51 protein-coding genes (2 of these 51 running past the window's edge) are annotated in these 57,671 nt (G+C 58.6%); 29 read left to right on the top strand and 22 right to left on the bottom strand.

Annotation, left to right across the window (positions count from 1 at the left end; all coding sequences use genetic code 11):
- The 3 genes in view from glmS to ACR0NA_RS06270 are tightly spaced (at most 9 nt apart) and all read left to right on the top strand, a layout consistent with a single transcriptional unit that may run on beyond the window.
- Positions 1 to 1,569: the 3' portion of a glutamine--fructose-6-phosphate transaminase (isomerizing) gene (gene glmS, locus ACR0NA_RS06260; RefSeq protein ID WP_480727105.1), read on the top strand. 255 nt of this gene lie to the left of the window's left edge; the window shows 1,569 of its 1,824 coding nt (coding positions 256–1,824); the start codon falls outside the window, past its left edge; its stop codon occupies positions 1,567 to 1,569.
- A gap of 3 nt (positions 1,570 to 1,572) precedes the next feature.
- Positions 1,573 to 2,115 carry a pyridoxamine 5'-phosphate oxidase family protein gene (locus tag ACR0NA_RS06265; protein WP_480727107.1) on the top strand — a complete coding sequence of 181 codons (543 nt, stop codon included), beginning with the start codon at positions 1,573 to 1,575 and terminating at the stop codon, positions 2,113 to 2,115.
- 9 nt (positions 2,116 to 2,124) lie between these two features.
- Positions 2,125 to 2,811, top strand: a complete 687-nt coding sequence (locus tag ACR0NA_RS06270; protein WP_480727110.1) for a DNA alkylation repair protein — start codon at positions 2,125 to 2,127, stop codon at positions 2,809 to 2,811.
- On the opposite strand, the gene ACR0NA_RS06275 is transcribed toward ACR0NA_RS06270, so the two are convergent.
- A complete protein-coding gene (locus ACR0NA_RS06275; protein ID WP_480727111.1) occupies positions 2,799 to 3,221 on the bottom strand; it encodes a hypothetical protein in 423 nt (140 codons plus the stop codon). The two genes, ACR0NA_RS06270 and ACR0NA_RS06275, sit on opposite strands and share 13 nt — an antisense overlap.
- A gap of 91 nt (positions 3,222 to 3,312) precedes the next feature.
- Here ACR0NA_RS06275 and moaA point away from each other — a divergent pair, with 91 nt between their 5' ends.
- Together moaA and ACR0NA_RS06285 are read left to right on the top strand one after the other, a co-directional pair.
- Positions 3,313 to 4,320 (top strand): GTP 3',8-cyclase MoaA, encoded by a 1,008-nt coding sequence (gene moaA, locus ACR0NA_RS06280; RefSeq protein WP_480728021.1) that lies wholly within the window; start codon positions 3,313 to 3,315, stop codon positions 4,318 to 4,320.
- A gap of 1 nt (position 4,321) precedes the next feature.
- Positions 4,322 to 5,620 (top strand): 3-deoxy-D-manno-octulosonic acid transferase, encoded by a 1,299-nt coding sequence (locus ACR0NA_RS06285; RefSeq protein ID WP_480727113.1) that lies wholly within the window; start codon positions 4,322 to 4,324, stop codon positions 5,618 to 5,620.
- Between the two features lie 101 nt (positions 5,621 to 5,721).
- Here the strand turns inward: ACR0NA_RS06285 and ACR0NA_RS06290 are convergent, their stop codons facing one another.
- The 5 genes from ACR0NA_RS06290 to ACR0NA_RS06310 form a co-directional block, all read right to left on the bottom strand.
- Positions 5,722 to 6,885 carry a M20 aminoacylase family protein gene (locus tag ACR0NA_RS06290; protein WP_170650703.1) on the bottom strand — a complete coding sequence of 388 codons (1,164 nt, stop codon included), beginning with the start codon at positions 6,883 to 6,885 and terminating at the stop codon, positions 5,722 to 5,724.
- A 24-nt stretch (positions 6,886 to 6,909) separates the two neighbouring features.
- Complete coding sequence (locus ACR0NA_RS06295) at positions 6,910 to 8,073, bottom strand: M20 aminoacylase family protein (RefSeq protein ID WP_480727118.1); 1,164 nt, start codon at positions 8,071 to 8,073, stop codon at positions 6,910 to 6,912.
- A 16-nt stretch (positions 8,074 to 8,089) separates the two neighbouring features.
- Positions 8,090 to 9,256 carry a M20 aminoacylase family protein gene (locus ACR0NA_RS06300; RefSeq protein ID WP_480727121.1) on the bottom strand — a complete coding sequence of 389 codons (1,167 nt, stop codon included), beginning with the start codon at positions 9,254 to 9,256 and terminating at the stop codon, positions 8,090 to 8,092.
- A gap of 63 nt (positions 9,257 to 9,319) precedes the next feature.
- A complete protein-coding gene (argE, locus tag ACR0NA_RS06305) occupies positions 9,320 to 10,489 on the bottom strand; it encodes an acetylornithine deacetylase (RefSeq protein WP_480727123.1) in 1,170 nt (389 codons plus the stop codon).
- Between the two features lie 4 nt (positions 10,490 to 10,493).
- Positions 10,494 to 12,314 (bottom strand): ABC transporter ATP-binding protein, encoded by a 1,821-nt coding sequence (locus ACR0NA_RS06310; protein ID WP_480448907.1) that lies wholly within the window; start codon positions 12,312 to 12,314, stop codon positions 10,494 to 10,496.
- A 284-nt stretch (positions 12,315 to 12,598) separates the two neighbouring features.
- Between ACR0NA_RS06310 and ACR0NA_RS06315 the strand changes: the two genes are divergently transcribed.
- From ACR0NA_RS06315 to ACR0NA_RS06325, 3 genes are all read left to right on the top strand, one after another.
- Positions 12,599 to 14,305: a peptide ABC transporter substrate-binding protein gene (locus ACR0NA_RS06315; RefSeq protein ID WP_170650708.1), complete on the top strand. Its 1,707-nt coding sequence runs from the start codon at positions 12,599 to 12,601 to the stop codon at positions 14,303 to 14,305.
- 98 nt (positions 14,306 to 14,403) lie between these two features.
- A complete protein-coding gene (locus tag ACR0NA_RS06320; protein WP_170650709.1) occupies positions 14,404 to 15,411 on the top strand; it encodes an ABC transporter permease in 1,008 nt (335 codons plus the stop codon).
- Positions 15,404 to 16,384: an ABC transporter permease gene (locus ACR0NA_RS06325; RefSeq protein ID WP_480727127.1), complete on the top strand. Its 981-nt coding sequence runs from the start codon at positions 15,404 to 15,406 to the stop codon at positions 16,382 to 16,384. Before ACR0NA_RS06320 ends, ACR0NA_RS06325 begins: the two co-directional genes overlap by 8 nt.
- A gap of 80 nt (positions 16,385 to 16,464) precedes the next feature.
- On the opposite strand, the gene ACR0NA_RS06330 is transcribed toward ACR0NA_RS06325, so the two are convergent.
- The 5 genes from ACR0NA_RS06330 to ACR0NA_RS06350 all read right to left on the bottom strand — a co-directional run bounded on the left by ACR0NA_RS06330 (position 16,465) and on the right by ACR0NA_RS06350 (position 21,939).
- Positions 16,465 to 17,754 (bottom strand): DUF3422 family protein, encoded by a 1,290-nt coding sequence (locus ACR0NA_RS06330; RefSeq protein ID WP_480727131.1) that lies wholly within the window; start codon positions 17,752 to 17,754, stop codon positions 16,465 to 16,467.
- Between the two features lie 107 nt (positions 17,755 to 17,861).
- Positions 17,862 to 18,218, bottom strand: coding sequence for a VOC family protein (locus tag ACR0NA_RS06335; protein ID WP_480727133.1), 357 nt, complete (start codon positions 18,216 to 18,218; stop codon positions 17,862 to 17,864).
- A gap of 100 nt (positions 18,219 to 18,318) precedes the next feature.
- A complete protein-coding gene (locus ACR0NA_RS06340; protein WP_170650715.1) occupies positions 18,319 to 19,773 on the bottom strand; it encodes an NAD(P)(+) transhydrogenase (Re/Si-specific) subunit beta in 1,455 nt (484 codons plus the stop codon).
- A 13-nt stretch (positions 19,774 to 19,786) separates the two neighbouring features.
- Positions 19,787 to 21,358 carry a Re/Si-specific NAD(P)(+) transhydrogenase subunit alpha gene (locus tag ACR0NA_RS06345; RefSeq protein ID WP_480727134.1) on the bottom strand — a complete coding sequence of 524 codons (1,572 nt, stop codon included), beginning with the start codon at positions 21,356 to 21,358 and terminating at the stop codon, positions 19,787 to 19,789.
- Positions 21,359 to 21,489: 131 nt separating this feature from the next.
- On the bottom strand, positions 21,490 to 21,939 hold the full coding sequence (locus ACR0NA_RS06350) for a methyltransferase family protein (RefSeq protein WP_480727136.1): 450 nt from the start codon (positions 21,937 to 21,939) through the stop codon (positions 21,490 to 21,492).
- 260 nt (positions 21,940 to 22,199) lie between these two features.
- Here ACR0NA_RS06350 and ACR0NA_RS06355 point away from each other — a divergent pair, with 260 nt between their 5' ends.
- Both ACR0NA_RS06355 and kynU read left to right on the top strand, forming a co-directional pair.
- On the top strand, positions 22,200 to 22,952 hold the full coding sequence (locus ACR0NA_RS06355; protein WP_480727138.1) for an SDR family NAD(P)-dependent oxidoreductase: 753 nt from the start codon (positions 22,200 to 22,202) through the stop codon (positions 22,950 to 22,952).
- Positions 22,953 to 23,062: 110 nt separating this feature from the next.
- A complete protein-coding gene (gene kynU, locus ACR0NA_RS06360) occupies positions 23,063 to 24,256 on the top strand; it encodes a kynureninase (protein ID WP_480727140.1) in 1,194 nt (397 codons plus the stop codon).
- On the opposite strand, the gene ACR0NA_RS06365 is transcribed toward kynU, so the two are convergent.
- Entirely contained in the window at positions 24,249 to 24,827 is a 579-nt protein-coding gene (locus ACR0NA_RS06365; RefSeq protein WP_480727142.1) for a TetR/AcrR family transcriptional regulator, read from the bottom strand. The two genes, kynU and ACR0NA_RS06365, sit on opposite strands and share 8 nt — an antisense overlap.
- Positions 24,828 to 24,925: 98 nt before the next feature.
- On the opposite strand from ACR0NA_RS06365, the gene ACR0NA_RS06370 reads away from it, so the two are divergent.
- From ACR0NA_RS06370 to ACR0NA_RS06380, 3 genes are all read left to right on the top strand, one after another.
- Positions 24,926 to 25,390 carry a (2Fe-2S)-binding protein gene (locus ACR0NA_RS06370; protein WP_480448901.1) on the top strand — a complete coding sequence of 155 codons (465 nt, stop codon included), beginning with the start codon at positions 24,926 to 24,928 and terminating at the stop codon, positions 25,388 to 25,390.
- Between the two features lie 3 nt (positions 25,391 to 25,393).
- Positions 25,394 to 27,634 (top strand): xanthine dehydrogenase family protein molybdopterin-binding subunit, encoded by a 2,241-nt coding sequence (locus tag ACR0NA_RS06375; protein WP_480727145.1) that lies wholly within the window; start codon positions 25,394 to 25,396, stop codon positions 27,632 to 27,634.
- A 223-nt stretch (positions 27,635 to 27,857) separates the two neighbouring features.
- Positions 27,858 to 28,604 (top strand): prephenate dehydrogenase/arogenate dehydrogenase family protein, encoded by a 747-nt coding sequence (locus ACR0NA_RS06380; protein ID WP_480727146.1) that lies wholly within the window; start codon positions 27,858 to 27,860, stop codon positions 28,602 to 28,604.
- A gap of 14 nt (positions 28,605 to 28,618) precedes the next feature.
- On the opposite strand, the gene ACR0NA_RS06385 is transcribed toward ACR0NA_RS06380, so the two are convergent.
- From ACR0NA_RS06385 to ACR0NA_RS06395, 3 genes are all read right to left on the bottom strand, one after another.
- Positions 28,619 to 29,398, bottom strand: coding sequence for a gamma-glutamyl-gamma-aminobutyrate hydrolase family protein (locus tag ACR0NA_RS06385; RefSeq protein WP_170650724.1), 780 nt, complete (start codon positions 29,396 to 29,398; stop codon positions 28,619 to 28,621).
- 261 nt (positions 29,399 to 29,659) lie between these two features.
- Positions 29,660 to 30,085, bottom strand: coding sequence for a GlcG/HbpS family heme-binding protein (locus tag ACR0NA_RS06390; protein ID WP_480727149.1), 426 nt, complete (start codon positions 30,083 to 30,085; stop codon positions 29,660 to 29,662).
- A 73-nt stretch (positions 30,086 to 30,158) separates the two neighbouring features.
- Entirely contained in the window at positions 30,159 to 32,294 is a 2,136-nt protein-coding gene (locus ACR0NA_RS06395; protein WP_480727150.1) for a malate synthase G, read from the bottom strand.
- Between the two features lie 220 nt (positions 32,295 to 32,514).
- Here ACR0NA_RS06395 and pepN point away from each other — a divergent pair, with 220 nt between their 5' ends.
- From pepN to ACR0NA_RS06425, 6 genes are all read left to right on the top strand, one after another.
- Positions 32,515 to 35,067 (top strand): aminopeptidase N, encoded by a 2,553-nt coding sequence (pepN, locus tag ACR0NA_RS06400; protein WP_480727153.1) that lies wholly within the window; start codon positions 32,515 to 32,517, stop codon positions 35,065 to 35,067.
- 81 nt (positions 35,068 to 35,148) lie between these two features.
- Entirely contained in the window at positions 35,149 to 35,532 is a 384-nt protein-coding gene (locus ACR0NA_RS06405) for a hypothetical protein (RefSeq protein ID WP_480727155.1), read from the top strand.
- Positions 35,533 to 35,834: 302 nt separating this feature from the next.
- Positions 35,835 to 36,923, top strand: a complete 1,089-nt coding sequence (locus tag ACR0NA_RS06410) for a hypothetical protein (protein WP_480727157.1) — start codon at positions 35,835 to 35,837, stop codon at positions 36,921 to 36,923.
- A gap of 155 nt (positions 36,924 to 37,078) precedes the next feature.
- The gene (gene gatB, locus ACR0NA_RS06415; protein WP_170650730.1) at positions 37,079 to 38,590 is read left to right on the top strand and encodes an Asp-tRNA(Asn)/Glu-tRNA(Gln) amidotransferase subunit GatB; all 1,512 of its coding nucleotides are present in this window, start codon (positions 37,079 to 37,081) and stop codon (positions 38,588 to 38,590) included.
- A 150-nt stretch (positions 38,591 to 38,740) separates the two neighbouring features.
- Positions 38,741 to 40,000: a peptidase T gene (gene pepT / locus ACR0NA_RS06420; RefSeq protein ID WP_480727160.1), complete on the top strand. Its 1,260-nt coding sequence runs from the start codon at positions 38,741 to 38,743 to the stop codon at positions 39,998 to 40,000.
- Positions 40,001 to 40,080: 80 nt separating this feature from the next.
- On the top strand, positions 40,081 to 40,509 hold the full coding sequence (locus ACR0NA_RS06425) for a DUF4177 domain-containing protein (RefSeq protein ID WP_480727162.1): 429 nt from the start codon (positions 40,081 to 40,083) through the stop codon (positions 40,507 to 40,509).
- Between the two features lie 97 nt (positions 40,510 to 40,606).
- On the opposite strand, the gene ACR0NA_RS06430 is transcribed toward ACR0NA_RS06425, so the two are convergent.
- Positions 40,607 to 40,864 carry a hypothetical protein gene (locus tag ACR0NA_RS06430; RefSeq protein ID WP_480448892.1) on the bottom strand — a complete coding sequence of 86 codons (258 nt, stop codon included), beginning with the start codon at positions 40,862 to 40,864 and terminating at the stop codon, positions 40,607 to 40,609.
- A gap of 142 nt (positions 40,865 to 41,006) precedes the next feature.
- A complete protein-coding gene (locus tag ACR0NA_RS06435; RefSeq protein WP_480727166.1) occupies positions 41,007 to 41,261 on the bottom strand; it encodes a BolA family protein in 255 nt (84 codons plus the stop codon).
- Positions 41,262 to 41,368: 107 nt separating this feature from the next.
- On the opposite strand from ACR0NA_RS06435, the gene ACR0NA_RS06440 reads away from it, so the two are divergent.
- The 3 genes from ACR0NA_RS06440 to ACR0NA_RS06450 all read left to right on the top strand — a co-directional run bounded on the left by ACR0NA_RS06440 (position 41,369) and on the right by ACR0NA_RS06450 (position 43,810).
- Positions 41,369 to 41,992 (top strand): DnaJ domain-containing protein, encoded by a 624-nt coding sequence (locus tag ACR0NA_RS06440; RefSeq protein ID WP_170650735.1) that lies wholly within the window; start codon positions 41,369 to 41,371, stop codon positions 41,990 to 41,992.
- 169 nt (positions 41,993 to 42,161) lie between these two features.
- Positions 42,162 to 43,217 carry a tetratricopeptide repeat protein gene (locus tag ACR0NA_RS06445; protein ID WP_480727170.1) on the top strand — a complete coding sequence of 352 codons (1,056 nt, stop codon included), beginning with the start codon at positions 42,162 to 42,164 and terminating at the stop codon, positions 43,215 to 43,217.
- The gene (locus ACR0NA_RS06450) at positions 43,214 to 43,810 is read left to right on the top strand and encodes a hypothetical protein (RefSeq protein ID WP_480727173.1); all 597 of its coding nucleotides are present in this window, start codon (positions 43,214 to 43,216) and stop codon (positions 43,808 to 43,810) included. Before ACR0NA_RS06445 ends, ACR0NA_RS06450 begins: the two co-directional genes overlap by 4 nt.
- 90 nt (positions 43,811 to 43,900) lie before the next feature.
- Here ACR0NA_RS06450 and ACR0NA_RS06455 read toward each other — a convergent pair whose 3' ends face one another.
- On the bottom strand, positions 43,901 to 45,427 hold the full coding sequence (locus ACR0NA_RS06455) for an arylsulfatase (protein ID WP_480727175.1): 1,527 nt from the start codon (positions 45,425 to 45,427) through the stop codon (positions 43,901 to 43,903).
- Between the two features lie 324 nt (positions 45,428 to 45,751).
- On the opposite strand from ACR0NA_RS06455, the gene ACR0NA_RS06460 reads away from it, so the two are divergent.
- The 3 genes from ACR0NA_RS06460 (at position 45,752) to cobT (ending at position 49,885) form a co-directional block, all read left to right on the top strand.
- Positions 45,752 to 46,378, top strand: a complete 627-nt coding sequence (locus tag ACR0NA_RS06460) for a dioxygenase family protein (RefSeq protein WP_480727176.1) — start codon at positions 45,752 to 45,754, stop codon at positions 46,376 to 46,378.
- 210 nt (positions 46,379 to 46,588) lie between these two features.
- Positions 46,589 to 47,575, top strand: a complete 987-nt coding sequence (gene cobS, locus ACR0NA_RS06465) for a cobaltochelatase subunit CobS (RefSeq protein WP_170650740.1) — start codon at positions 46,589 to 46,591, stop codon at positions 47,573 to 47,575.
- Between the two features lie 432 nt (positions 47,576 to 48,007).
- Positions 48,008 to 49,885: a cobaltochelatase subunit CobT gene (cobT, locus tag ACR0NA_RS06470; RefSeq protein WP_170650742.1), complete on the top strand. Its 1,878-nt coding sequence runs from the start codon at positions 48,008 to 48,010 to the stop codon at positions 49,883 to 49,885.
- Here the strand turns inward: cobT and ACR0NA_RS06475 are convergent.
- The gene (locus tag ACR0NA_RS06475; RefSeq protein ID WP_170650743.1) at positions 49,882 to 50,040 is read right to left on the bottom strand and encodes a hypothetical protein; all 159 of its coding nucleotides are present in this window, start codon (positions 50,038 to 50,040) and stop codon (positions 49,882 to 49,884) included. The two genes, cobT and ACR0NA_RS06475, sit on opposite strands and share 4 nt — an antisense overlap.
- A gap of 139 nt (positions 50,041 to 50,179) precedes the next feature.
- On the opposite strand from ACR0NA_RS06475, the gene ACR0NA_RS06480 reads away from it, so the two are divergent.
- The 4 genes from ACR0NA_RS06480 to ACR0NA_RS06495 all read left to right on the top strand — a co-directional run bounded on the left by ACR0NA_RS06480 (position 50,180) and on the right by ACR0NA_RS06495 (position 54,839).
- On the top strand, positions 50,180 to 51,346 hold the full coding sequence (locus ACR0NA_RS06480; protein WP_480727180.1) for an alpha/beta hydrolase: 1,167 nt from the start codon (positions 50,180 to 50,182) through the stop codon (positions 51,344 to 51,346).
- 72 nt (positions 51,347 to 51,418) lie between these two features.
- A complete protein-coding gene (locus ACR0NA_RS06485) occupies positions 51,419 to 53,209 on the top strand; it encodes an aminopeptidase P family protein (RefSeq protein WP_480727182.1) in 1,791 nt (596 codons plus the stop codon).
- Between the two features lie 62 nt (positions 53,210 to 53,271).
- On the top strand, positions 53,272 to 53,616 hold the full coding sequence (locus ACR0NA_RS06490) for a DUF427 domain-containing protein (RefSeq protein WP_480727184.1): 345 nt from the start codon (positions 53,272 to 53,274) through the stop codon (positions 53,614 to 53,616).
- Between the two features lie 347 nt (positions 53,617 to 53,963).
- Positions 53,964 to 54,839, top strand: coding sequence for a LysR substrate-binding domain-containing protein (locus ACR0NA_RS06495; RefSeq protein WP_480727186.1), 876 nt, complete (start codon positions 53,964 to 53,966; stop codon positions 54,837 to 54,839).
- 39 nt (positions 54,840 to 54,878) lie between these two features.
- Here the strand turns inward: ACR0NA_RS06495 and ACR0NA_RS06500 are convergent, their stop codons facing one another.
- The 3 genes from ACR0NA_RS06500 to recN form a co-directional block, all read right to left on the bottom strand.
- Positions 54,879 to 55,181: an SH3 domain-containing protein gene (locus ACR0NA_RS06500; protein WP_170650748.1), complete on the bottom strand. Its 303-nt coding sequence runs from the start codon at positions 55,179 to 55,181 to the stop codon at positions 54,879 to 54,881.
- A 142-nt stretch (positions 55,182 to 55,323) separates the two neighbouring features.
- On the bottom strand, positions 55,324 to 57,009 hold the full coding sequence (locus ACR0NA_RS06505) for a chloride channel protein (protein WP_480727188.1): 1,686 nt from the start codon (positions 57,007 to 57,009) through the stop codon (positions 55,324 to 55,326).
- A gap of 102 nt (positions 57,010 to 57,111) precedes the next feature.
- Positions 57,112 to 57,671: the end of a DNA repair protein RecN gene (gene recN, locus ACR0NA_RS06510; RefSeq protein WP_480727190.1), read on the bottom strand. Its footprint extends 1,090 nt past the window's final position; only the last 560 of its 1,650 coding nucleotides appear in the window; the start codon falls outside the window, past its right edge; the stop codon is at positions 57,112 to 57,114.

Here is a 57,671-nt window from a genome sequence, read left to right on the forward strand (position 1 = left end):
CATCCCCATCGCGCCGGGCCGGTAGCCGTCGTGCATAACGGTATTGTCGAAAACTACCGCGAACTGCGCGCTGAGCTTGCTGAAAACGGGATCGGATTCGAAACCGAGACTGATACCGAAACCGTCGCGTTGATGGCCGAGCATTACATGAATTCCGGCATGTCTGCGGTCGAGGCTGCCTTTACCACAATCGACCGTTTGGAAGGCGCATTTGCGCTGGCGTTTCTATTCGATGCCGAGGACGATCTGATCGTTGCCGCCCGCAAAGGCTCGCCGCTGGCAATCGGGCATGGAGATGGTGAAATGTTCGTGGGGTCGGACGCGATCGCGCTGGCACCGCTGACAGACAGGATCACCTATCTTGAGGAAGGCGACCGCGCGGTTCTGACCCGTACTTCGCTGGAAATCCGCAACGAAAAGGGTGAACTGGCCAATCGCGAGATGCGCAAGATCAAGCTGGATCAGTCGCGCACCGACAAAGGTGGCCACAAACACTTCATGGCCAAGGAGATTGCGGAGCAACCAGTTGTTGTCGCCCAGGCGATCCGGTCTTATCTGCCGACGGGAACAGACAGGGTTCAGTTTGCGGAAGTGGATCTGGACTTCACCAAGCTGGACCGCCTGACAATGGTGGCTTGCGGGACGGCGTTTTATGCCTGCCTCACTGCAAAATACTGGTTCGAACAACTTGCCGGGATGCCGGTCGAAGTCGATATTGCAAGCGAGTTCCGTTACCGCGAACCCCCGATCCCGGGCCGCACGCTGGCGCTGTTCGTCAGTCAATCCGGCGAAACCGCCGATACGCTGGCCGCGCTTCGCTATTGTGAGGGCAAGGCGGACAAGATCGTATCCGTGGTCAATGTACCCGAAAGCTCTATCGCGCGGGAAAGCGATATCGCTTTGCCCATCCATGCCGGTGTCGAAATTGGTGTTGCCTCGACCAAGGCCTTCACCTGCCAGTTAAGCGTTCTGTTGATGCTGGCGCTCAAGGCAGCCGCAGATCGCGGTACATTGTCTGATGAGGAACTGGCAGATCACGCCGCCGCCCTGCGCGGCCTTCCATCCGCACTGAATGCGGCGCTGGATCAAAACCGTGCGATCCGCAAGGCCTCACAACGACTGAGCGAGGCGCGCGATGTGCTGTTCCTTGGACGCGGGCTGATGTATCCGCTCGCACTGGAAGGGGCGCTAAAACTCAAGGAAATCAGTTATATCCACGCCGAAGGTTATGCCTCGGGCGAGTTGAAACACGGCCCCATCGCCCTGATCGACAAACACATGCCGGTCGTCGTAATGGCACCGCGTGATACGGTCTTTGACAAGACCGTGTCGAACATGCAGGAGGTGATGGCGCGCAAGGGCAAGGTCATTCTGGTTTCAGATGACGAAGGGATTGCGGATGCCGAAGACGGCGTATGGACAACCATCCGAATGCCGCATGTACACCCCAGCCTGACGCCGATCCTGTACGCGGTCCCTGCCCAATTGCTGGCCTATCATACCGCGGTTGCCAAAGGCACCGATGTCGATCAACCTCGTAATCTGGCAAAATCTGTTACGGTGGAATAGGAAATGGCCAAACAATTCCCTGCTCTGGATGGGGCGCATACAAAGTTCATCTCGGAACAGCACCTCTTTTTTACCGGATCGGCCGGGTCTGACGGTCGGGTGAACATCTCTCCCAAGGGAATGGACAGCCTGCGGGTCATGGGGCCAAACCGTATCTTGTGGATGAACCTGACAGGCAGTGGGAATGAAACTGCCGGGCACTTGTTGGAAAATGACCGAATGACGCTGATGTGGTGTTCGTTCACCACTCGGCCGCTCATCCTGCGCGCATACGGTACCGCTCGGACCGTGCATGCCGATGACGCCGACTGGCAGGAACTGTCAGGACATTTTCCAAACCATCGCAGCGCTAGACAAATCTATGATGTAGCCATCGACGTAGTTCAGACCTCTTGCGGCTATGCAGTGCCTTTCATGGACTTCCGAGAGGATCGGGACACGATGCAGAAATGGGTGGACGGCAAGTCCGACGAGGACATACGCGCCTACTGGGCTGAGAAAAACCAGACGACAATCGATGGCAAGCCTACCGGCGTTCCCGTCTGAGGTTTCAGAATGGCAAACGAATATCTCGACCAGATCAAAGCCCATTCCGATCCCGAAAAAGCTGCCCAGATGGAGGCTTATCACAAAGTCAGCCGCCCTTACCTTGGCGTTTCCAACCCGGTTCTCAACGATCTGAGCAAATCGTGGCGGCAAACGCTGGATGTTAGCCAACGGGTTGAGCTGGCAGATGTCCTGTGGAAAACGAACATTCACGAGGCGCGTGTTGCCGCATCCAAGGTACTGACGCAGGCGCGCATCCGCCCTGATGAGGCTGTTTGGGACCTGTTACAAAGCTGGCTACCGGATTTCGACGCCTGGGCAATTGCTGATCATGCCTGCATGGCAATGCAGAAACGCCTGACCACCGACCCTTCGCGTCTGGATCAGGTCGCAGACTGGACTGTTTCTGATCACATGTGGACAAGGCGCGCCGTACTTGTCGCGACCCTGCCCTGGACCAAGCAAAACCATCCAAAACCTGCAGAGCTGAAACAACGCGCCCGCATTCTTGGCTGGGCCGCCACGTATGTTTCCGATCGCGACTGGTTTATCCAAAAGGCGGTGGCATGGTGGCTGCGGGAACTGTCCAAACACGACGCTGACCGGGTCGTGGCTTTTTTGGACCAGCACGGGGAAAGCATGAAACCCTTTGCTCGCAAGGAAGCGGGCAAATATCTCAGGGATCAGTTGGAATAAACTTCCAGTTCGACCAATTCATCAAACGGCACCAGCAATGCGCGCATCGCCTCAACTGACAGGCGGCTTCCGCCGCCTTCCGGGCCCGGTGCGGGCACAAGCGTAACGTAGGCCTGCGCACCCGTTCTGGGCACGACTATCCTTCCATTGATCTCGCTTTGAACCAGCGGCGTTTCCAGCCAGCGCCCGGGCGTATTGGGATCGCCCAATCCCGCAATTGTCTTTTTGGCTCCTTGCCACCCCGGAATGGCGGCCGCGACAGGCTGTTCCTCAACCTGATCCTCGACAACCTGTTCTTCGACAACGGATTCCGGTTGCTTCTCGCCACCATCGAACAGACGGCTCGATGTTGAACGGATGGCGTCGCAACCGGCAAGGAAAACGCAAAAGATCAAAAGGGTGTGTTTCATAACCGAACCCTACCGTTGCCCATCCGGGCTTGCCAGTCAAAATCGGCAGATCACCCTTGCCGCTGGCCCCCTGCCGCTTTACGTATTGCGCATGACTGCTCCGCTCATCGACCCGTTTGCCCGCGCTATCACCTATCTCCGCGTCTCCGTTACGGACCGCTGCGATTTCCGCTGCGTATATTGCATGTCCGAGAACATGACCTTTCTGCCCAAGAAAGAACTGCTGACGCTGGAAGAGCTGGATCGCATGTGCTCGACATTTGTCCATCTAGGCGTGGAAAAACTGCGGATTACCGGTGGCGAACCATTGGTGCGTCGTAACATCATGACGTTCTTCAACTCGATGACGCGGCATCTGGAAAGCGGCGCACTTAAAGAGTTGACGCTGACCACCAACGGATCTCAACTGTCCCGGTTTTCGGACGATCTGTATGCTGCGGGTGTTCGCCGCGTAAATGTATCCCTCGACACGCTGGACGATGACAAGTTCAGCCAGATCACCAGATGGGGGCGTCTACCACAGGTCATGCGCGGAATTGACGCTGCGCAGAAAGCCGGGCTGAGAATCAAGATTAATGCCGTGGCCCTCAAAGGTTTCAACGAAGAGGAACTGCCCCGGATCACCGAATGGTGCGCCGAACGCGACATGGACCTGACCTGGATCGAGGTCATGCCGATGGGCGACATTGGCAATGAGGACCGGCTTGATCAGTACTGGTCGCTCAAGGATGTGCGTGCCGAATACGAAAACCACTATCAGGTAACCGATCTGGCCGAGCGAACCGGCGGTCCGGCACGCTATGTTCGGCTGGAAGAAACCGGTCAGAAAATCGGCTTTATCACACCTCTCAGCCACAATTTCTGCGAAAGCTGCAACCGCGTGCGCCTGACCTGCACCGGTGAGTTGTTCATGTGCCTCGGGCAAGAGGATATGGCCGACCTGCGCGGCGCATTGCGTGATCACCCCGACACGGAAGAGCCGCTCGAGAACGCGATCCGCGCTGCCATCTCCCTCAAACCCAAGGGCCACGATTTCGACTATTCCCGCCAGCGTATTGACGGTCAGATGACCCGCCACATGAGCCATACGGGCGGCTGATATGTCTGACCCGGGCGGCCACCCGACGCTGCTTTACAAATCGTACTGCGCGATAACCTCGTTGCTGGCCCCGATTGCCTGGAAAACCGTGCGCGGCAAACTGGAAACCGCCGGTGTTCCCCAAAACCGACAACAGGAGCGTCTTGGCCATGCCAGCCTGCCCCGGCCCGAGGGTCGGCTGATCTGGTTTCACGCAGCCAGCGTCGGCGAAAGTCTCTCGGTCCTGAGCCTTATCAAACGAATGGGCCAGCGCCTGCCTGATGCAGAATTCCTGATCACATCCGGAACGCCTACCTCGGCTGAGCTCATTGCAAAGCGCCTGCCGCCACGAACCCGACATCAGTATCCGCCTTTGGATACCGCTGCCCCGGTTCGCCGGTTTCTCGACCATTGGCGCCCCGATGCCGGGATCTTTGTCGAAAGTGAAATCTGGCCGCGCCTCATTGTGGAAAGCGCCGGAAAAGGTGTCCCGCTGGCACTGCTGAATGCGCGTTTGTCCGAAAAATCAGTCGCCGGCTGGAAAAAACGCCGCAAGACCGCTGGATTCATCCTCAGCCGGTTCCGTCTGTTCCTCACGCAGAACGACCAGACCGCCTCCAACCTGATCGAGATGGGGGCCGATTCAGCACACGTTCAGCCCGGCACAAACCTCAAAGCTATGTCAGACCCGCTTCCGATCGACCACGCAACACTTGCGGACATCCGCACTCAAATCGGCGAACGCCCGGTTTGGATTGCCAGTTCGACACACGCGGGCGAAGAAGAAATCACCCTTGCCGCGCATTCCACTTTGCTCAAACACTGGCCGGATCTGCTCCTTCTTCTCATTCCCCGCCACCCCGAACGGCGCGGCGACGTTGTCAGCCTTATCGAAACTGCCGGTCAATCCTTTGCGCTGCGCACCGCCGGGCAAACCATCGAAGCGGACACACAGGTGTATGTGGCCGATACCCTCGGCGAAACCGGCACATGGTATGCAGTTTGCCCTATCGTCTTCCTCGGCGGATCCCTGAAGGAAATTGGCGGCCACAATCCGTTCGAACCAGCGCAGGCCGGGGCGGCGATTCTCACCGGGCCCGGGTATTTCAATTTCAGGGAAACCTTTGCTCCGTTAGTCGATAGCGGCGGCGCCAAAGAGGTGCGGACGTCCGAGGATCTGGCCGATGCAGTTGCCCACTGGCTAACTGATGACACAGCCCTTGCTACAGCACGCGCTGCGGCACAAGGCTGCGTTGCCGATCAAAGCTCCGCCTTGGACGTCGTCGTCGACACCCTCTGCACCCGCCTCGATCTCGCCTGACAATTGCCCCATGCAAAGGGTATTCAGCTTCATCGGCCCTGGAACACTCCAGGGGAGTCGCGCAATGCGTGACGGGGGCAGCGCCCCCGCCCCGTCAAATATCACGCAGCTGGCATCCGTTGTTCGACAATTTCTGCCCACCAGCTACACCCGGCCGGGATGGCTTCGTCGTTGAAATTGTACTCGGGGTGGTGAACCATCGCAGTATCGCCGTTCCCGACCAGAATATACGCACCCGGCCTTTCCTCGAGCATAAAGGCAAAGTCCTCGCCCCCCATGACCAAAGGTGCGTCCTCGCAATCGCCGGACACCGAACGCGCAACCTGTGCCGCGAAATCGGTCTGCTCGTCGCTGTTCACCATAACCGGGTACCCACGGATGTAATTCACGTCCGCCGTACCGCCGAAAGTGGCCGCGATACCGTTGCAGATTTCATTGATACGCTGTTCGGCAAGATCACGCATGTCCTTGCTCATGGTCCGCACGGTGCCTTTGATCTGCACCTGCTGCGGGATCACGTTAAAGGCCTTGGACGAGGTTTCGAACGACGTCACGGACACAACGACCTGATCGATCGGGTCTGCGTTGCGCGATGCGATCGTCTGCAGGGCCAGTACGGCCTTTGCGGCAATAATGGTGGTATCGACAGTCTCATGCGGTTTGGCGGCATGACCACCCCGCCCTTCGAAAGTGATGTCGAACTGATCTGTCGCGGCAAAGAACGCTCCGGGGCGGATGGAGAAGCTGCCAACCGGCTTACCGGGCCAGTTGTGCATTCCGTAAACCTCCTGAATGTTCCAACGACCCATCATGCCGTCATCGCACATCTCTTTGCCGCCGCCGCCGCCTTCTTCGGCAGGCTGAAAGATAACCACGACTGTTCCGTCAAAATTGCGGGTCTCAGACAGGTATTTGGCGGCACCAAGCAGCATCGCCGTGTGCCCATCGTGACCACAGGCATGCATCGCACCCGGAGTTTTCGATGCATAATCCAACCCGGTCGCCTCCAGAATCGGCAGCGCATCCATGTCGGCACGCAGCCCGATCACCTTGCCTTTTGTGTCAGACTTGCCCTTGATCACACCGACAACCCCGGTGCGGCCAATCCCCGTCACAACCTCGTCACAACCAAATTCGTTCAGCTTCTCGGCTACCAGAGCGCTGGTCCGATGCGTATCAAACAGGATTTCCGGATTTTCGTGAATGTCACGGCGCCACGCGGTGATTTCGTCCTGCAATTCTGCAAATCGGTTCTTAACTGGCATTTCTTCTCTCTCTCCTGTTTCCACTCAAGCAGCCGGCATCCGGCGCTCGACCATTTCGGCAAACCACGAACATCCCATCGGGATGATCTCATCATTGAAATTGTATTCGGGATGGTGCAGCCCTGCGCTGTCGCCGTTGCCCAGAATGATGAAGGCGCCCGGACGTTCCTCCAGCATGAACGAGAAATCCTCGCCCCCCATCACCATCGGCGCCTCATCGCAACTGCCGCCCACGGCAAGCGCGGCTTCGGTGGCATAGCCCGTCTGCTCTTCGGCATTGATCGTGACCGGTACGCCTCGTGTGTAGGTAACTTCAGCGGTTCCTCCGAATGTGTCCGCTATGCCTTGCACCACACCCTTCAAACGGTTTTCGATCAGATCGCGCATCTCTTTCGAATGGGTCCGGACCGTTCCACGCAACCGCGCGGATTGCGGGATCACGTTGAAAGCTTTGGACGAGGTTTCAACTGACGTCACCGACAAAACACCCTGATGGATAGGATCGGCATTCCGCGAAACGATGGTTTGCAACGCGACAATCAGCTGCGAAAGCAAGACAGTCGTATCCACGGTTTCCTGCGGTTTGGCGGCATGACCGCCGCGACCTTCCAACTGAATGTCAAACTCGTCAGCTGCTGCAAGCAGCGGACCGGACCTGATCGCAAATTGCCCGGTCGGAACGCCGGGCACGTTGTGCATCGCATAGACTTCCTGAATCCCGAACCGGTCCATCAGGCCGTCCTTGACCATGGCTTCTGCACCGTTTCCGCCTTCTTCAGCAGGCTGAAAGATGACAATGGCGGTTCCATCGAAATTCCGTGTCTCGGCCAGATATTTTGCGGCCCCCAACACCATCGCGGTATGCCCATCATGTCCGCATGCATGCATCGCATCCGGAGTTTTTGAGGCATAGTCCAGCCCCGTCTGCTCCTGCATCGGCAGCGCGTCCATATCGGCGCGCAACCCGATGACGCGGCCCTGCGTATCCGCCTTGCCCTTGATAACCCCGACAACGCCGGTTCTTCCGATTCCGGTCACAACCTCATCGCAACCAAACTCCGCCAGCTTTTCGGCAACAAGGGCGCTGGTCCGGTGTGTGTCGTAGAGAATTTCGGGATGTTGGTGAATGTCACGCCGCCAGCCGGTGATTTCTTGGTGCATCTCTGCAAGACGGTTTTTGATCGGCATGTCATTCTCCCCTTTTTCACGCCACAGGCATTCGTCGTTCCACCAGTTCAGCAAACCAGCTGCAGCCGGCCGGAATGGCGTCATCGTCAAAATTGTACTCGGGGTGATGGCACATCGCCGTGTCCCCGTTCCCGATGAAGATGTATGCTCCGGGCCGTTCTTCAAGCATGTAGGCAAAATCTTCTGACGGCATGATGGGGTCGGTGTTGTCATTCACCTTTCCCGAAATAGCCTCGGCGGCTTCGGCGGCATACCCGGTTTCAACCTCGGAATTCACAGTCGCCGGATAGCCGGGCGTCCAGATCATCTCGGCACTCGCGCCAAAAGCCGACGCCGTGTCCTCGGCAATGCGCCGCACCCGCTCCTGGGCGATGCTGCGGTATTCGGGGTCCAGCGTCCGGACCGTACCTTGCAACCGGACCGTATGGGCGATGACATTCGACGCGACGCTGTCAGTCACAAATGTTCCCACGGTCAGAACGACGCGTTTGACCGGATCGACCGTACGCGCAACAACCGACTGAAGTGCCACAACAATGTGCGAAGCAACCAACGTTGTATCCACCGCATCATGCGGGGCAGCAGCGTGGCCACCCTTGCCCGTCACCACGATCTCGAACTCATCGGATGAAGCGAGCAATGCACCGGGCCGAATGGCAAATTCTCCAACCGGCAATCCCGGCATGTTGTGCATTCCATAGACTTCCTGAATGCCCCAGCGCTCCATCAGGCCGTCCTGACACATGGCCAACCCGCCTGCTCCGCCTTCCTCGGCCGGTTGAAAAATCAGAACAACAGTGCCGTCAAAGTTGCGGGTTTCCGAAAGATACTGGGCGGCACCCAGCAACATCGAGGTGTGCCCGTCATGCCCGCAGGCGTGCATCTTGCCCGAAACGGTCGATGCATAATCCAACCCCGTGGCCTCTTCGATCGGCAATGCATCCATATCCGCGCGCAATCCAATCACGCGCCCGGTTGTGTCGGTTTTTCCTCGTATCACCGCAACAACCCCGGTTTTTCCGACGCCGGGAGTAATTTCATCGACGCCAAACTCTTTCAGGCGCTCGACAACGAAGGCTGCTGTTTCCTGCACATCGTACATCAGTTCGGGATGTGCGTGCAGATGCCGACGCCATTTGGTGATCTCACCATGCATTTCGGCCAGTCTGTTCTTGATCGGCATATCCAACTCTCCCCTTTTTGGACCACCTGCGGAATTAGTGTCTTCGTCGCAAAGCCTTACGCGTCATTGCTCAACCAGCCTTTCCAGAAGGCCTTCCATGAATTTATGACCGGCGTTGAACTGCGCAACGGTAATGAACTCGTTTGGCTGATGCGCCTGCGCGATATCCCCGGGACCGCAAATCACGGCGGAATATCCCGCCTCCTGAAACTGTCCGGCCTCGGTACCGTAGCTCACGACATGTGAGGCATTGTCCCCGGTCAGGGACCGCACCAACGCTTCGGCCTCGCCATCCTTTTCGGGCACCAGACCGGGGATCGAGAAATTTTCAGACAACTCGATGCGGGCATCAGGATGGGTCGCCTGCATCCTGGCCTCAATGCGGTTCACCTGCTCAAAATACTCATTGCGCCACTGGTCGGCCTCTTCCCCCGGAACGACCCTGAAATCCATCATGAAATGGCAGTCTTTGGCAGTAATGTTATGCGCCGTGCCACCCTGAATCATACCCACATGACAGGTTGTCCAGGGCGGATCGAACATCGCTGCAATTTCCGATGGTGTTGCCGCCATATTTTCGGCATTGCGCCGATTGGCCCATTCGATCAGGGGCGAGGCGGACATGATCGCGTTGACGCCGGTATGCATGATCGAACTGTGAACCTCGAACCCGACAACATGGGTGTCATAGCCAAAGCCCCCCTTATGCCCTGTCACCGCCTGCATCATCGACGGCTCGCCGACAATCACCGCCGATCCTTTGGGTAGCACGTCCTGCATCGCATCGATCATCGGCGGGGCACCCGTACATCCGATCTCTTCATCAAAGCTCAGCGCCAGTTGAAGTGGACGCTTGACGCCTTTGTACTGCGCCTCGACCAGCGCCCAGATGGCCAGCGCATCAAACCCTTTCATGTCGCAGGTGCCGCGCCCAAAATACTTGCCATCGCGTTCAGTCACAGTGAAAGGGTCGGTATCCCAGGGCTGCCCGTCCACGGGCACAACATCCGTGTGCCCGGACAGGACAACTGCGCCCTCTTCCATAGGGCCGACATGAGCGAACAGCGCCGCCTTGTGCGGCTGCTGCGGGTCCGGCCAGCGATGCGGCGTGATCCCGTGGCTTTCAAGATATCCTTCGACCCAGTCAACCAGCGGCAGGTTGGTGTCGCGGCTCACCGTTGGAAAGGAGATCAGCTTGGTCATGATCTCCAAAGGCGTCAGACGCACAGGCATTGGTTCAATATCCGCTATCGGTCGTCAGGATGAAGTGGCCCGGTTCGACTTCACGGTATTCCGACGGTTCCGGCTTGTATCCAATTGGATGAATGGGGGACGGGATGGGCTTGAAGTTCAAGTCTTTTTCCGACTTTCGCTTGTTCGGATCAGCGATCGGAACCGCCTTCATCAGTGCTTGGGTATAGGCGTGCTGAGGGTTCTCGAAAACGCGCGCACGGGGCCCAAGCTCAACGATTCTGCCCAGATACATGACGCCAACATGGTGGCTGACCCGCTCGACCACAGCCATGTCGTGCGAGATGAACAGATAGCTGAGACCAAGTTCGGATTGCAGCTCCATCATCAGATTCAGAACCTGCGCCTGCACCGACACGTCCAGCGCCGAAACGGCTTCGTCTGCGATGATCAGTTTCGGGTTCAGCGCAAGAGCCCGTGCAATGGCAATACGCTGTCGCTGTCCACCCGACATTTCGTGCGGGAAGCGGCGCATGAAACTGCGTGGCAGATGCACACGGTCAAACAGGTTGGCCACCCGATCCTGCAATTCCGATCCCGACGCCACGCCGTAATTGCGCATCGGCTCAGCAACCTGATCCACCAGCTGCATCTGAGGATTGAGCGAGGCAAAGGGATCCTGAAAGATCATCTGCATGTCTAGACGCGCCTTGCGCAATCCCTTTTGATCCAGCTTCATGATATCGACGCCGTCCAGATCGACCTCACCCGCCAGCGGCTCGACAAGGCGCAGAATCGAACGGCCCGCCGTCGACTTGCCACAACCGGATTCGCCCACAAGGCTCAGCGTCTGGCCCTTGTTCAGGGTGAACGATACATCTTCGGTCGCGTGAACATTTGATATGGTACGGCGCAGCAAACCGCCTTTGACCGGAAAGCGCGTCGTCAGGTTTCTGACTGTCAGCAATGGGTCCTCGGTTCCGGGAATCGGCGCGATGTTCTGCCCTTCCACTCCCAGAAGCTTCATCGGCTCAGGCGCCGATTTTCCACGCATCTCGCCCAGTTTCGGCACCGCAGCCAGCAAAGCCTTGGTATAATCGTGCTTCGGGTTTTCGAAGATTTCGGAAACGGTACCCTCTTCGACTTTGTTGCCCCGGAACATGACGACCACACGGTCCGCCATCTGGGCCACCACCGCCATGTCGTGGGTGATGAACATGACCGCAGTGCCGGTTTCCCGCTTGAGCCGGTCCATCAATGCCAGAATCTCTGCCTGAATCGTCACATCCAAGGCCGTCGTCGGCTCATCCGCGATCAGCAGGCGCGGCTCACACGCCATGGCCATCGCGATCACGACACGCTGACGCATGCCGCCGGACAATTCGTGCGGGTACTGTTTCAACCGCCGCTCCGGCTCGGGGATACGAACCTGCCGCAACAGTTCCAACGCGCGCTCCTCGGCAGCTGCCTTGGACAAATCCTTGTGGATACGCAGCCCTTCGGTCAACTGACGGCCGACCGTAAAGACCGGGTTCAGCGCCGTCATCGGCTCCTGAAAGATCATTCCGATCTCGTTGCCGCGAATCTGTTTCATCAGATCCTGATCGGCCCCGGAAAGGTCCAGTTCCTCGCCATCACGCCGGTCAAACAGCAGTTGACCACCGGCAATTTCACCGCCGCCAAACTCGACAAGGCGCATCAAAGACAGCGACGACACCGATTTTCCGGACCCGGATTCGCCAACGATACAGACGGTTTCGCCGGGATTTACCTCAAAGGATACATCCTCGACCCCAACCACGGGTCCGTCCTTGGTCTGGAATTCGACCCGCAGTTTCCTGATCTGTGCAATAGGCTGGTCCAGCACGCGCGCGCTCCCCTTGGCGGCTTGTTGTTCTTGAGGGCCAAACGCTAAGGCGGCAAGGCGGTGAAAGTCAAACGCATTGCTGATTTTCCCCACGGCAAGACTTGCAATTTTCGGAAACTCTGTTTCGATACGCCTCGTAACCGTTCCTGGGGAGAGGGTGTATTTCGCGAAACGTAAGATGCGATTTGGTGAAATATCAGAATCTTACCCCAAAACGGCAACGCCTAATCCGCAGGCAGAGCGGAGAAACGAGAGACACACACGTGTCCAACAAGGAGTGTAGAATGAAAGTCAAAGCTCTTTTGCTAGGCGCCATCGCCAGCACGGCCATGGCCCCGATGGCCTTTGCCGAGCGTGGCTCGGATGGCAATGTCAGCATCATTTATTGGCAAGCGCCATCGATCCTGAACCCGTTCCTCTCGGGCGGCACCAAGGACGTTGAATCGGCCTCGCTGGTGATCGAACCTCTTGCGCGCTACGACCAAGACGGCAACATGGTGCCCTATCTGGCCGCCGAAATCCCGACCGTCGAAAACGGTGGCGTCAGCGAAGATCTGACTTCCATCACATGGAAGATCGCGCCTGGAATCACCTGGTCGGACGGCTCGCCCTTCACATCCGCGGACGTGAAGTTCACAGCTGACTACTGCATGCACCCCGAAGGTGGCTGTGCGCAGGTCACCAAGTTCGAAGGCGTCACCTCGGTCGAGGCGGTTGATGATCTGACTGTCAAAGTCACGTTCGATGCGCCGACCCCGTTCCCGTACGGTCCGTTCGTCGGTGGCGAAAGCCCGATCATTCAGGCAGCACAGTTCGCCGACTGCATGGGTGCGAAAGCCCCGGAATGCACCGAGCAGAACTTTAATCCGATCGGCACCGGCCCGTTTGTTGTCACCGAGTTCAAGCCGAACGACGTAATCACCATGAAGGCCAACGACAACTATCGCGATCCGGCGAAACCCGCCTTTGCGACGCTGACCTTCAAAGGTGGCGGCGATGCAACCGCGGCTGGACGTGCCGTCATGGAAACGGGCGAGTTCGACTATGCCTGGAACCTGCAGCTGGCACCCGAGGTGATCCAGCAGATGCAGGAAGGTGGCAAAGGTACTCCGGTCGCAGGCTTTGGCCCGCTGGTCGAGCGTATCATGCTGAACCAAACCAACCCGTCGCCCGACCTGCCGGAAGGCGAGCGTTCGACGGCCAAGCATCCGCACCCGTTCCTGCAAGACCCGGCGGTTTACAAAGCCATGTCGCTGGCAATCGACCGTCCGCTGCTGGTGGAAATCGGCTATGGTCAGGCTGGTCAGGTCACCTGTAACTGGGTTCCGGCCCCTGCTGCAGTGAATTCGGACACGTTCACCTGCGACAAGCAGGACATCGAAGGTGCGAAGAAACTGCTGGATGACGCAGGTATCGTCGACACCAACGGCGACGGCGTGCGCGAAAAAGACGGTGTTCCGCTGAAGATCGTCTATCAGACCTCGACCAACGCCGTCCGTCAGGACTTCCAGGCGCTGATCAAGGAATGGTGGAGCCAGATCGGCATTGAAACCGAACTGCGCAACATCAACGCATCAGTCTTCTTCGGCGGTGACCCGGGCTCGCCCGACACCTTCCAGAAGTTCTATGCGGACGTTGAAATGTACGCCAACACCTTCAACGGCACCGACCCGCAGTCCTATCTGGGCAACGGCCTGTGCGACAAGGCACCCAAGCCGGAATCGCAGTGGCAGGGTGAGAACATCAGCCGTTTCTGCAACGAAGAGTTCGACAAGCTGCATGGTCAGCTGGCCGAAACCGCCGGTGCAGAGGAACGCGCGAAAATCGCCCGTCGCCTGAACGACATCATGGTCGAAAACGGCGGCATGATCCCGCTGGTGCACCGTGGCCGTCTGTCGGCACACTCCAACACGCTGGGTGGCGTGGTCCTGAACGTGTGGGACAGCGAGCTGTGGAACGCAGCCGACTGGCATCGCAAAACCGGTTCCTGATCGGTTATACTTGCAAAACCGCGCTCCGATCTTTATCGGGGCGCGGCCTCTGGCATAATGCCCCAAGAAAAAGACTCATAAACTAAGGCGCCCTCTGAATGCTGAACTTTACCATCCGACGATTGGTTCTAGCCGTCCCGACGCTTTTGTTCATCAGTCTCGTGATCTTCCTGCTGCTCGAACTTGCACCCGGCGACCCCATGGCACAGGTGCCGCTAACTGTCCCACCCGAGGTCAAGGAAAAGATGCGCGAGGCCTTGGGTCTCGGCCAGCCGATGCACATCCGATTCTGGAAGTGGATCGTGCAATTCTTCTGGATCGAACCGCAGGTTCTGATCGATTCGATGTTCGGAACAACGTTTTCCGAAGGCGATTTGCGCGTAATCTCGTGGCAGACCCGCTCGCCTGTCATGGACATCGTGGTTCAGCGTATTCCACAGACGCTTTGGGTTGTTGGCACCGCTTACGTCGTTGCCATCATAATCGCCCTGCCCATCGGCATCTATTCGGCCTATCGCCAGTATTCTTGGTTCGACCAGATGGGGACATTTGTTTCAATGGTCGGCTTTTCCGTCCCGCCGTTCTTTTCGGGGGTGCTGGTGATCGTCATCTTCTCGGTTCAACTGGGCTGGTTCCCATCGATTTATGATACGACCCATGTGGTCAACGACTGGGATAGTTTCGTTGTGCAGCTACAGCAGATGATCATGCCGGTCATGGTGCTGGCCCTTCAGATCACCGCGCAGTTGAGCCGGTTCATGCGGGCCTCGATGCTGGACAATCTCAATCAGGATTATGTTCGCACCGCCCGCGCCAAAGGCCTTAGCGAATATACCGTGGTTATGGTGCACGTCCTGCGCAACTCGATGATCCCCGTTGTCACCGTGATTGCCCTTGGTATTCCGGCCATCTTCGGCGGTGCTATCATCACCGAGCAGGTGTTCAAGGTAAACGGAATCGGCCAATTGCTGATCGGCGCCATCCAGGCAAATGACCTGCCGATGGTACAAACACTGACTTTCATTTTCGCCGTGCTGATCGTTTTGTTCAATCTGATCGCCGACGTTCTCTATGGCATTCTGGACCCGAGGATTCGCTATGACTGATCATGATCGTACCGATACGCTGGTCCCGGACGAAGGTATCGCGCCGGCCTCGACCGCGCTGCCAACTGCGGACGTGATGGAAGAACTGGCAACCCCACCGCGCAGCCAATGGCGCGATGTGTGGGATCAGTTCAAAACCCACAAGGGCGCGATGCTGGGCGCCGTGCTGTTTATCTTCATCGTGGCAGCCGTCTATATCGGTCCGTACCTTTGGACGATTGATCCAACTCAGATCGATATCCGCTCGCGCAATCAGGGCCCAAGTTGGGCGCATCCCTTTGGTACCGATCAGCTGGGCCGCGATATCATGGCCCGCATGATGTCTGGCGGACAAACCTCGGTATCTGTGGGCATCACCGCGATGTTGCTGGCCCTGTTTCTGGGATCGTTCATCGGAGTTGTTGCCGGGTTCTTCAAACGGCTGGACGGACCGCTGATGCGCCTGACCGACCTGTTCCTGGCGCTGCCACTGCTGCCGCTGTTGCTGGTCATGATGCTGCTGTTTCGTGAACCTCTGTCGGCTGCATTTGGACTGGAGCGCGGGATTTTCATCCTGATCGTTGCCGCTATTGGTGTTACCTCTTGGATGCCTACTGCACGCATTGTGCGTGGCGACGTGCTGGCCATCAAAGAGCGTGAGTTTGTTCTGGCCGCCCGCTCCATCGGGACAAGCAATTCCCAGATCATCACTCGGCATATCCTGCCCAACGTTCTGTCGCCGATCATGGTGTCGGCAACATTGGGAATCGCAACCGCAATCATCACGGAAAGCGCTCTGTCCTTCCTTGGCCTTGGATTCCCGCCTGACTTCCCAACTTGGGGGCGGTTGCTGTTCGACGGTGTCGACTATCTTCAGCAGTACCCGGAACGCGTGTTCTGGCCTGGGCTGGCTATTTCGCTGACAGTGCTGAGCGTCAACTATCTGGGCGATGGCCTAAGGGATGCGCTCGACCCGCGCATCCGGGGACGCTGACGCCGTCGGAAAAATCAAAAGAGGCCGCCTGTCCGGGCGGCCTTTTCATTTGCTCCCTTCCCTTTCGAAGCAACTGGCGGTTAACCGTGTGATTTCTCCAGCCGGTTTCTGATCCGCCGCACCGACCACCAGACCAGCCCGATAACCGGAACCGTTATTAATGCAGTCAAAGTTCCCTTGCTTATGCCCGCGGCCGTCAGCGGGTACAGAAGATAACCCGCCAGCGACACCGCGTAATAACTGATTGCGACTACTGAAAGCCCCTCGACCGTGTGCTGCAATCTCAGCGCCATATCAGCCCGACGGTCCATGCTTTCCAGCAAGGCCTGGTTCTGAGCGCTGCGAACAACGTCCACGCGCGTCCGCAAAAGGTTCCCTGCCCGAATTGCCCGGTCGGACAAGACTTGCAGGCGCCCTTCGGTGGACTTCACGGTCCGCATCGCGGGCTCATAGCGGCGCATCATGAAATCGGCAAATGTCTGGCGCCCCTGATACCGCCCTTCTCGCAGGGCTTCGATCCGCTGGTTCACGATCGCTTCATAGGCTCCGGTCGCACCAAAGCGGAACGAGCATCGGGCCGACAGCGTTTCCAGTTCCATCGAAACCGTCAGCAGCTGTGGTAGCAGGTCATCAGGTTGAGTTTCGTCATCGGTCATTTCAACCATCAGATCAGTCAGCCGCTTGTCCAGCTCACCAATGCGCGGCATGAGGTTTTTGACGCGGGCAAACCCCAGCATGGATATGGCTTTGTAGGTCTCGATCTCACACAGCCGCTGAATGATACGGCCTGTCCTGCGTCGCCCGGTGCCTTTGGTTACAAAGACGGCAAATCGCATGTGCCCGGCGGGGTCTATCCTGAAATCACTGGCGGCGATTGCGGCATCATCCAGCACATGCGCCACGGCCAGACTTTCGGATTCAAACCAGTCGGCCAGCGCGTCGTCGATCCCGTCATCCATCGGACGATCCACGACCCGTAACATCGCGGATGAGATTCTCTGGCCCGGGCTCACATCCAGCCAGTCCGGGGGAAACACCTCGAAATCCGCGGGGTTGAAGGCCCGTTCGCTGACGTTCGGTGAGATGGCGGTATAGGTGACGAACTCTGTATGCTGCTCCCATTTCAGCCAATGGCGGCCTATCTGACCTGCATAATGCGTGGCACCGGGTTGTGGATGTTGCGCGCCGTGCCGATCCAGCAGGTTGGTCAAATGTACCAGATCTTCACCACGGTCACGTGCCGCAGCTTCGTTCGGTTTCTTGATCGCCAGAAAAACGACAGTGCATGGTGCAAACGTCGCCGGAAAGGGCCGTGCGTGCAACTCATTGGCCAGCGCAAAGCGCAGGGGATGATCCTGAATGGGGGTCATTGGGGCCTCCGTGACTTGCGGCCACTATACGTAAGGTCACCGACACATCAATTCTTTTTTAATTTCATACACTTAACTGAATACCTCGGCATACAAAGGCCGTTCTTCTATTGTTGTGGCTCCCATAGCTCAATCGGATTGCCCTCGGGATCATGCAACCGGGCAAACCGACCGATCTCGCTGTTCCATTCCTCGCGGGTTTCGACGGAAATTCCGTCAGCCTGCAACTGTGCAATCATCGCATCCAGATCATCCACCCGAAAATTGATCATCCACTGTTGCGCCGGGTTCCCGAAATACTCTGTATCATGTGCGAAGGGGGCAAAGACCGTATACCCTTCTGTCTGACGCCATGGGGTCGGGTTGATCCGATCCACGCCCAAATGCGTTTCGTACCAAAGCGCCAGTGCCTCAGGACCTCTGGCCCGAAAGAATACTCCACCTATGCCATTTACCTTTTCCATAAGAAGCCTCCTGCGCATGCAAGGTTAGTCTGGCTTTGACGAGCCGCAAAAAGAAAAGGCGCCCGCTGGGGCGCCTTCCTAAGTCTCATGAAGCGTTTGATCAGTCGATCATGGGCAGCAGCTTGTCTAGCGACTGCTTGGCATCGCCATAGAACATGCGTGTGTTCTCTTTGAAGAACAGCGGGTTTTCGATGCCCGAATACCCGGTGCCCTGCCCGCGCTTGCTGACAAAGACCTGCTTGGATTTCCAGACTTCCAGAACCGGCATCCCGGCAATGGGCGAGTTTGGATCGTCCTGCGCAGCCGGGTTCACGATGTCGTTCGAACCGATGATGATAGCCACATCCGTCTCGGGGAAATCGTCGTTGATCTCGTCCATTTCCAGAACGATGTCATAAGGCACCTTCGCCTCGGCCAGCAGCACGTTCATGTGGCCCGGCAGACGACCGGCAACAGGGTGGATGGCAAAGCGCACTTCTTTGCCCTTGGCGCGGAGTTTACGAACCAGTTCGCTGACCGATTGCTGTGCCTGCGCCACCGCCATGCCATATCCGGGCACGATGATCACGCTGTCAGCGTCGTTCAGCGCCGCAGCCACGCCATCGGCATCGATCGCGACCTGCTCGCCCTCGACCGCCATCTGCTCACCCTGCGGGCCGCCAAAGCCGCCCAGGATCACGCTGACAAAGTGACGGTTCATCGCCTTACACATGATGTAGCTGAGGATCGCACCGGACGAGCCGACCAGCGCACCAACAACGATTAGCAGGTCATTACCAAGCGAGAAGCCGATCGCCGCCGCGGCCCAGCCCGAATACGAGTTGAGCATCGACACAACCACCGGCATATCGGCCCCGCCGATACCCATGATCAGATGATAGCCGATGAACAGCGCCGCCAGAGTCATCAGGACCAGGGGCAGCAGACTGCCGGATGCGGTGTACCAGAACAGGCAGATCAGCGACAAACCCGCCGCAGCCGCGTTCAGCGCGTGACCGCCGGGCAGCTTGGTCGCCGCCGAGGTCACCTTGCCTGCAAGCTTGCCATAGGCAATGACCGAACCGGTAAAGGTGATCGCACCGATGAAGATGCCCAGGAACAGTTCGACATGCAGGATCGACAGCTCCGCGGACGTTTTCTTGGCAATTAGCTTGGCAAACGCTCCGAGGTTGGACAGGTCGGCATCCTTGGCGGAGTCAACGATCGCCATGACTTCGGCAACATTCCTGATCTCGAAATGCGCGTTGAAGCCCACGAACACAGCCGCCAGACCAACCAGCGAGTGCATCGCGGCCACCAGCTGCGGCATCTCGGTCATCTGGACGCGCTGCGCCACGTATTGACCGATGAAACCGCCGCCCGCGATTAGCAGCAGCGACAGGAGCCACAAGCCGGAACCGGGGCCGACCAGCGTGGCAAAAACCGCCAGCGCCATACCGACGATGCCATACCAGACCGCACGCTTGGCACTTTCCTGGTTCGACAGGCCGCCGAGCGAAAGGATGAAAAGGACAGCCGCAACGACATAGGCGGCAGTGGTGAAGCCAAATTCCATGTGCCCGGCCTCCTTAAGATTTCTGGAACATGGCAAGCATGCGCCGGGTTACGAGGAAGCCGCCGAAGATGTTGATCCCGGCCATGAAGACGGACAGCGCCGCCAGCAGGATAACCAGGAACGATCCCGATCCGATCTGCATGAGCGCCCCAACGATGATGATCGACGAAATCGCGTTGGTGATCGCCATCAAAGGCGTGTGCAGCGAATGCGAAACATTCCAGATCACCTGGAAGCCCACAAAGATGGCCAGCACAAAAACGATGAAGTGCTGCATGAAACTGGCCGGGGCAATCAGGCCCACCAGCAGCATAAGCGCACCGCCGACACCCAGCAAGGTGAACTGCTGTTTGGTTTGCGCCTTGAATTCGGCAATCTCCTGCGCCCGTTTTTCTTCGGGGGTCAGTTCCTTGACCTCGGGCTTTTTCTGCGCCGCAATCGCCTGCACCTTTGGCGGTGGCGGCGGGAAGGTGATCTCACCCTCATACGTCACGGTCGAGCCGCGGATCACGTCGTCTTCCATGTCATGATTAATCTGACCGTTCTTTTCGGGTGTCAGATCTGTCATCATGTGACGGATGTTGGTGGCATAGAGCGAAGAGCTCTGCGCCGCCATCCGGCTGGGGAAGTCAGTATAGCCGATGATCGTCACGCCATTGTCGGTAACGATTTTCTCATCCGCTACGGTCAGTTTGCAGTTGCCGCCCTTTTCCGCAGCAAGGTCAACAATGACCGAACCGGGTTTCATCGCTTCGACCATATCCTTGGTCCAAAGCTCGGGCGCCTCACGGTTGGGGATCAGCGCCGTGGTGATGACGATATCCATTTCGGGCGCCAGTTCGCGGAACTTAGCCAGCTGCGCCTCGCGGAATTCATCGGACTGGACCGAGGCATAGCCACCGGTCGCCGCACCGTCCTGCTGATCCTCTTCGAAGTCCAGATAGACGAACTCTGCCCCCATGGATTCGACTTGCTCGGCCACTTCCGGGCGCACGTCGAACGCATAGGTGATAGCACCCAGCGAGGTCGAAGTTCCGATGGCCGCCAGACCGGCCACACCGGCACCCACGATCAGCACTTTTGCAGGGGGAACCTTACCGGCCGCCGTCACCTGACCGGTGAAGAACCGACCAAAGTTGTTACCTGCCTCGATCACCGCGCGGTAGCCAGCGATATTGGCCATCGAGGACAGCGCATCCATCTTCTGGGCGCGGGAAATACGCGGCACCATTTCCATGGCGATCACATTGGCGCCCTTGGATTTCGCCAGCTCCATCCCTTCTTCGTTGCCTGCTGGATTGAAGAATGAGATCAGCGTCTTGCCCTTGGTCAGACGCTTCAGCTCGGTCGCATTGGGTTGGCGCACCTTGGCGATGATATCAGACGCCTTCCACAGCGAAGCCGCGGTTTTCACGATCTCGACACCTGCGGCCTTGTATGCCTCGTCCGAAAAGCCCGCAGCCGCGCCGGCTCCGGTTTCGATGGCGCACTCATAGCCCAGTTTCTGCAACTGCGCTGCCGAGTCCGGAGTCATCGCGACCCGGTTCTCACCATCCAGTATTTCCTTTGGTGTGCCTATTTTCACCGGCAATTCCCCCTAATTATCACTCGAGTCGAGCGGGTGGTCGGTATTGTTTGACAAGCAAACATGTATCCTGCGCAACATTATTTCGCAAGCGCAGCAATTTAATACTTTGGGTCATGTTTTGCGTTCCATCATACCCAGCGACGTGTTTTGCGTTCATATCGCGCGAAATCGGCCCGAAATCTGCGTCGCAGACGGTCTTCTTCAGGCAAAATGAAGCGACGCTCCAATACCCAGACAAACACTGGAATCAGGATCAGTGACAGAATTGCATCAAAGCGCAGGATCAGCCCCGCTAGGATCAGAACGTCACCAAGGTAGATCGGATTGCGACTGCGTTTGTAGATTCCGGTCTGCACCATGGCTGTCGGCGTCTCATGCGGAATGACGGTTGTACGGTGGCGGCGAAATTCAACGATGGCCAGCACGGCCAACAACACGCCACCTCCGATCATCAGCCCACTCAGCAAATCCGTCAGGCCACTGTCGAGTGAAAGGCCAAAGGATAAATATCGGCCCTGCAGCCAAGCAAGTACCGCAAAGCCCACAAGCCAAACTGGCGGAACGTCGATCCGGCGCATTCGTCCCCTCTTTCCGACAACATGATGTGCGTCATGTCGTTTCCGAGCGATGTCCTACCGCTTTCCGGCAAATTTGGCAAAACCTCAGGTTGTCGCAGCAAAGAAAAGACCAATCGCGCCAGCTGAGTGGCCGCTGCGGGACAACCTTCTGATTTAATCACCAATTCGGAACGTAAGTCCGTGAATTGACGGAACGGACCCTCTTGCCAGACGATGGGTTGAGGATAGAGTTCACCGAAATTCAAAAGGGAGGTGGCCTCATGTCGTTGAACGGAAAGCATGCGCTGGTTACAGGCGGGGGAACCGGTATCGGGCTGGCCTTAGCGCAGGCACTGGCCGATGATGGTGCGCAGGTTACCGTTACCGGTCGCAGGCAAGAAGTTCTGGATGAGGTGGCTGGAGATCGAATAACCGGTCTGGCCATGGATGTCCGGGACGAGCAAAGCGTCGTGCAGGGCGTTGCCTCTGCCGTCGAGGCCAGAGGGCCAGTTCAGATTTGCGTGGCAAATGCCGGGATCGCTGTCGGGAAGACCCTGCAAAAGACCGACATGGATTTTTGGCGCGATATCATGGCGACCAATCTGGACGGCGCCTTTCTGACCATTCGCGAAAGCCTGCGCTCGATGCTGACAACCGAATGGGGACGCGTAATCTCGGTGGCGTCCATTGCCGGGCTGCACGGTGTTCCGGGGGCGGGTGCCTATTCCGCCTCGAAACACGGGGTGATCGGCCTGACCCGCAGCTATTCCGAGGAATTCATGGGATCGCCCTATACATTCAATGCGCTGTGCCCTGGATATGTGGACACGCCAATCGTGGATCGCAATAAGGCCTCGATCTCGCAACGGGCGGGCATCAGTGAGGACGAAGCGCTTAAGGTCATGGTCGAAGCCAATCGCCACAAACGCCTGATAGCGGCAGATGAGGTTGCCGCCGCTGCGCTTTGGCTTGTGCGGCCCGGTTCGCAAAGCGTCAATGGCCAGTGCATCCAGATTTCCGGCGGTCAGATCTGAATGGCCACGTGACCGGCACAAGCTGATCCCTCAGGATTATGGACTTTTGCGCTCGGGTCGGTTACGTCGGACCAGATAGTTCAAACTTAAAATACCTAAGCGAGGCCCCCATGACCGATTTTGCTGCGACAAAGGCCATGTTCGATTTGCCTGAAGGCATCCTTTATCTTGATGGCAACTCGCTGGGGCCCGTTCCCAGGGCCGCCAAGGCCCGCGTTCAGGACATGATGGCCAAAGAATGGGGTGACCTTCTGATCACCGGCTGGAACAAGGCCGGATGGATGGGCATGCCGACCGGGCTGGGCGATCGGATCGGCCGGTTGATCGGCGCTGAACCCGGCATGGTCGTTGTTGGCGATACGCTTTCAATCAAGGTGTATCAGGCGGTTGCTTCGGCACTGGAACTGAACCCGGGGCGCAAGGTCGTCCTGTCGGACAACGGGAATTTCCCGACCGATCTGTACATGGTCGACGGTCTGCTGCGGTCACTCGGGCCGGATTACGAGTTGCGCGTCGTAGACCCGGATAAGGTAGCCGAACATGTGACCGAGGACGTTGCTGTGCTGATGCTGACCGAGGTGGATTATCGCACCGGTCGCATGCACGACATGAAGGCGCTGACAGAACTGGCGCATGCGAATGGCGTTCTGACGGTCTGGGATCTGGCGCATTCCGCCGGAGCCGTGCCGGTGGATCTGTCCGGATGCAATGCCGACTTTGCAGTGGGTTGCACCTATAAATATCTGAATGGCGGACCCGGTGCGCCCGCATTCATCTATGTCACACCCCGTCTTGCGCCCGAGGTCCGCCCTGCCCTTTCCGGCTGGCTGGGACACGAATCGCCTTTTGCCTTCGATCTGGATTATCGCCCAGGATCAGGGATCGAACGGATGCGCGTGGGCACGCCACCGGTCATTCAGATGACGGCATTGGCTGCAGCCATGGACATCTGGGATCTGGCGGACATGAAAGACGTGCGCGCAAAATCCATCGAACTGACCGAACTTTTTATCCGTGAAGTTGAAACCAACTGCCCCCAGCTGGAGCTTGCCAGCCCGCGCGACCCGCAACAGCGTGGTAGTCAGGTGTCGTTCCGCTTTGGCGAAGGATACGCCGCCATGCAGGCGCTGATCGCCCGCGGTGTTATCGGAGATTTCAGGGCCCCTGACATCATGCGCTTTGGGTTCACGCCACTCTACATCGACGAAAACGATGTAAAGCAGGCGGCGAACATTCTCTCGGGTGTGATGTGCAACGATTTGTGGGATAAGCCGGAATACAAGATCCGGCAAAAAGTCACCTGATTTCCAGCCCCGCCCCGAACAATGCCGCCAGTTGTGAAACCCTGACGTCAAAGGTCGCTGGATCTGTCAGGGTCATCTTGACCCCTTTCAAAGCAGACGTAATCGTTCTTGCGATTTCACTGGCTTCTCCGGTCAGCTTGACGCGACCTTTTTCAGCCTCTCGGCTGAGCCAGTCGGCATAGATCGCGGAGAGTTTGGCCTCGCCCTCTTCGACGATATCGGGTGCGCTGGATGACCCGGCATCCAGTAATTCCGCGCCATGCGGCGAGGACAGAAGCACCGCCATGCCCTCGCTTTGCGCCGCCATCGCGCGCGCAAGAATCTCGGGAATAGATGTGTCGCCATTCAGGGCGTCCCTCACCTGCCGGATTTTCTCCTGGTAATGCGCCTCGGTCAGGCTGCGTACGATGGCCACCTTGTTCTTATAGTGCAGATACACAGCCGGTCGGGACATCCCCGCTCCGTGCGCTATGTCCTCCATTGAGGTCTTGCGGAACCCATAGGTCGCAAAGGCCTGCATTGCAGAGGTCAAAATGGCTTGCTGCCTTGGATCGAGGTTCATGTCTTTCATTTCCCGACCATTGACAGTTTTTGTAATATTTGTCAATTGACACACTGACACTTTTAGCTAATTATGTCAGAAACCAGCCCAGCCAGGAGAAACGCGCCATGGCAACCTCACTCAAAATCAACGGCAAAGCACATCAGGTGGATTTGCCTGACGACGTGCCCCTCTTGTGGGTGCTTCGGGACGAGATCGGTTTGACAGGTACCAAATTTGGTTGCGGGGTCGCATCCTGTGGCGCCTGCACTGTCCACATCGACGGCGAGGCCGTTCGCTCCTGTCAGGTGACCTTGTCGGACGTTTGGGGCGATGTAACCACCATCGAAGGTATCGGCGCCCCTGAGGCCATGGCCACCATACAGCAAGCCTGGGTCGAACATCAGGTCGCTCAGTGCGGTTACTGCCAGTCCGGCCAGATCATGCAGGCGGCATCTTTGCTGGCAGAAAATCCGACACCAACAGACGCGGAAATCGACGAGGCGATGCAGGGCAACCTCTGCCGCTGCGGAACCTATCCTCGCATTCGCGCCGCGATCCACACGGCCTCGGCCAAACTGAAGGAGGCGTAAGCAATGGCACGTATTGGTAAAATCGTCCGCCGCACCTTTCTGATCGGCTCTGCCGCAATCATCGGCGGGGTCGCGTTTGGTGTCTACTATGTAAATCGCCCTGCACCAAACCCGCTCAAGCCGCGTGAAGGCGAAGCGGCGCTCAACCCCTTTGTCCTCATCGACCAGAACGGCGTGACCCTGTTCGCCCCACGCGCTGAAATGGGGCAAGGCGTCAAAACGACATGGGCCGCACTGCTGGCCGAAGAACTGGACGTGGAACTGGATCAGGTCACGGTACTGCATGGCCCCGCCGCCGCTGCCTATTACAACACCGCAATGATCGGTGAAGGCTTGCCCAATAAGGGCTATGACATCTCGGACTTCCAACACAATCTCGGTGAGGCGCTGGGTGTCATCGGCAAAGTGCTCAGCCTGCAGGTTACTGGCGGCTCGACCTCTATGAAGGACGGCTTTGAACGGATGCGTGAGGCCGGGGCCTCGGCCCGCGAGACACTCAAACAGGCTGCGGCGGACAGGCTTGGCGTGGACCGAGCGCAACTGAAAACCGAGGCTGGCCATGTCATCGCGCCGAATGGCGACAAAATCGCATACACCGATCTGGCGGCAGATGCAGCCAAACTCGACCCTGTTGAGGTTGATCTGCGTGATCCGTCCGAATGGCGGTATCTGGGCCAGAACCAGCCACGTCTGGATATGGTGGAAAAGGCAACCGGCACGGCGGAATTCGCCATCGACGTGCGTCTGCCAGACATGAAATTCGCCAGTGTCCGCGTAAATCCCAAGTTGGGCGGCGGCATGAAAGGCTTTGACGACAGCGCGGCAAAATCGATGCCGGGTGTCGAAAAAGTCGTCGATCTTGGCGACGGCGTTGCCGTCATCGCCAACAACACCTGGCTGGCCATTCAGGCTGTAGAGGCCATCGATGTCGAATGGGAAGAGGCACCATACCCGCCCGAAACCGAGGCGATATTCTCAAAAATCGCCGAGGCATTCGACACCGATCCGAACTCAACAATGCGCGACGACGGCGATGCCAGCATTACACCTGATGGCGCAACCGAGATCGAGGCAGAATACACGGTTCCCTATTTGGCCCACGCCACAATGGAGCCGATGACCGCGACCGCGCTGTTTTCGGGTAAAAAGCTGGAATTCTGGGGCGGCAATCAGGCGCCTACCTTCATGCAAATGAAGATCGCGGCCGAGGCAAACCTTGATACCGAAGCAGTTGACGTCCACACCACCTATCTGGGTGGCGGTTTTGGGCGCCGTGGTGAATTCGATTTTGGCGTCATCGCCACCAAGGTCGCCATGGCTATGCCCAATATTCCGGTGCAAACCACGTGGAGTCGTGAAGAGGACATGCGCCACGATTTCTACCGGCCCGGCGCGATGGCTCGTATGAAAGGTGCAATCAAAGACGGCAAGGCCGTTCTGATCGACGGCAAGGTCGCCTCGCAATCCTGTACCCATCAGGCGGTTACGCGGATGACAGGCATGGCCGGGGGTGGCCCCGACAAAGTATTGGTCGAGGGCATTTTCAATCAGCCCTACGCGGTCCCCAACTACCGCATCAGCGGCCATATCGCAGACCTGAACATACCTGTTGGGTTCTGGCGGTCTGTCGGCAACAGTCACAACGGTTTCTTCCACGAAACGTTCATGGACGAACTGGCCCATGCCGCTGGTCGTGATCCGCTGGAGTTCCGTCTGGAACTGATGAAAGACGAGCACGCACCATCAGCAGGCTGTCTGGAGGCCGTGCGCGAGATGTCCGGCTGGACGGGCAAAACTCTCGATGGCGTAGGCCGTGGCGTTGCGTTCACCTACAGTTTCGGCACTCCGGTCGCGCAGGTGATCGAAGTCGTTGACGAAGATGGAACCATTCGTATCAACAAGGCGTGGATCGCTTGCGACATGGGGCTGGCGCTGGATCCTGAAACCGTCAAGGCACAGATGTTCGGCGGTATGATGTACGGCCTGTCTGCCGCCTGTTATGGTGAGATCACCTTTGCCGATGGAGAAGTGGAACAGTACAACTTCCCCGAATATGACGCGATCCGCATGCACACTGCACCGGAGGTTGAGGTCCGCGTTCTGGAAACCAACCGCCACATGGGCGGCGCCGGAGAGCCGGGCACACCGCCTTCGATGCCCGCTCTGGGAAATGCGCTGTTCGACCTGACGGGAAAGCGCGCCCGCACCCTGCCGTTGAACCAAAGCTTCGATCTTTTGGTGTAACTGCCACACATGGGCCCGCAAACGTTGCGGGCCCTTTCATTGCTTGACCTGAAGGATCGCGGCAGCTAGGGCTCATCCCATGAGCAAACGACTGACCATCGCCTGCAATTTCTATTACACCCCGCCCAAATAACGGCGGGTGCTCAATCATGTTCAACCGCCGCGTCAGGCGGATTGAACCAACTAAATCACCTGCATCGCGGCCTACCCCCGGAGTACCCCGATGCAAAACCGTCCCGAAATCAAATCTGTTGGCCTGATGGGCTTTGGTGCCTTCGGACGCCTAATCGCCCAGCATATTGCGCCCTTTGCGCCTGTATTCGTTCATGACCCAACACTGAACGCGATACCTGACGGGCTGTCCGCCGGAGACCCGGCCCAGATCGCTGCCTGTGACCTTGTCATCCTCGCCGTACCCGTCGGCATGCTTGAGAACGCCATCTCCTCAATCGCGGCACATTTGAGACCCGGAACCATTGTCGTGGATGTCGGTTCGGTCAAGATAAACCCGGTCCGCACCATGCTGCGGCTGTTACCGGACCATGTTGAGATCGTGGGAACACACCCATTGTTCGGCCCCCAAAGTGCAGCCGACGGTGTGTCCGGCCACAAGATCGCAATCTGCCGTGTACGAGGAGACGCCTGTCTGTCCTTGGCAGCATTTCTGAAAACCAGATTGGGATTGCGCCCGTTTCTGGTTACGCCCGAAACGCATGATCAGGAAGCAGCCGTGGTGCAGGGGCTTACCCATTTCATCTCAAAGGCGCTCACCCGGCTTGGGCCGCTTCCCCGCAGCCTGACAACCACCAGTTTCGACCTGTTGGTGGAAGCCGCCAACATGGTCCGAAACGATCCGCCTGGCGTGTTTGACGCGATCGAACACGAAAACCCCTTCACCCCCGCAGCCCGCGACCGCTTTATGCATCACGCCAATGCGCTGGCTCTGGAGCTATCTCGGGGCGCAAATTAAACGGGATTGGTCATTCAGGCCGATTTGCGGAACAGCCGCGAACGACCACATTCCGACCACTCACGCACGGCATCCCCGAACGCCTCGAAAAGCGGGCGGGAAACAGGATCGTTTGCCGCGTCCCATTCCGGGTGCCATTGAACAGAAAGGGTAAAGCCGGGCGCATCTTTCACAAATATGGCCTCGGGCGTTCCGTCAGGCGCGTGACCGTCTATGACGATCCTTTGCCCCACCGTCTTGATCCCTTGCCCGTGCAGCGTGTTGGTCATGACCTCGCTCGCCCCGAACACCCGGTGAAACACTCCGCCCTCGTTCAGTTTGACAACGTGCCGCAAGGCGAATTTTTCCTCCAGCGTTCCATCGGGTGGCATTCGGTGATTCATCCGCCCCGGCAGGTCGCGGATTTCAGGATACAAGGTTCCCCCCATCGCGACGTTGACCTCCTGAAAGCCCCGGCAGATGCCAAAAAAGGGCTGCCCGCGTTCGACACAGGCCCGCACCAGCGGCAGCACGATCGCATCGCGGGCCCGATCGAACTCGCCATGTGCATCAGTTTCTGCTTCGCCATACTCTTCGGGATGAACATTAGGGCGGCCGCCGGTCAACAAAAACCCGTCGCACACCTCCAGAAGCTCCTCAACTGAGACAAATCGAGGATCCGAAGGGATAAGCAAGGGAAGGCAGCCCGCAACGTTCGCAACCGCGTCCGAATTCATTGTTCCACCGGCATGCGTCGGGTACTGATCGTTCAGTATATACGAGTTACCGATTATTCCGACGATAGGCCGCGACATGTTCATTCCCTTGTTTCTTCATTGAACTGAGAACAAACGTAACCACGCACGCCCCGCCCTGCAACCACACACGCTCTGCGTAACAGCGCAGGGACTTGTTCGAAATCGCACATATCGTTCCTATCGGGGCGCACTTCTTGGAACTTCATCCCTAGTTTTGGCGACAAACCGGGAAAAACTCCCTCGACGACCAGAAATCCTTCCCCGCCGACGGTCGTTCAAGACAGTTTCGCGACGGCAAGGCAATCAAAACTTCGAAATTCAGACCTCACCGTTCAATCCGGCAGCATCAATTCCGGCCATGGCAGCCACGGCGTCATTGTCGGATGTGTCACCTGTCACTCCAACGGCCCCCATCACTGCGCCTTTCCGGTCACGCAACAAAACACCGCCCGGCACAGGTACAACCTGCCCACCATAGACACCGTTAACCGCTGCCATGAAATAGGCCTGCCCTTCGGCCCGCTGCATCTGCGCGGTCCCGGCCATGCCCAGCATGACCGAGCCATAGGCCTTGCCATGCGCAATCGCAAACCGCCCCGGTGCGGCACCATCTTCGCGCTCGAACGCGATCACATGGCCGCCCGCATCCAGCACAACAACTGAAAGCGGCTTCAGCTCCATCTCGCGCCCTTTTTCCAGCGCCTTCCGAATGATCGTCCGCGCCTTGCGCAATGATACCGACATGTTCTCTTCCTCTTGCCAAATATATCCTCGGGGGAGCGCGAGGGGGCAGATAGCCCCCTCGATCCAAATCCCGTTACCTGCGGCTTGCTTTCAACTCCAACCGACGCGCGTGCAGCACCGGCTCGGTATAACCCGACGGCTGTACCCGCCCTTTGAACACCAGATCACAAGCAGCCTGAAAGGCAATACAATCAAAACCCGGCCCCATCGGTTGATATGCCGGATCGCCCGCGTTCTGCTGATCGACAATCGCTGCCATCTTTTGCAACGCAGCCATCACCTGCGCTTCGTCAACCACACCATGATGCAGCCAATTCGCAAGCGCCTGAGATGAAATCCGGCATGTCGCACGGTCTTCCATCAAGCCGACGTCATTGATGTCCGGAACTTTCGAACATCCGACGCCCTGATCGACCCAGCGCACAACGTATCCAAGAATGCCTTGGGCGTTGTTTTCTGTTTCGCGGCCAATTTCCTCGTCGCTCAGATTGCGCCCACCAAGCACAGGAATGGTCAGCAGATCGTCAAGCGTCCCGCGTGCTCCGCCGGCAGAGATTTCGCGCTGCCGCGCCAACACATCGACCTTGTGATAGTGGGTCGCGTGCAGCGTTGCCGCAGTCGGCGACGGAACCCAAGCGCAATTCGCGCCGGACATCGGGTGGCCGATCTTGGCCTCCAGCATATCCCCCATCCTGTCGGGCATGGCCCACATGCCCTTGCCGATTTGCGCCCTGCCCTGCAGGCCACAGGCCAGCCCGATATCAACGTTTCGGTCCTCATACGAGGCGATCCAAGGTGTGTTCTTGATGTCCCCCTTGGGCAGCATCGGCCCAGCTTCCATCGAAGTATGGATTTCATCGCCGGTACGGTCCAGAAATCCGGTATTGATGAAGGCTACACGGGATTTCGCGGCGCGGATGCATTCCTTGAGGTTCACAGACGTCCGGCGTTCCTCGTCCATGATGCCCAGCTTCACCGTATTTCGCGGCAAGCCAAGGATGTCTTCGACCATGTCGAAAATCTGAACCGCGAACGTTACCTCTTCCGGCCCGTGCATCTTGGGCTTGACCACATAAACCGAGCCCTGAACCGAGTTGCCCCCGTCCCGTTTCAGGTCATGCATTGCAATCAGCGTGGTGCAGAGCGCGTCCATCAGCCCTTCGCCGATCTCATTGCCTGCACCATCCAGAACGGCCGGGTTGGTCATCAGGTGCCCGACATTCCGGACCAGCATCAGCGAGCGGCCTTTCAGCGTGGCCTGCCCGCCATCCGCCGTGGTGTATTCGACATCCCCCGCCAGCTTGCGGGTAAATGTCTTTCCACCTTTCGAGACCTCTTCCGTCAGGTCGCCCCTCATCAGGCCCAGCCAGTTGCCATAGGCCACGACCTTGTCGGTGGCATCCACGCAGGCGACCGAGTCTTCGCAGTCCATGATCGTGGACAGCGCAGATTCCAATCGCACATCGGCGATACCAGCCGGATCCGACGCGCCGATGTTGCTGGTCGAATCAATCATGATCTGTACATGCAGGCCGTTGTTCTTAAGCAGCACAAAATCGGGCTTGTCCGCAGCGCCCCCAAAGCCCGCGAAAGCGGCCGGATCGGCCAGCGCCGGCACCAGGCCGCCCTTTTCGACACTCAGGCCAGAGACATCGGCCCAAGACCCTTCGGCCAGCGGCACAGCGTCGTCCAGAAACGCCTTTGCCCATGCGATCACCCGCGCACCACGTTCAACGTCATATCCGCTGCTGTCCGGCAGATCGCCCATGGCATCTGTGCCGTAAAGCGCGTCATACAGGCTGCCCCAGCGGGCATTGGCGGCGTTCAGAGCGAACCTGGCGTTGGTGATCGGTACAACCAGTTGCGGACCGGGAATCAGAGCGATCTCGGGATCGACGCTGGTGGTTTCGATTTGAAAGTCATCGCCTTGATCGACCAGATACCCGATCTCATGCAGGAAGGCCTGATAAGCGGCGGCGTCGTGATCCTGTCCCTTGTTAGCCAGATGCCAGCCATCGATGCGCCCCTGAATGTCAGCCCGTTTGGCCAGCAACGCCCTGTTCTTTGGCCCAAGCTCATCTACCATGCGGGACAGGCCGGACCAGAACGCCTCGGACGAAACGCCTGTTCCCGGCAGCGCCCGGTTTTCGATAAAATCTGCCAGTTCGACAGCGATCTGCAGACCGTTCCGGGTTTCCCTGCTGCTCATGTTCGACATCTCCCGCATTGTACGCCACTGTATGCAGCACCCAATTAGGGCGGATGTTTCCGATAGGCAACAGGCCTCGCGCTGTTTCAGGACGGATCCGTTAGGTCACTTCGAAATCATCGCGCGCCCGATGGTCAGGTGAATAGCCATCCGGCACCGCTTGCAGCCCAACGCCGCAACCCATAACGTCGCGACGACACCAGATGAGATGAGGCAAAAGATGCGCGACGCCGCCCCGATTACGATCCACCTAAAGGATTACACCCCGTTCGGTTTCATTGTGGACAGCGTGCATCTGACCTTTGATCTTGCTCCGAATGCAACCCGAGTGACGTCGCGCATCGCGTTTCGCCCCAACCCGGACGCGACGGATCGTACGTTTTTCCTGCATGGCGAAGACCTGAACCTGATCCGAGCAACCATTGACGGTGCCGAGGTCACACCGGATGTCACTGACAAGGGATTGACGGCAGACACCCCGGACCAGCCCTTCATCTGGGAGGCCGAGGTCGAGATCGATCCGGGCAACAACACCGCACTCGAAGGGCTGTACATGTCGAACGGCATGTACTGCACGCAATGCGAAGCCGAAGGGTTCCGTAAGATCACATATTACCCGGACCGGCCCGACGTGATGTCCACTTTCACCGTGCGCGTCAACGGTGACTTGCCGGTGCTACTGTCGAACGGCAACCCCACGGCCAAAGGAGATGGTTGGGCGGAATGGACCGACCCATGGCCCAAACCGGCCTATCTGTTTGCTCTGGTGGCGGGCGAGCTGACCGCGCATCCCGGCCAATTCACCACCCGCTCGGGCCGCGACGTGGGACTAAACCTTTGGGTGCGTCCCGGTGATGAAGGCAAATGCGCCTTTGGCATGGAAGCTCTGAAACGGTCGATGAAATGGGACGAAGATGTCTATGGCCGCGAATACGATCTGGACGTGTTCAATATCGTTGCTGTTGACGATTTCAACATGGGTGCGATGGAAAACAAGGGGTTGAACATCTTCAACTCCTCCGCCGTACTGGCCAGCCCCGAAACCTCGACCGACGCCAATTTCGAACGGATCGAGGCGATCATCGCGCATGAGTACTTCCACAACTGGACCGGCAACCGCATCACCTGCCGCGACTGGTTCCAGCTGTGCCTGAAAGAGGGGCTGACCGTATTCCGCGATGCGCAGTTTACGTCCGACATACGATCCGCCCCGGTCAAACGCATTCACGACGTGATTGACCTGCGTGCCCGTCAGTTTCCCGAAGACAACGGCCCCCTGTCCCACCCGGTTCGGCCAGAAAGTTTTCAGGAGATAAACAACTTTTACACCGCCACCGTTTATGAAAAGGGCGCCGAGCTTATCGGGATGCTCAAGCGGCTGGTGGGTGACGATGCCTATGCCAGTGCCTTGGACTTGTACTTTGACCGCCACGATGGTCAGGCGTGCACTATCGAAGACTGGATCAAGGTGTTCGAGGACACGACTGGTCGCGACCTGAGCCAGTTCAAACGCTGGTACAGTCAGGCCGGAACGCCCCGGGTCAAGGTGCAGGAAGACTGGGCAGAGGGCACCTATACCCTGACCCTGAGCCAAAGCACCCCCGCCACGCCGGGCCAGTCCGAAAAGCAGCCGCAGGTGATCCCTGTGGCGGTCGGGCTGCTGGGGCAAAACGGTGATGAGGTGCGCGAAACCGAAGTGCTGGAGTTCACCGAAGAAACGCAAAGCTTTACCTTTGAGGGGCTTGCCGCCAAGCCGGTTGCATCGATCCTGCGCGGGTTCTCTGCACCGGTCATCCTCGAGCGTGACACGTCTAACGCCGATCGTGCCTTCCTACTGGCCCATGACACCGATCCGTTCAACAGGTGGGAGGCCGGGCGCGCACTGGCGCAAGACACGCTGCTGAACATGATAACCCGCGATGCTGCACCCGACGCTGATTATCTGGACGGATTGCTAGCAGTCCTGCGGGATGGCGATCTTGATCCAGCGTACCGTGCGCTGATGCTGGGGCTGCCAACCCAGTCTGAACTTGCCGCAGCTTTGCATGAACGTGGCATTACGCCCGACCCGATGGCGATCTGGACAGCGGTCGAGACCCTGCGGCAGGCCACCGCGCAACACATGCAGGATCTTCTGCCACGTCTGCACAGCGAGGCTGTGGTTGACGGCCCCTACCAACCCGACGCCGCGCAATCCGGAAAACGCGCCCTTGGCAGCGCCGCACTCGCACTGACGTCGCGGCTGGACGGGGGCGCAAAAGCTGCCGGGGAATACAACAATGCTGACAACATGACCCTGCAACTAACGGCGCTGTCCTGTTTGCTGAGGGCCGGCAAGGGCGAGACCGAGCTTGCGGCGTTTTATCAGCAGTGGCAGCACGACCGACTGGTCATCGACAAGTGGTTCGGGTTGCAAACATCGCTGGCAGCGCCCGAAAAAGCACCGGAACTTGCCCGGACTCTCAGCGAGCATCCGGATTTCAACTGGAAGAACCCGAACCGCTTTCGTTCGCTGATGGGTGCGCTGGCAATGAACCATGCAGGTTTCCACAACGAAAGCGGCGCGTCCTATACGTTGCTTGCCGACTGGTTGATCCGGCTTGATCCAATCAACGCCCAAACAACGGCGCGCATGTGTTCCGCTTTCCAGACCTGGAAACGTTATGACACGAACCGCCAGAACCTGATGCGGCAAAATCTGGAACGCATCGCCTCGACCCCGGACCTGTCACGCGACACGTCGGAGATGGTGTCGCGCATTCTCGGCGCGTGACGCATGGAAACCGATACGGACAGGACAGGCGATAGGCCACCGGCCTACAGCTTTAGGCGGCCAAGCCGCAATTCACGGACGGTGACAATTCTGATTGTCGTCTATGCTGCACTGCTCAGCCTGATCATCCTGTTTGATGCGGCATGGTGGCTGATTGGTCTCATGGCGCTGACCACGCTTCCGGCGATCTGGGATGTGTTTTCCGATTCCACCGCCGGGCTGGAATTGAATGGGACTGACCTGCACTGGTTTACCGGTAAGCGCGACGGCCATTTGCCGCTTGGCGATATCGACTATTTCCGTTTTGACACACGCTGGGATTTCTCGGTGCGTGTGTCCGCAGTTCTGACCAACGGAAAAAAAGTGCGACTGCCCGATGAATCCGTGCCAGCACATCGCGCGTTTGAAAACACACTGACCGAACGAGGTTTCAAGGTGGAACGCCACCACTTCAGAATTTTCTGAAACCCATCCGCTCATGCCACATTTCACCTACCTGTGAACGTATAAGACCCCGGCGAGGCCTTGAATTGGCCGCAATAATTCGTCAAACCGATACACAGTTGTTACGAGTTCAAATCGGTCCGATTTACGTTATGTTCAGTGTTTTCAGGGCATTAGCCCAATCATTTTCGGGTTTTAATCACCGGCGCGCATCCCGAGCGCCCCTTCCAAGCAGAGATTTTCCGCGCGCGATAAACGCCGAGGACAGACTGATCATTCCGGTTGCCAAACTTGGTGCTGGTGATCTGATCGGGCGTTCAGCCATGGAGCATGGACGCCATCTGGCCCGGCAGGAGTTGTGGAAAGAACTGGCCGATGAAATGCGTTCGGCCGATAAAGCACGCAAAACGTCGCCGGATGGATTGCCGGTTGCCGACCTCATGGCCTTTGGTGCCCGGTCGGATGTGGTGTTTGCCGTGGAACATGCCCTGTCCGAAGGCAATGGCCCGCCCGCAGACACGGTAGACGGAGGCATAGCGGAACTTGAAAACGTTTTGTCCGAATACCGGGATGATCCCATGATCGGGCTGATCGTTGCACTGGCCCATATCGATCTGGCCTGGGCCTGGCGCGGCACCGGATGGGAAACGATCATGCCCGAAATCAACAGAACCCGGTGTGCCGCGCATTTTGACCGTGCCGCCGAAATACTGCCGGTCTGCAGGGCGGCGGCACCCGACAGCCCCGCCGTGGCGTCGGCATGTTGCGCATTGCTGGCGGGACAACGGACACAAGGTATCCGTGTTGCAGATGAATACGAGCGACTGATTTCACTCGACCCGCACAACTACCGTAACATGCGGGCCATGGGGAACCATCTGTTGCCACGTTGGTTTGGCAGCTACGAAGAACTGGAGCTTCAGGCGCTACGTAATGCGTCGATCACCCAAAACATCTGGGGCGCGGGCGGGTACACCTGGGTTCAGTTCGATGCCATCGCACTTGATGAAGAGGCCTGCGCCCGCGTGGACGTCGAGTTCTTTCTGGAAGGCCTGCGCGACATCGTACAGCGCCGCCCGGATCAGGAGATGGTCAACCTGTTGGCCGCATATTGCTCGATCACGCTGCAGAACGGACTGGGCTTCCACGAAGAGGCCGACCTTGCGCGGGTTCAGATCTGCGAGGCCACAAACTGGCTGATCCGCGATCACCTGACCGAACTGCATCCCCTGATCTGGGCGCATGCGGCGGACGGTTTCGACAATGGTGTCCGCATCAACTCCCCCGACCGTTTTGCCGCCCGTGGGCGTCACGACGCGATACGGGTCATCACCAACCTGTTCCGGGACGAACTTGGGCGCGGCCAACGCATTACATTTACGCCCTCGGGACCGCGTTTCAGTCCGAACTGATCGGATAACGGTCCGACCGGATGTACGATCCGGTTGTGCGGAACGGCTTGATGTCATCGGTTTATTTCAACCCTGCAAAGGCTCATTGCCCCTTGCCCCCTCGCTCGTGCAGGAATAATACGCAGGCCTAGACTTCTGCGGATAAGAGGCGCGCCATGCTCGACCTGACCTATGAAATGCCCAAACCCAAAACAATTGCCGGTGCCAAGCACGACTGGGAACTGGTGATCGGGATGGAGGTGCATGCGCAGGTCTCGTCCAATGCCAAGCTGTTCTCGGGCGCGTCGACCCAATTCGGGGCCGAGCCGAATTCGAACGTGGCTTTCGTGGATGCGGCGATGCCGGGAATGTTGCCGGTGATCAACGAATTCTGCGTGGAGCAGGCGGTGCGGACCGGGCTGGGCCTGAAGGCGGATATCAACCTGAAATCGGCGTTCGACCGCAAGAATTATTTCTACCCCGACCTGCCGCAGGGCTATCAAATCTCCCAGCTTTATCAACCAATTGTGGGCGAAGGCGAAGTTCTGGTCGAGATGGGTGACGGCACTGCACGCATGGTGCGGATCGAACGCATCCACATGGAGCAGGACGCCGGCAAATCGATCCATGACATGGACCCGCATATGTCCTTTGTCGACTTGAACCGGACCGGTGTCTGCCTGATGGAGATCGTCAGCCGTCCCGACATTCGTGGGCCTGAGGAGGCCGCCGCTTATATCGCCAAGCTACGCCAGATCATGCGTTATCTGGGCACCTGCGATGGCAACATGCAGAACGGCAACCTGCGCGCGGACGTGAACGTTTCGATCTGTTTGCCCGGTGCGTACGAGAAGTATCAGGAAACACAGGACTTTTCGCATCTGGGAACACGCTGCGAGATCAAGAACATGAACTCGATGCGCTTTATCCAGCAAGCGATCGAGGTCGAAGCCCGCCGCCAGATCGCCATCGTCGAAGGTGGTGGCAAGGTCGATCAGGAAACCCGCCTGTACGACCCGGACAAGGGCGAAACCCGCTCGATGCGGTCCAAGGAAGAAGCGCATGATTACCGCTATTTCCCCGATCCCGACCTGCTGCCGCTGGAGATCGAGCAGGCGTGGGTGGACGATATCGCCGCCAAGCTTCCCGAACTGCCGGACGACAAAAAAGCGCGTTTTATCAGCGAGTTCGGACTGACGGACTATGACGCTTCGGTGCTGACAGCCGAGGTGGAATCGGCCGCCTATTTCGAAGATGTGGCCAAAGGGCGCAACGGCAAGCTGGCCGCGAACTGGGTCATCAACGAGCTGTTCGGCCGTCTGAAGAAAGAAGATCACGACATCACCGAGTCTCCGGTTTCTCCGGCCCAGCTGGGCGGGATCATCGACCTGATTTCCTCGGACGCCATCTCGGGCAAGATCGCAAAGGATCTGTTCGAAATCGTCTACACCGAAGGCGGTGATCCGGCGCAGATCGTCGAAGAACGCGGCATGAAGCAGGTGACGGATACAGGCGCCATCGAGGCCGCACTGGATGAGATCATCGCCGCCAATCCGGCACAGGTCGAAAAGGCCAGGGTGAACCCGAAACTGGCAGGGTGGTTCGTCGGTCAGGTGATGAAGGCGACCGGTGGCAAGGCCAACCCCAAGGCGGTCAACGAACTGGTCAGTTCCAAGCTGAGCCTCTGAATCTTTCGGTTTGTACAGGCCGGGCGGCAGGGTTTGTCCGGTTTGTACAAAACTGAATTTTCCATTTTCTTAACATTTTAGGGGTCTGGCCGTGTGCTTGACACCGGGAATGTTTGCGCTCTTTCTTCCGTGCCAGAGAGGTGAGGTATCATGCAGAACAGATTTGATCAGGAACTGGAAGACCGGCTTGTCCGATATGCGGCTATAGACAGTCAGAGCGACGAGAATTCACCAACAACCCCCAGCACGGAAATTCAGTTCGACGTGTTGAACCTGCTCAGGCAGGAATTGGTCGAGATCGGTGCGCAGGATGTCGAAGTGACCGATGACAGCGTCGTCGTGGCGACCATTCCGGGCACCGCCCCCGGACCGACCATCGGTTTTCTGGCACATGTGGATACCGCACCGCAGTTCAACGCAACTGGCGTCAAGCCGCGCGTGATCAAGGGCTATAATGGCGGCGAGATCACCTTTCCGGATGATCCGTCACTGGTGTTGTCACCGGACGAGCATCCCTATCTGGCCAGCAAGGTGGGGCATGATCTGATCACCGCCTCGGGCACGACGCTGCTGGGGGCCGATGACAAGGCGGGGGTGTCGATCATCATGACGATGGCGCGGCATCTGCTGACGAATACGGACATCGCCCACGGGCCGATTCGCATTGCCTTTACCCCGGATGAAGAGATCGGGCGCGGTGTTAGTGAAAAGCTGCCCGGCGATCTTGGCGCCGATTTTGCCTATACGCTGGATGGTCAGGAAGTGGGCGAGATCGAGTATGAGAGCTTTTCGGCGGATCGTGCCGTCATAAAGATCGTGGGTGTGTCGATCCATCCCGGTCTGGCCAAGGACAAGATGGTCAATGCCGCGCATCTGGCCTCAAAAATCGTCCAGACGCTGCCGCAGGCGACCATGACGCCCGAAGTGACGGACGACCGCGAGGGGTTCATTCATGTGACGGATATGAATGGCGGTTCCTCGGAGATGGAAATCAAGCTGATCCTGCGGGATTTCGAACTGGACGGGCTGGAGGCCAAGGGCGATCTGGTGCGGCAGGTCTGCGCGGCCGTTCAGGCGTCGGAACCGCGGGCCTCGGTCAGTTGCGAAATTTACCCGCAATACCGCAACATGCGGTACTGGCTGGAAAAGGACATGACGCCCGTCGAACTGGCGCGCAAGGCCTGCCGTGGCCTTGGCATCGAGCCAATCTCGGTCCCGATCCGGGGCGGCACTGACGGGTCGCGCCTGACCGAATTCGGCACCCCCTGCCCCAACATTTTCACCGGGATGCAGTGCATTCACGGGCCGTTGGAGTGGGTCTCGGTTCAGGATATGGCCGTAGCGACCGAAATGTGCCTGTCGGTCGCAACGCTGGCAGTAGGTGAGGTTGAGGGCAACAGTCGGGGCTGAATTCCGCCACCCGGCGAACACCTCTTTCCCCCAACGGGCAACATGGTAAGTTGCCCGCAAATTGCTTTTAGGAACCGTTGATGCAGCGCTACGAATACAAGGTTGTCCCCGCACCGCAAAAAGGCACCAAGGCCAAGGGCACGAAAACGCCCGAGGGACGGTTTGCACTATCGGTCGAACAGATGCTGAACAAGATGGGTCAGGACGGTTGGGAATATCAGCGAGCCGAACTGCTGCCCAGCGAGGAACGCACCGGTCTGACAGGATCGACCGTGAACTGGCGCAACGTACTGGTATTCCGCCGCGCGCTTGAAAGCGCTGCACCCGCCATTGCCGTGCCGGTCGATGAGGCGGCAGCCGCGCCGCAGGCGCGGCCGGTTCCCGGCCCCACCGAGGTTCTGGCCCCCGCCCCTATCGCTGAAGAACCCAAAGACCCGCCGCTATCGCTGAAAACGGAAGACGGCGAAGGCGATCAGGAGCCCGAAAAGGATAAAACGCCCCAGCCCTGATTGGATCAGACCGACAGGTTGCCCCTCCCCCGGGGGGGGTGATCAGCGGGCTATAGCCTTGCCTGATAGCCCGCATGCGTTGACGTGAGGCGTCGCCTTAGCACTTGAACAGGTATTCGAACCGGTCGCCGCCACTCATCGACGGTTGCGTAGAATGAAAGATCGCGCTTGGGCAAACTTCCTGTGCCTGCTCGACCATGCGCTGCGTGGGTTTGGCAACCTTGCCGTGTTTTTTTGGACCGACAATCATCACCTCACCGGCGCCTGCACTGGTGACAACCCCGGGTGTGTCGTCGGAGACCGGAGTGCAAGCGGCAAGCAGCGGGATCAGCGGCAAAAGAAAAGAAATTCTCATGGGATGTGTTCACCAGACAAAAAGGGACATTAGCGAGGAGCGCGAAACAGGCGGCACCTGCGCGATGTTCCATACCAGCAAAGGTTGAAAAGGCCAATCAGCGGTGCACCGGGTTCCTGCCAACGTCGCCGCACCGCGACACTTATGCGTCAATATCCAGCGCCAGCGCGTGGATGCGCGGCACGATATCCCCCAATGCGGCGTGCACCGCGCGGTGACGGGCGACTCGGGACTGGCCCTGAAACGCGGCGGCGCGGATACGGACGTTGAAGTGGCTTTCGCCGCCATCCCGGTAACCAGCATGGCCGCGGTGACTTTCGCTGTCATCGACAACATCAAGCTCGCGTGGGTTGAACGCCGTTTGCAGGCATTCGCGGATTTCTTCGGTAACGCTCATTTTTCTGCTCAGCGACAAAAATTTTACCGCTGCCCTCTTCTACTTTCGGCCACTTAGATTAAACTGCTGCCTCCGAGTCGGAAAGACGCGTTCGTGAGGATGAGCATATGGTGAAATCAGACCCCTTCGGATTCGATATGTCCGTTTCCAGCGCCAAAAAGAAAAACCCGCGCGGGCGTCGGGGCATGTCGGGCGCGTCGGAAACCTCGGTGCGAATCTGCGACCACGAAGGATGTGAAGAGGCGGGCAAGTTCCGTGCGCCCAAGGCGCCGGACGTTCTGGATGATTTTTTCTGGTTCTGCCAGCAACACGTGCGGGAATATAACCAGAAGTGGAACTTCTTCGACGGTACCACCGAGGCCGAGCTGAACGCGCAGCGGTCCAAGGACAAGGTGTGGGAGCGTGAGACCAAGCCGATGGGCGATCCCGAGGCACGGGCCTGGGCGCGGCTGGGCATCGAGGACCCGCATCAGGTGCTGGGCGAGAACGCGACCAAGAATCCGGGCCGCGCAAATACTGGCGGGCGCCGCCTGCCACCGACCGAGCGCCGCGCCGTTGAAATTCTTGAGGCACAGGACAGCTGGTCCAAGGCCGAGGTGCGCAAGGCCTACAAGAAGCTGATCAAAGTACTGCATCCGGATATGAACGGGGGCGATCGCAGCCAGGAAGAACAGCTGCAAGAGGTCGTCTGGGCCTGGGATCAGATCAAGGACAGCCGGAACTTCAAGTAACCGGTTCTGCAGGCATTTTCGCTTTGGTCACCGCCCCGTTTCCGAATTTGTTTCGGGTGCGGTCTGAACGTGTTACAATATGGCATTGATTGAGTGAGTTGTTTGAACTCGCATGGCGCCCAGCATTGAGTGGGTGGTTTTTTGTTTGTGTATTGGGGGAACGGCTGCCATGGGCAAAACCGTTTCATTACCGGGACCGGGCGTTGCCCTTTCAGCAGATCAGGATATCGGCCTGTTCCTGGGGTCGGACCCGGCGAAGCTCAGGTATCTTGAAGTTGCCCCTATTCATCTCGGTCAGGAAACGGGGGCGGCATCGCCCGGAACGGTCGGTGTGGGCCTTATTGATACGGGCGTGAACCCTGATCACCCTCAGCTTGCCGGTAAAATTGCTGAAATGGTCAGCTTTACGGACGCCCCGCCCGAAGACCGCTTTGGGCATGGCACCGGTGTTGCGATTGTTCTGGCGGCCTATGCTTCGATTCGGGTCGTTTCAGCCAATGTCATGGATATGGACTTTGGCCTGCGCGTCGACCCGGTGATCAGTGCGATTGACTGGTTGGTCCGGGAACAGAGAGTTTTTACGATCAACATTTCACTGGGTTTCCCGCCGGAAACAGATGGTGCGTCTGACATCTGCCGGAAGATCAGCGACCTGCGCGCCGAGGGTTATGACTTTATCATTTCCGCTGCCGCCGGGAACAGTGGCCCGGATCAGGCAATGTTGCCGGCGGCCTGCGAAGAAGGCGTGATCGCCGTGGCTTCGCCCGAAGCGACTTCCGGCAAGGGCGACGTGATCGCACCTTTACCCAAAATCATGAATCGGGAGGCGTATCTCAGGAACTCCGTTCAAGCCCCCATCAACAACCGGGATTACGGGGCCGCCTACCCGATCCTTGAGGAACTGGCGAAGCTGGCGCCGCAGGATGGGCAGGTTCACTATGCCTTTGCAGTCGCCGCTTTTTCCATCGGGCAAACGCCAACCGCGCGTGATGCGGCACAAACCACGGTCGAGCTAGTGCCCGATCTTGTGGATGCCCGGTGGCTGCTGGCGCTTGCCGAGGCAAATCTTAGCCGATCTACCGAGGCCAAAGCGGCGTTGGAGCAACTGCTGGGGATTGCCCCGGAATTTCCGAACGCAGCCGCACTTTTGGAGCTGCTCAGGAGCGAGCCTGTGGATCTGCCGGGTGCATTGCGTGTTTTCTTTTCGTCTGTGAGTGAGGAATGATCAAGTTGCCCGACTTTTCTCTGCCCGAAGCGTGGCCTTACGGTCTGAGGCTGTTCATGTATGCCAGCGCAGTTCTTTGGATTGCCGCATATGGTTATCTCAAGGCGTTTCCACCCAAGGTCACGACGCCCGCAGTATCTTTGGATTTTACCGAGTTTCGCGAGGTGGGTTCGGGCAATGGAAACACCGGAATCGGTTTTGTTCTGACCGTTATCAACAACACCGACAAGACAGAGCAAATCACCAATCTTGAACTTGCCTGGTATGAGGACAAGGAGCCTGAAGGCGGGTTTCTCAGCAACAAAGGCATCGACGCAACCTATCGGATCAGCGCCACCGAAGACGGAATGGTGGCCACATCGGGCGACGGCGCGCCCCTGCCCGTTGAGCTGACAATCAACAAGCCCTATGCCAACTCAAGTTTTCTCAAGGTGGACATCCCAACGGCGGAACGTCTGAAAGATACGGAAAGCACCCGGTTCTTTGTCATCTTCGAAGATCGCTCATTTCTGAGCGAAGACCTCAAGAAGACCCGCGCCCGCCTTACGTTTTCAAACGGGGCTGTTGCCGAGCGCGAATTGGTTCTGAGATAGGGCAAAACCGCCAAGAGACTTCAGAGACACGAATTTTTGCAAGGGCGGTCACAACGTGCGCAGACCGCCCTTGAAAGTGTGTCTGGTCGCCTAGCCCCCCTGATTGCGCTGGAGTGATTCCAGAACCTGATCGATCGAGAAACTCGCCGGTTTCTGCCGTGGCGGGTAATCTTGGAAGGTTCCGAGGAACTGCGCGACAAAGGCCTGCGCGGGAACCAACAGATAGGTGCGGTCCAGCCGCCATTTCGGGTACCCGATGGATTCATGTTCAGCACGTTCGAACGGATCGGAATAGAGGTCGATGATTTTCGGCAGACGCAGGAAGGTCAGTGGCTCTTGCCAGACATCGAACCCGTGGGCGCGCTGTTCGGCAAAGACCACCTTCCACCGGTTATAGCGCAGGTTCACCAGATCGCCGCCGTCAGAGAAATAAAGGAACTCGTGACGCGGGCCTTCCTCGGCTTCGCCTTTGAAATATGGCAGGAAATTATAACCGTCGAGGTGAACGGGTTCGTTGGCCTCGCCAAACGGAGCCTCGGTCAGCATGGCTTCTTTCATGTTCGCATCGCCCAGCGCCGCCATGAAGGTCGGGAACCAGTCCAGATGGCTGATGACCTCGTTCGATTTGCGCCCCGGTTCGATGACACCGGGCCATTTCAGAAGCAGCGGAACACGATAGCCGCCTTCCCAGTTGTCGTTCTTTTCACCCCGGAATGGGGTAGTGCCGCCGTCGGGCCAGCTGAACACCTCGGCCCCGTTGTCGGTTGAATACATGACGACCGTGTTGTCGGCGATGCCAAGCTCATCCAGCTTGTCCAGCATCTGACCAACCATCTTGTCATGTTCGACCATGCCATCGGGATAGACGCCCAGACCGGTCACGCCCTGACTTTCCTCTTTCAGGTGGGTGAAGATGTGCATCCGGGTGGTGTTGTACCACAGGAAGAACGGCTTATCCTGTTCGACCGCCCTGTCGATGAAGTCGAGCGCACCTGCAGTCACTTCCTCATCGATGGTCTCCATCCGCTTGCGGGTCAGCGGGCCGGTATCTTCGATATTGCCGTCCGAACTGGAGCGGATCACACCGCGCGGGCCGAAGTTTTCGCGGAATTCGGGGTTCTTAGGATAGTCGACATTTTCCGGCTCTTCCTCGGCATTGAGGTGGTAAAGGTTGCCAAAGAATTCATCAAAGCCGTGATTGGTCGGCAGATGTTCATCCCGGTCGCCCAGGTGGTTTTTGCCATACTGGCCAGTCATGTAGCCCTTGGACTTCATGTATTCGGCGATGGTGGGATCTTTCTCGCTCATCCCCTCCTTTGCGCCGGGCAGTCCAACCTTGAGAAGGCCTGTCCGAAATCCGGACTGGCCGGTGATAAAGCTGGCGCGGCCCGCAGTGCAGGATTGTTCGCCATAGGCATGGGTGAACAACATCCCCTCGTTGGCGATGCGGTCGATATTGGGGGTTTCATACCCCATCATGCCCTGATTGTAGGCGCTGACATTCCAATAGCCGATGTCATCCCCCCAGATGATCAGGAAGTTCAGTGGCTTTTCCTGAGCAACCGCCGGCAGGGCCAGACCGACCCCCAAAATCCCAGCGGCAATGAGGTGTTTCATATTACCGAAATTCGACATTTCTTTCCCTCAATTGTTGCCTTGAAAATACGGCCTCAGGCCAAGCGCCAAAGCGCGCGTGAGGCTGAGACCGCCGCCAGTATAACCTGAAATCACACGGTGTTTGTTAAGTTTGGTGAAAAGCCGGACTTAGGTCTTTTGACGAATGGCGGCACTGAGCCGTTGTTTATCAATACCTCAAGGCGATCAGAATCTATCGAGCCGGGTCGGAGATTCATTGAGACTGGTACACTCTGAGCTAGTTGTAACACTCGTTGGACATAACATGTGGGAGAGGGTCCCTCATGGGCTCGAAGGGAGCAGATTATGACGACACCAAAGAATTCACGCCGCAGCTTGCTTGCTGGAATTGCAGGTCTGGTCGGAAGTAGCACCCTGGCAGGCAAGGCTGCTGCCGCTGCCCTGACCCCACGCGCCGCAGAAGGGCCGTTCTATCCAAAACCCAACATGCGAATGCCTGATATCGACAATGACCTTGTGAAAATTGCAGGTCAGGTTGAGAAAGCTGGCGGCGAAATATTTATGCTGCGTGGCACCATCGTGGATCGCAACGGGCGACCGTCCGTCGGATACCGTATCGAGATCTGGCAATGTGACGTGAACGGCAAGTATCTGCATCCGGGCGATAATCGCGCCGTTCCATATGACCGCGCCTTTCAGGGTTTTGGACACGATATTACGGACGAGGCAGGTAGCTACGTGTTTCGCACGATTAAACCGGTGATCTATCCGGGACGCACCCCGCACATTCACGTAAAGGTATTTGACGGTAATCGCGAGGTTCTGACCACCCAGTTCTACATCAAGGATGATCCAAACAACGCGCGCGACGGGCTGTTCAATCGCATGTCTGACGTAGAAGCCGATACGGTATCGATGGATTTTGTTAAGGGCGGCACCGGTCTCGAAGCGACCGTTAACATCGTGATTTAAGAGCCGCATTTTCCGGATGAATTTGGCCTTGATTGTGCGTGTGGTGAGATCCTGCGGCAACGTATGGCGCGTCCGTCAATAGGGCCAGTTTCAAAGAAACGTCTTGTCACGTGGCGGCGCACGCGGCTTTCCCTTGCCCTTACCCGCAATATGTTGCACCACACACGGGTTCAAACCCGGCAACCGGGGCAAAGGATAAGGACGAGGCGAATGGCTGACGGATCGATCGACATCAACGCAAAACCCACCGAAGAGATCTCGGTTCGTGACGTGTTCGGAATCGACACCGACATGGCCGTCAAAGGCTTTGCCGAGGCCAGCGACCGCGTACCGGCGATCGACCACACCTATAAGTTCGACCCCGAAACCACGCTGGCGATTCTGGCAGGCTTTGCCCATAACCGCCGGGTGATGATTCAGGGCTATCACGGCACCGGTAAATCGACCCATATCGAACAGGTCGCCGCCCGACTGAACTGGCCCGCCGTGCGCGTCAATCTGGACAGCCATATCAGCCGGATCGACCTGATCGGCAAGGACGCGATCAAACTGCGCGATGGCAAGCAGGTTACCGAATTCCACGAAGGAATCCTGCCTTGGGCGCTGCGCAACCCCGTCGCCATCGTGTTCGACGAATATGACGCGGGCCGCGCGGATGTGATGTTCGTGATCCAGCGTGTGCTGGAACATGACGGCAAGCTGACCCTTCTGGACCAGAACGAGATCATCACGCCGAACCCCAACTTCCGCCTGTTCGCCACCGCCAACACCGTGGGCCTGGGCGACACCACCGGGCTGTATCACGGCACGCAACAGATCAACCAGGCGCAGATGGACCGCTGGTCGCTGGTCTCGACGCTGAACTACCTGAGCCACGATGCCGAAACGATGATCGTTCTGTCCAAGGCGCCGCATTACAACACCGAGAAGGGCCGCAAGCAGGTCAGCCAGATGGTCACCGTCGCCGACCTGACCCGGACCGCCTTTATGAACGGCGACCTGTCCACGGTGATGAGCCCGCGGACCGTGATCAACTGGGCCCAGAACGCCGAGATTTTCCGCGATGTGGGCTATGCCTTCCGCCTGTCCTTCCTGAACAAGTGCGACGAACTTGAGCGCCAGACAGTGGCCGAGTTCTACCAGCGTTGTTTCGACGAGGAACTGCCGGAGAGCGCCGCGAGCGCGAGCCTTGGTTAAGGCAAGCATCACCTCTGCGCTCATTGCGACCGCATGCGCTGGCTGTACACCGGTCAGATTTGATAACCGTTACCCAAATGCCTATTTAGAAGAGGACTTCATATCTTCTCATGACGGCGGAGACCCGTTCGGCGCTCTTAGTTGTGGGTCAGTTTTTCACTATTGGGCAGCCTACAATAGCAAGAACGGTCTCCAATCCACAAATGAAACCAAAGCGTCAAATGCGTTTCACATGTTACTCGCAAAAATGAACTATCGTTCTGGATGGAAAGACCTACAAAGCCTGCGGAAACGACCTGTATCCAGCGAGGAGCTTGAGCAGTTTGGCCCTCGTGAGGATACTGTAACTGGTCGGATCTCGCACTCACTTTTTGACAAGTGCAAGAGACTGGCTTCAAGATACCCAGAAACGCAAAACCTAGCAGTTTTTAAATGAGCAAACCAAACGACAACCCCGCCGATCCGTTCAAAAAGGCTTTGGCCGAGGCCACCAAGGTGATGGCCGACGATCCTGAACTGTCGGTGAGCTATACGGTCGATCCGTCGGGCGTGTCGGGGGACTCGATGCGGCTGCCTCAGGTCAGCCGCCGGATGACGCGCGAAGAGGTTCTGCTGGCGCGGGGCACTGCGGATGCGCTGGCGTTGCAGCGCAAATACCACGACGATGCGACACACGCGCGCTATGCGCCGCCGGGCGACATGGCCCGCGATCTGTATGAGGCGATGGAAACCGCGCGGTGCGAGGCGATGGGTGCGCGGGATATGCCCGGTACGGCCAGCAACATCGACGTCAAGATCAGCCATGAGGCCATCCGGCGCGGCTACGACCAGTGCAAGCAACCAGCGGATACGCCCCTGCCGGTGGCGGCGGGTTATCTGATCCGGCATCTGGCCACGGGGCGCGATTTGCCGCCTGCGGCCGAGAATGTCATGAACCTGTGGCGCGGCTTTATCGAGGAACAGGCCGGCGGCGTGCTGGAGAACCTTGATGAGGTACTCTCGGACCAGGCCGAATTCGCCAAGTTTGCGCGGCAGATGATCAAGGATCTGGGGTACGGCGATCAGCTGGGCGAAGACCCGGATGAGCTGGACGAAGATCAGGAAGATCAGGCCGAGGACGATGCCGAGGAGCAGCCCGATCCCGACAGCACCGGGCAGGACGATCAGGACGAACAGGACGCCGACGCCAATCCTGAACAGACGCAGGAAGAACAGCAGGATCAATCTCAGGCACAGGTCTCGATGGACGAGATGGCCGAGGATGAGATGGGCGATGAGGCCGAGATGCCCGATGGCGAAGCGCCATTGGAGCCGCCTGCTCCGCCACCTGCATCCGACGCCGATCCGGATTACAAGGTTTACCTGAACACCAATGACGAAGAGATTGCCGCCGAGGATCTGGCAGAACCCGCCGAGCTGGAGCGGCTGCGCGCCTATCTGGATCAGCAGCTTGAGCCGCTAAAAGGCGCGGTCAGCCGTCTGGCCAACAAGTTGCAGCGCCGCCTGCAGGCACAGCAGAACCGCAGCTGGGAATTTGACCGCGAGGAAGGCATTCTGGATGCCGGACGTCTGGCGCGGGTGGTGGCGAACCCGACCACTCCGCTGAGCTTCAAGGTCGAGAAGGATACCGAGTTCCGCGATACAGTGGTGACGCTGCTGCTGGACAACTCGGGTTCAATGCGCGGGCGTCCGATTTCGATTGCGGCGATCTGTGCCGATGTTCTTGCGCGGACGCTGGAGCGCTGCAACGTGAAGGTCGAGATTCTGGGCTTTACCACCCGCGCTTGGAAAGGCGGGCTGGCGCGCGAGGCGTGGCTGAACGATGGCCGCCCGCAGCAGCCCGGCCGTCTGAACGATCTGCGCCACATCATCTACAAGGGTGCGGATGCGCCATGGCGGCGCGCCCGGCCCAATCTGGGTCTGATGATGAAAGAGGGCCTGTTGAAGGAAAACATCGACGGCGAGGCGCTGGAATGGGCGCATCGCCGGATGCTGGCACGGCGCGAGGCGCGCAAGATTCTGATGGTGATCTCGGATGGGGCGCCGGTCGATGATTCAACTCTCAGCGTTAACCCCGCGAATTATCTGGAAAAACACCTGCGTGACGTGATCGCGATGGTCGAACGACGCAAGATGGTCGAACTGCTGGCCATCGGCATCGGTCACGACGTGACACGGTATTACGACCGCGCTGTGACGATCACGGATGTGGAACAGCTGGCGGGTGCGATGACCGAGCAACTGGCGGCCCTGTTCGACAGCGACCCGCGTGCGCGGGCCCGGGTCATGGGGATGAAGCGGGCGAGTTAAACCCGTTGACCCCGCCCGGTCGGGCGGAATAGCATCCTCAGCAACCCGCCCCACATGATCGGTCCGGTACCTTTTCCGATTCGGGCGAGGTTTACGTTGTGCCTGTGCCTAACGGCGGTGTGGCGCAGCAATGCGGTGTCGAAGGGCGGCATCATTGGTATCTCCTGTCCGTTGCATCCAATCTGGCAACAGCGTCGCGCCCTCGCTTGAAGACCATCCTGAGAAATCCCCGAGAAACCTTTGGGAAAGCCATTGAACCTTGTGGCCCCAATCGAAACGGAGTGTATTCGGCCCATGCGCTATGAGTTTGCAGATTGTGTTCTGGACGTGGAGCGGCACGTGCTGCTGCGCGATGGTCAGCCCGTTCCGGTTGAGCCGCAGGTCTTTGATCTGCTGGAACTGCTTGCTGAAAGTCCTGGAAAACTGGTCGCGCGCGAGGAAATCATCGCGCGTGTCTGGAACGGGCGTTTTGTCTCGGAATCGACGATCAGTGCGCGGATCGCTGCGGCCCGCAAGGCTGTAGGCGATGATGGCAAGGCACAGCGGATCATACGGACGATTGTGCGGCGTGGTCTGCAGATGGCGGCGGAAGTGAGTTGTGAAAGCAAACCGGCCCTGCGCAAAGACCGGCGGACCCAGCACTTGAAATATGCGCGAGGGCATAATGGCCAGGCTATTGCTTACACGGTGTCGGGAGAGGGTCCCCCAGTGCTGCGCGTGGGATCGATCGTTTATGATCTGGAAGCAGAATGGCGCTTACCGTCAGAACGCGCATACGTCGAAGCGATGGAATCGAAGTTCACTCTGCTGCGCTACAACAAACGACATCAGACGAATTGGGGTGATCCCAGGTTCGTAAACTATGACGGCGTGACAGAGGACATTCTGGCGGTCTCGCACGCCGCAGGATTTGACCGTTTTGCAATCGTCGCAGAGTTTGGTGGCGTATTTTCAGCCTTGCGATTTGCCGTCAAATTTCCAGAACGGGTTAGCCGTCTCGCCATTGTCGGCGGCTGGGCAGAAGGACGCGACCATCGTGATGGTGTCGAGGGGTCGGATTCGATCCGTAACCTAATCATCGAAGGATGGCAGGATCCGGGCAGTGGCTATGCGGTCGGGTCTCTGCTGAGTTATTTTCCTGAAGGCCCACTTGAAACAGTGCGCGAGATCGTGGACGAGTTGCAGACACTCTACTCGGTGGAAGAACAGCTGTATCAGCGTGACAGCGGCAACACGGCTTCGGTTTTACACTTGCTGCCGCAGATCCAATGCCCGACGCTGGTTTTGCATGGTCGCAACAGTGCTGTTCATCCCTTATCTGAAGCGCGCAAGCTGGCTGCGGGAATTCCTGAGGCTTCACTGGCCATTCTTGAGACGGCAAATCACATCCCCTTGCCCGGAAACGAAGTTTACGACACCTATATTCAAACATTACAGGCGTTTCTGGCCGGGGAAACGTGACCCGACACGTATGGACATTTGGGGCGCGTCACCGCACTTTTCGCCCCGACAGGACACAAGCAAGGGGCCATCATGTTCCAGACTTTCGACGTAACCGCTCGCCCGGAACAGGGTCCTCCCCGGCTGGCCGCATTGCGCGCCGAGATGGCGCAGGAGGGGTTGGACGGGTTTCTGATCCCGCGGGCGGATGCGCATCAGGGGGAATATGTTGCGCCGCGGGATGATCGCCTGGCGTGGCTGACCGGTTTTACGGGGTCAGCAGGATTTTGCGTGGCGCTGGCGGATGTTGCGGGCGTGTTCATCGACGGTCGCTATCGCACGCAGGTCAAGGCGCAGGTCGCAAAGGATTACACGCCGGTTCCCTGGCCGGATGTAAGCCTGACCGCGTGGCTGAAAGAACAATTGCCTGATGGTGGGCGCGTTGGCTTTGATCCGTGGTTGCATCCGGCGGGGCAGATCAAAAGCGCGCTCAAGGAACTAAAGGGCAGCGGCATCGAACTGGTGCGCTGTGACAATCTGGTGGACCGTATCTGGAAAGATCAGCCCCCTGCCCCGATGAACCCGGTCACTGCCCATCCGATTGAATTTGCCGGTGAAAGCGCCGAGAGCAAAATCAGCAGGCTGGCCGAGGACCTGCACGAGGCTGGATGCAGCGCTGCAGTAATCACCCTGCCGGATTCGATCATGTGGCTGCTGAACATTCGCGGATCGGACATCGCCCGCAATCCGGTCGCGCATGGCTTTGCCATTCTGCACAGCGATGGCCGGGTCGATCTGTTCATGGCGGCTGAAAAACTGGCCGGGCTTGGGGATCATCTGGGGCAGCGGGTCGCGCAGCACTCTGTCGATGTGTTTCTGGATGCGGTCGGCAGGCTGGAGGGGCAGGTTCAGGTCGATCCGGGCTCGGTCCCGCAGGTGGTGGCGGATGTGCTTGGCGAACGGATGGTTGATGGCGGTGATCCCTGCGCACTGCCCAAAGCCTGCAAGAACGAGGCCGAGATCGCGGGCAGTGCCGAAGCGCATCTGCGTGACGCGGTGGCAGTGGTGGAACTGCTGTGCTGGCTGGATGGGCAGGCACCGGGCAGCATCACCGAGACGCAGGTGGTGACCCGGCTAGAGGAATACCGCCGCCGGGACAACGCGCTGCAGGAAATCTCGTTCGATACGATTGCCGGGACGGGGCCGAACGGCGCGATCATGCATTATCGGGTGACCGAGGAAACGGACAGCCGGCTGAAGGACGGGCATTTGCTGGTTCTGGACAGTGGCGGTCAGTATCTGGATGGCACCACCGACATCACCCGCACCATCGCCATCGGTGAAGTCGGGGAAGAAGAGCGGACCTGTTTCACCCGTGTCCTCAAGGGCATGATCGCCATGTCAATGCTGCGCTGGCCTGTCGGGTTGGCGGGGCGCGACATCGAATGCGTGGCGCGGGTGCCGTTGTGGCAGGCCGGGCAGGATTTCAACCACGGGGTCGGCCATGGCGTCGGCGCCTATCTGAGCGTCCATGAAGGCCCGCAGCGCCTGTCGCGGGTCAGCCATGTGCCGCTTGAACCGGGCATGATCCTGTCGAACGAGCCGGGATATTACCGCGAAGGGGCGTTTGGCATCCGCATCGAGAATCTGGTGGTCGTCGAAGAGGCCCCGACCCTGCCCGGCGGCGACGATGAACGGGCGATGCTGCGCTGGCGCACGCTGACCTTTGCCCCCATCGACCGCCGCCTGATCGCTGTCGATATGCTGACGCGCGAGGAACGCGACTGGTTGAACGCATATCATCGCGACGTCGCGGAAAAAGTCGGTCCAAGGCTGGGCACTGACGCGAGACTGTGGTTGGATGCCGCAACTGAGCCGGTGTGACACCGGTCTGTTACATAATAAGGGCTAAGGAGAGGCCCTGAAACGACGAGGGAGGAGTGGGAATGTCCGATCACATCACGATCCGCAAAGCATCCGGCAAATGGAGCGTCCGTTCAGGCGGTGCAATTCTGGGCGAAACGACCGCCGCGCTGGAACTGCTCGAAGGGGATCTGGATCCGGTGATCTATTTCCCGCGCGCGGACATCGCGATGGCCTTTCTGGACCGTACCGACAAGGTGACCCACTGCCCGCACAAGGGGGATGCGACGCATTTCTCGATCGTCAACAAATCCTCCACCACTGAAAATGCGGTTTGGAGCTATGAAGAGCCGATCCCCGCTGTGGCCGAGATCAAGGGCTATCTGGCGTTTTACACCGGGGATTCGGTGAAAGTGGAACAGCTGTAGCCGCGCGCTCCGGCGCCACGCATTTTCGGCATTCAGGTGTTTCCGGCGCGTAGCCGGAAAAACGCGGTAAGTCTTTCGATCAGAGCGGCAGTTCTGTCCGGCCACCCGTTCGGGGGTGTGGCTTGTTTGCGCTCGGCCGTCTGTCTTTGAAACTGTCTGAAGTTTTCCCGATCCCGATCGGTTGGCCGCCCGTCGGGTGCGTATTGCGCACAAGCCCGGAGAAGGTCGGGTGATGTATGCTGTAACATGTCGGATATCCTTCCAGGTGATATATTCACAAGAAATAGCAATTTCGCGGCCATCATGCTAAGCAACTAATATTCTCAGATGATATCTGGAGTATCATATTGAATATCGACTGGAGAGCTTTGCCATCGCTGTCTTCGCTGCGCGCATTTGAACTGACGGCGCGCGGTGGCAACTTTGCCTCGGCGGCCAGAGAGCTGAACGTCACCCATGCAGCGATTGCGCAAAGGGTGCGGTCGCTGGAGGCTGAGCTTGGGGTAGCGCTGGTTCGGCGTTCGGGGCGAAGCGTTGCATTGACCGATGCGGGCACGCAGCTTGCCGGGCACCTTTCCGAAGGTTTCGGGACGATTGCGTCGGGGGTTCAGGAACTGCGCCAGGATCAGAGCAAACAGCCGGTTCAGATCGCTGCGACGGTTTTTATCTCACAAGCCGTGATCCTGCCCCGGCTGGTCGGATTCTGGCAGTTGCACCCGAACATTCACGTCTCGATCCTGCCCTCGCAAGAGGTCGTGGACATAACCGCGATGGGATTTGATCTGGCCATTCGTGCAACCCCCGACGAGCCCGACTGGCCCGGATTGAATGCCGAACCCCTGCTTGAATGCGAGGTGATCGCAGTGGGCGCGCCGTCGATGGTTAACGAGGACATGCCGCCGCTGGATCAGCTGCCGTGGATCTGGTCAGAGGGAGTCGATTATGAAGAAAAGGCGATGCAGGACCTTGGTCTGGACACCAAAAAGCTGAGGAATGTCGATCTGGGCGTTCCGTTCCTGCAACTTTCGCTGGCGCGGCAGGGATTGGGAATCCTGTTTGCGACCGAAATTCTGGTTCGCGACGATCTGGCATCGGGTGAACTGTGCCGGGTTCCCGTGCCGCCCTCCTGCAATGTCACCTACTATGCCGTAACCCCCACAGGTCCGGTACGCCCGCAGGCCGCCACGTTCATCAAGTGGCTGAAGGCAGAGCTGCGCGGTTAGGTTGGCCGCCGCGATGCTGCGCGGTTCGGGGAAGCGGCCTCAGAGTTTTTGCAGATAGTGCCACGACACGTAGCCCTTGAGCGCCCGTGTTTCCCTGAGCGACACTTTGCACCATTCGTTGCTGCCGATCTGCTGGCATTCGTGCAGCTTGAGAACTGCGCCGTTGGGCAGGCCGACAATGACCCTGTACCCGGTTCCCGGCCCCGAGCGCAGTTTGAGCATGTCACCGTCTTCGACGCCGACGACCTCATAAAATCCACTGGGGCCCGCTTGTGCCTGATCGGTGCCCGCAACCGCCCAGAATGCTGCTGCCGCGAACATGGTAAAGACGATTTTTGGCATCGTTCTCTCCTGCTATCTGCCTCAGGCACAGCTTATCGCGCTTTGTGTCTGATTTGAATCGGAATGCGCATCGGGCAGTTGCAGATTGTTGCACTGGCCACAGCCATCGCGCACCGGCGGTCCGGTTCGCAATCAGGCATTGTTACGAATGCTCCTCGGCCGCTGTGGCCGCCAGTGCCCGGTTGTAAGCCTTGAGCGCGTCGATGTGATAGAGCGCACCCACGGGCGTCTCCGATCCATCCTCTTCAACGATGACGACAGGGATGCAGGGGATGTCATCGCGATCGAAATAGGGCATCGCAGCCTCAAGCGTGGCGCTGGCCTGAACACAAAGCCCCTGTTCGATCAGTTCCAGCGCCTGTTCCTTGTCAATCGAGCGCGCATCGCCCAGCGGCCGCATCACGGCACCGGCGCGCATCATCGCCAGCAAATAGGCCTGCGGACCGGCGGCAAGGTGAACGTGACGGCGTTCAAGCTGGGTCAGGAAGAAGGACCGGTCCACCAGGCGCGAGGCAAGGGCGGTGGACATCGAAACCGAGACCATCACCGCCAGCCCGATTTGCCAGTCGCCGGTCAGTTCAAAGACGATCAGCGTGGTTGAGATCGGGGCGCCCAGAACCGCTGCGGCAACGGCGCCCATTCCGGCAAAGGCGTAAAGTGTATGGGTGCCGGACACATCCGGCAGCAGACCCGTGGCGATCAGGCCAAAGGCCAGACCGGTCAGCGCACCGATCATCAGCGACGGAGAAAACACGCCGCCCCCCATGCGGCCGCCCATGGTGATGGCCAAGGCCACCGTTTTTATGGCGGCATAGAGGATCGCCGTGGACAGCAGCAGATCACCGCTGAGGGCGCGGGTCGTGGTTTCATACCCCACGCCGATAATATGCGGAAACCAGATGGCCAGCAGGCCCAGCATCGCGCCGGAAACCGCCGGGCGCAGCCAGCGCGGCAGGGACAGGCGATTCTGAATGTGGGTGCCGATATCCTCGGCAAAAAAGATCGACCGCATCAGCAAAAGCGAGACCAGACCGCAGATCAGGCCCAGCAGCAGAAAGGCAGGCAATTCGACGTAGAACTGCAGCGACCCCGGCGTGTTGAGAGTGAATTCGGTGACATCGCCGTATTCCAGTCGGTTGATCACCGTACCCGCGACCGAGGCGATCACGATGGGCGCAAAGGCGTGTACTGCAAAGTGGCGCAGCACAACTTCGAGCGCAAAAAGCGCCCCGGCGATCGGGGCGTTGAAGCTGGCGGAAACAGCCGCTGCGACGGCGCAGCCCAGCAGGTCGCGCCCGGTGATGCCGTCGGCGTTGATCCTCTGGCTGACCCATGTCGAGATTACGCCCGCCATATGGACCACCGGACCTTCTCGCCCCGTGGACCCGCCTGAACTGAGCGTGATGAGCGAGGCGAACATCGAGGCGATACCCGCCTTTGTCTCAACCCGGCCGTCCGTCAGGGCCGCGCCTTCGATCACATCCGCGACCGAGCGCACGCGCCCGTCATCGGTAAACCGGTGCAGGATGAACCCGACCACAAGTCCGCCGACAATCGGGATGATAAGCACCCAGAACCAATGCAGGCTGGAGGCAAAGGTGTGCAGGAACAGGATATCTTCGGTGCCATAGATCCGGGCCTGAAGCGCCGCGATGCCCTTGCGGAACAACAGGGCGGCAAATCCGGCCGCAATACCGATGGCAAGGGCGATGAACCAGAACTGGATCTGGCTGGGTCCACGGCGACGCATAACCCGCCACGCATCCTTGAGCGCCGCGATGGCCTGAGAAAGCTGGTTGCGTAATACGGTTCGGGTTGACTGGGTCATCTGGCCACTTGGGTCATGTCCTGACCATTAGTAAGCCACGCGCAGAGCATAGAAAAGTCGGTTCACGACACTGTGCCCCAAGCGTTGCGGCAAGATCGCGGATCAGGCGTCCAGCAAAGCGCGGGCGGCGGCGCGGGCTTCGTCGGTGATCGTATCGCCCGCGACCATACGCGCAATTTCGTCCACCCGCTCGTCCGAGGATAGCGGGATCACCGATGACAGTGTTTGCCCGTCGGCCACCATCTTTTGCACGCGCCAATGATGGGACGCGCGGGCGGCGACCTGCGGCGAGTGGGTGACAACCAGCACCTGACCGCCCTGCGCCAGCGACGCCAGACGCCGCCCGACGGCATCAGCGGTCGCACCGCCGACACCGCGGTCAATTTCGTCAAAGATCATCGTGCGCCCGCTGTCATCGCCACTGAGGCAGACCTTGAGCGCCAGCAGAAAGCGGCTGAGTTCACCACCCGAGGCGATTTTGCTTAGCGGACCGGCGGGAGCGCCGGGATTGGTGGCGACCGTGAAGGCTACCATGTCGTGCCCGTCGGGCCCCGGTTCGGACGGGGTGATGTGGGTCTCGAACACCGCGCGTTCCATCTTGAGCGGGGCAAGCTCGGCCATGACGGCCTGATCCAGCTTTCCGGCTGCTTTGCGCCGCGCGT

Source organism: Ruegeria sp. C11 (assembly GCF_056537725.1).

Coding starts and splice junctions, on each gene's coding strand:
- ACR0NA_RS06410 (WP_480727157.1), top strand. CDS start 35,835: ATGGAGCATGGACGCCATCTGGCCCGGCAGGAGTTGTGGAAAGAACTG.
- argE (WP_480727123.1), bottom strand. CDS start 10,489: ATGCCTGTGCGTCTGACGCCTTTGGAGATCATGACCAAGCTGATCTCC.
- ACR0NA_RS06340 (WP_170650715.1), bottom strand. CDS start 19,773: ATGGAATTTGGCTTCACCACTGCCGCCTATGTCGTTGCGGCTGTCCTT.
- ACR0NA_RS06290 (WP_170650703.1), bottom strand. CDS start 6,885: ATGCCAGTTAAGAACCGATTTGCAGAATTGCAGGACGAAATCACCGCG.
- ACR0NA_RS06450 (WP_480727173.1), top strand. CDS start 43,214: ATGATCAAGTTGCCCGACTTTTCTCTGCCCGAAGCGTGGCCTTACGGT.
- ACR0NA_RS06505 (WP_480727188.1), bottom strand. CDS start 57,009: ATGACCCAGTCAACCCGAACCGTATTACGCAACCAGCTTTCTCAGGCC.
- gatB (WP_170650730.1), top strand. CDS start 37,079: ATGCTCGACCTGACCTATGAAATGCCCAAACCCAAAACAATTGCCGGT.
- ACR0NA_RS06380 (WP_480727146.1), top strand. CDS start 27,858: ATGCAAAACCGTCCCGAAATCAAATCTGTTGGCCTGATGGGCTTTGGT.
- ACR0NA_RS06460 (WP_480727176.1), top strand. CDS start 45,752: ATGACGACACCAAAGAATTCACGCCGCAGCTTGCTTGCTGGAATTGCA.
- ACR0NA_RS06320 (WP_170650709.1), top strand. CDS start 14,404: ATGCTGAACTTTACCATCCGACGATTGGTTCTAGCCGTCCCGACGCTT.
- ACR0NA_RS06440 (WP_170650735.1), top strand. CDS start 41,369: ATGGTGAAATCAGACCCCTTCGGATTCGATATGTCCGTTTCCAGCGCC.
- ACR0NA_RS06270 (WP_480727110.1), top strand. CDS start 2,125: ATGGCAAACGAATATCTCGACCAGATCAAAGCCCATTCCGATCCCGAA.
- ACR0NA_RS06325 (WP_480727127.1), top strand. CDS start 15,404: ATGACTGATCATGATCGTACCGATACGCTGGTCCCGGACGAAGGTATC.
- moaA (WP_480728021.1), top strand. CDS start 3,313: ATGACTGCTCCGCTCATCGACCCGTTTGCCCGCGCTATCACCTATCTC.
- ACR0NA_RS06430 (WP_480448892.1), bottom strand. CDS start 40,864: ATGAGAATTTCTTTTCTTTTGCCGCTGATCCCGCTGCTTGCCGCTTGC.
- ACR0NA_RS06445 (WP_480727170.1), top strand. CDS start 42,162: ATGGGCAAAACCGTTTCATTACCGGGACCGGGCGTTGCCCTTTCAGCA.
- ACR0NA_RS06315 (WP_170650708.1), top strand. CDS start 12,599: ATGAAAGTCAAAGCTCTTTTGCTAGGCGCCATCGCCAGCACGGCCATG.
- kynU (WP_480727140.1), top strand. CDS start 23,063: ATGACCGATTTTGCTGCGACAAAGGCCATGTTCGATTTGCCTGAAGGC.
- ACR0NA_RS06375 (WP_480727145.1), top strand. CDS start 25,394: ATGGCACGTATTGGTAAAATCGTCCGCCGCACCTTTCTGATCGGCTCT.
- ACR0NA_RS06275 (WP_480727111.1), bottom strand. CDS start 3,221: ATGAAACACACCCTTTTGATCTTTTGCGTTTTCCTTGCCGGTTGCGAC.
- pepN (WP_480727153.1), top strand. CDS start 32,515: ATGCGCGACGCCGCCCCGATTACGATCCACCTAAAGGATTACACCCCG.
- ACR0NA_RS06475 (WP_170650743.1), bottom strand. CDS start 50,040: ATGATGCCGCCCTTCGACACCGCATTGCTGCGCCACACCGCCGTTAGG.
- ACR0NA_RS06350 (WP_480727136.1), bottom strand. CDS start 21,939: ATGCGCCGGATCGACGTTCCGCCAGTTTGGCTTGTGGGCTTTGCGGTA.
- ACR0NA_RS06500 (WP_170650748.1), bottom strand. CDS start 55,181: ATGCCAAAAATCGTCTTTACCATGTTCGCGGCAGCAGCATTCTGGGCG.
- ACR0NA_RS06485 (WP_480727182.1), top strand. CDS start 51,419: ATGTTCCAGACTTTCGACGTAACCGCTCGCCCGGAACAGGGTCCTCCC.
- ACR0NA_RS06365 (WP_480727142.1), bottom strand. CDS start 24,827: ATGAAAGACATGAACCTCGATCCAAGGCAGCAAGCCATTTTGACCTCT.
- ACR0NA_RS06285 (WP_480727113.1), top strand. CDS start 4,322: ATGTCTGACCCGGGCGGCCACCCGACGCTGCTTTACAAATCGTACTGC.
- ACR0NA_RS06455 (WP_480727175.1), bottom strand. CDS start 45,427: ATGAAACACCTCATTGCCGCTGGGATTTTGGGGGTCGGTCTGGCCCTG.
- cobS (WP_170650740.1), top strand. CDS start 46,589: ATGGCTGACGGATCGATCGACATCAACGCAAAACCCACCGAAGAGATC.
- ACR0NA_RS06395 (WP_480727150.1), bottom strand. CDS start 32,294: ATGAGCAGCAGGGAAACCCGGAACGGTCTGCAGATCGCTGTCGAACTG.
- pepT (WP_480727160.1), top strand. CDS start 38,741: ATGCAGAACAGATTTGATCAGGAACTGGAAGACCGGCTTGTCCGATAT.
- ACR0NA_RS06330 (WP_480727131.1), bottom strand. CDS start 17,754: ATGACCCCCATTCAGGATCATCCCCTGCGCTTTGCGCTGGCCAATGAG.
- ACR0NA_RS06390 (WP_480727149.1), bottom strand. CDS start 30,085: ATGTCGGTATCATTGCGCAAGGCGCGGACGATCATTCGGAAGGCGCTG.
- ACR0NA_RS06265 (WP_480727107.1), top strand. CDS start 1,573: ATGGCCAAACAATTCCCTGCTCTGGATGGGGCGCATACAAAGTTCATC.
- ACR0NA_RS06425 (WP_480727162.1), top strand. CDS start 40,081: ATGCAGCGCTACGAATACAAGGTTGTCCCCGCACCGCAAAAAGGCACC.
- ACR0NA_RS06335 (WP_480727133.1), bottom strand. CDS start 18,218: ATGGAAAAGGTAAATGGCATAGGTGGAGTATTCTTTCGGGCCAGAGGT.
- cobT (WP_170650742.1), top strand. CDS start 48,008: ATGAGCAAACCAAACGACAACCCCGCCGATCCGTTCAAAAAGGCTTTG.
- ACR0NA_RS06300 (WP_480727121.1), bottom strand. CDS start 9,256: ATGCCGATCAAGAACAGACTGGCCGAAATGCATGGTGAGATCACCAAA.
- ACR0NA_RS06435 (WP_480727166.1), bottom strand. CDS start 41,261: ATGAGCGTTACCGAAGAAATCCGCGAATGCCTGCAAACGGCGTTCAAC.
- ACR0NA_RS06355 (WP_480727138.1), top strand. CDS start 22,200: ATGTCGTTGAACGGAAAGCATGCGCTGGTTACAGGCGGGGGAACCGGT.
- ACR0NA_RS06385 (WP_170650724.1), bottom strand. CDS start 29,398: ATGTCGCGGCCTATCGTCGGAATAATCGGTAACTCGTATATACTGAAC.
- ACR0NA_RS06490 (WP_480727184.1), top strand. CDS start 53,272: ATGTCCGATCACATCACGATCCGCAAAGCATCCGGCAAATGGAGCGTC.
- ACR0NA_RS06370 (WP_480448901.1), top strand. CDS start 24,926: ATGGCAACCTCACTCAAAATCAACGGCAAAGCACATCAGGTGGATTTG.
- ACR0NA_RS06480 (WP_480727180.1), top strand. CDS start 50,180: ATGCGCTATGAGTTTGCAGATTGTGTTCTGGACGTGGAGCGGCACGTG.
- ACR0NA_RS06295 (WP_480727118.1), bottom strand. CDS start 8,073: ATGCCGATCAAAAACCGTCTTGCAGAGATGCACCAAGAAATCACCGGC.